Genomic DNA, 48,865 nt, shown 5'->3' with positions numbered 1-48,865 from the left:
CGCAGCTTCTTACGGGCCCGGGAGAGCCGGGAGGCCACCGTTCCGACCGGAATCCCCAGGGCCCCGGCTGCGGCCTCGTAGTCCAGGCCCTCCCCCAGGCAGAGCGTGATGACCTCGCGCTCCGGTCTGCGCAGCGCGGCCAGGGCGGTCAGGGCCGTGGCGAGGCGCTGCCGATCGTCTACCCGGTCGGCCACCTCGTCGGCGTGGTCGGGCACCGACAACTCGGCCGCCGCGGCGGCGTTGGCCGCCGCCCGGTAGCGCCGGTTGCTCCGGTACTGGTTACGCGCCGTGTTGGTGGCGATGCCCAGCAGCCAGGGCCGCAGGGAGCCGCCCTCCGGATCGACCCTGTCACGAAGCCGCCACGCCTCCAAGAAGGTCGCCGCCATCACGTCCTCGGCCACCGACCAGTCGGCGGTCAGCCGGAAGGCATGGTTGTAGACCGCGCGGCCATAGCTGTCGAAAAGCTCAGCGAACGCGCTCGACTCCCCGGCCCGTACCCGGGTACGCATATCAGTGCTCACCTCAATGAGCTGTCCGGCACCCCACACCGACTTCCCGTGACCTGCGTCACACTCACCTCCGGTATGGGGTGTAGCCCTATCGGCACCACGGGTAACTGCGGTTCCGCGGGTGCCGACCGAACCGCCGCGAGCCGGATGGGCGGCTGGTCGTAGTAGCGGCCGCAGCGCATCTGCTGCTCCGCGAAGGAGACGCCGGTGGCTTCCATGCGGACGACGGCCTGGCCCGGGCCGGCGGCACGGCGCCGTATCGCGCCTGAAGCGCCTCCGGCTCGACCTTGCCCGGCAGCATGACCTCGACCATTACTGCAGTGTTCATGACGACTCCTGTCGACTCCACCAACACCGTTACTGACTGGTGTGTTCGTCCACTCGTCCAGAGCTTCGGTGGTGTGGGTACGTGCCCTCGGCAGCGCTTCGGCGAGGTCGTCGGGGACTGTCTCGGTGCCAGCGGCCAACAGCTCCAGCGCCTTGCGGCCCGCCTCTGTTACCGCAACCGCATCCTGGGCGATCACCTCCTCCACCGTGCGGACGTGTTCGCCGTCGGCGCGCAGCTCATAGGCGCGCGCTTCCGGCGGTGTGCAGCCTCGGCGGCCGTCCAGCACCGGGCCGGGTCGGCCGTCGCGGCGAACGGCTGTCCGGCCAGGTCGAACCCGAGCCGGTCGAGGTTCCATCCGGCCTTCCGCTACGCCCTCGGCATCCACGATCTTGTGGACTCTCGCACGACACCTCGGGACAGGGGCCCGACCTGAGCGAGGCCGGTACGACAACGGTGCAAACACGCCGCCCCGGAGCTGATAAGCACATCGCCCGCGTCTGGTGGCCAGCGTTATCGGAGGTCAGCCGTCGCCCTTGCGTTCCTCCTGACGCCGCTGGTAGCGCCAGACGGCCAGCAGCGGCAAGGTATCGATGTCTCCATGCCGGCTCCAGTGGGCCGATGCGCTGTCCGGCCTCCACGCAGCGCGGGTCATCGCGACAAGCAAGCGCCGCGACCGCGTACGCGCATATGCGCTGCCGCTCGTCGTGGGTGAGCTCCACCAGCACCTCCCCGATCTCCGGCCCCGGACCCCGGTAGTGCGCCAATCAGCGGGAGGCCGGAGCCTGCTGCCGCCGGCCCTGCCCGGGGGACGTGCGGGCCGCTTCCGGGCGGGCGGCCCGGTGCCGGCCTGCGGACCTCGCCGTGCCCGCACGGGTGGACGCCGTCGACTGCGGGTCGGCTTCCGGTCCTGTCTGGTTGACGCTCATGCGCTTGCTTCTCCCTGAGAGGGCGGTCTCCCCGCCGTGGGCGGGTGCGCGACCGGCCGGTGCGCCCGGGGACCGGTGATCCACCGTTAGGAACGCGCCGGCCGCCGGTCCACCACGGTCGCGTCTTGCCCCTTGCGTCACCTGGCAGTTCACGCCGGGCGGGCACGGACCGTGCCCCTTCGGGCAGGGTGTGCGCGGTCGGTGGAATCCGTGCGCCGCCCTTCCTAGGCTGCGCGGCCTGCGACACCCCGGCCGCCGCGTCCGTGCGCGGCGGCGCCGTCCCCGACAGGAGAACCGTATGAGCCGTCCCTGGGCCACCGCCGTGTCGTCCGACCGGTTCCTCGCCCGGCTCGAAGCCGGCATGGCCGCCACCGCTCCCGGCGCCGACGGGGGTCCGGCGTCCGGTCCCGGCGGTCTGCCGGGCTGGCTGTGGCAGGTGGCCGCCGTGCTGTACGACGGCCAGGACGCCGCCGAGGCGAGGCACTGGGCGCCGCGTCTGCACGACGCGCTGGCGCGCCTGGACGGGCGGGTGCCGTTCGCCGTCGTGCACGACTGGCACGCCCGCACCGTCACGCCGATGCTGGCGGAGGCGAGCGCGCGGCGGGGCCGGCCGCCGGGACCGCAGGAGGCGGTACGGGACCTGCACCTGCGGGCGCTGGCGGGCGAGCGCAGCACGGAGGCCGAGTGGGAGGCGGTGCTGGAACCGGCGTCGCGGGTGGCCTACCGCCTGGCCTACGCCTACGCCGACGCCTTCGCCGACGCGTATGCCGGGGCCCACGCCTACGCCGTCGCGCACGGCTACGGCGCCGAGCGGGCCGCCGAGTTCGCGGGCGGCTACGCCGAGTCGAACACCGGCGCCAACGCCGCGTCCTTCGCCCACGGCAATGCCCGGGCGAACGCCGGTGCCACGGCGGCGGCCTGGGCCGCGGCCGACGCGCACGCCTACGCGGAGACCTTCCCCTTCGCCCAGGTACACGTATGCGCCCTCGCCTGGGCCGGCCGGGAACGGACGACGGCCCAGGACGGAGACGGAGACGGGGCCGGAGCCGGGGCCTGGGACGGGAACTCGGGCGAGGGGGACGGGCGGGAGGTGCGGCTCCGGTGGGCTTACCGGCGGCTGGCCGACGGACTCCTCGACGGCCTGGCCCGGGTGACGTCCTGACGCACCCGGGAGGGCGGGAGGGGCCCGGTGGCCCCGCCCGCCCGCGGGTCTCACGCCTCGGGCCGCCGGCCCTTGACGGCCACCCGCCGGCCCTGACGGGCGTACGGGTAGTAGTCCCAGATTGCGTGGTGCTGGACGCTGCGGTTGTCCCAGAACACCAGGGTGTCCGGCGTCCAGCGGACCCGGCAGCTCAGCATCGGCGTGCGGGCGACCAGGTCGAACAGCATGGTGAGCAGCGCCTTGCTCTCGCCGCCGGACAGCTGCACGATGTGCGAGGTGTAGGCGGGGTTGACGAACAGCAGCTTGCGGCCGGTCTCGGGGTGGCGCACCACGACCGGGTGTTCGTTCCTGGGCAGGACGTAGCCGTCCGGAGGTGTGTGGCCCTGCCAGGCGACGGCGTCGTCGTGGACGGCGGTCAGTCCGTCCAGGAAGGTCCTCATCGCCGGGGACAGCATCTCGTAGGCGAGGTGCATGTTGGCGAACAGGGTGTCGCCGCCGCTGCCGATGTCCGGGGTGCGGGTGATGTGGAGCATCGAGCCGAGCGCCAGTTCGGGGTTGGAGGTCCCGTCGGCGTGCCAGCCGTGCCCGTCGACGTCGGTGGAGTCCTTGTCGGCGCTGATCTCCAGGACGAAGGGGTCGCGGCCCTCCGGGACGGCCACCGGCAGCGGGCGCAGTTCACCGAAGTGGGCGGCGAAGCGCTTGTGGTCCTCGGGCGACAGCACCTGGTCGCGGAAGACGAGCACGTGGTGTTCGAGGAAGGCGTGCCGGATCTCCGCCAGCTGCCGGTCCGGCAGTTCACGGGACAGGTCGACGCCGGTCACCTCGGCGCCGACGACCGGCGTCAGCGGGTCGGTACCGATCGTTTCGTAGACCGTTCGGGGCCTGGTGGTGATGCGCTCGACCGCATCCAGTACGAACTTCTCCATGATGTCCTTCTGCTCTTCCTGCTGCGGGGGTGGGTCGGTTCGGGTCACAGGCCGCGCGCCAGCAGATCGGCCAGGATCATCCGGCCGAAGGCCAGGTTCCCGTGGATGGCGTCGTCGGGCTCGCACAGTTCGGGGCGCTGCCGGCCCGCGGCGTCGGTGGTCCGCTCGCGCAGGTCGACGACCTCCACCCCGAGCGGGAGAACGGCTCGGCGGAGGGTGTCCTGCACGGCCCGGAAGACCTCGGCGTCGGCGTGGCCCGGGACCCGCTGGGGCGGCAGCACCGCGAGCGTGCGCAGGCCGAGTCCGCGTACCCGGCGGTAGAAGGCCAGCGCTCCGCTGGACATGGCCAGCACGATGTCGTCGAAGAGCCGGCTCGACAGGAAGCCCGGCGGGAAGGCGCCGCGTACCCGGTAGACCTGCCAGTTCTCGGCGGTGGCGACGAAGTGGGCGCTGAATCCGAGCGTCGACACCAGCGGGACGGTCAGCGCGCCGAGGCCGGTGATGTCCAGTTCGGCCAGGAAGCGGCGGTAGTAGCGGTCCGCCTCGGGTTTGCGGAACACGATGTCGTCCCCGCTGCTGTCGAAGAACTCGGCGGTGAACTCCCGTCCGGCGCCGAGCGGGCCGCCGTGGAAGGGGATGCCCGCCTCCTTCGCCGCCCGGCCGATCGGCCCGGCGTGCGAGTCGCCCAGCAGCAGGAACCTAGCGGGGGCTGTAGTAGTCGAGTACGGCGTCATCGCACCAGACGTCCTCTCCGCGAGCGGGGCCGGGGGCAGGGGCGGGGGCCGGGCGGGGTGCGGCAGGGGGCCGGGCGAGTGCGCCGAGGAACTGGCGCATGACGAAGGCGACGCCGTCCGGTGTGACCGTGCGCAGGTTCGGCTCGAAGAACGCCGCCTTGAAGGGCGGGCCGGTGATGATCTCGTACGCGGGGAAGTAGTCGATGTGGTCCTGTTCCAGGGCCAGTTGACCGGCGACGGCCCGCAGTACGGCCTTGGAGTACGTGGTGGCGGTGAGCGCGTGGCCGCCGGTGGCGGTGGCGGTCAGCGGTACGGGCGAGACGGTGAGCACGATGCGCAGCGCCGGGTTGGCGGCGCGGGCGAGCCCGAGGGCGGCCGACAGGTCGCGGTGCACGTCGGCGAAGGCGGCGTTGCGGAAGGCGTGCCGCCGGGCGTCGAAGGCGCCGCGCACGGTGCCGGGGCAGACCTGGTAGACCGCGCCGGTGGCACGGTTCTCCCAGGCCTCGGTCAGGCCCAGGGTGACGATGAGGCAGCCGGCGGTGGCGAGGGCACCGCCGATGGCCGCCAGGGTGGTCCGGCGGGCGGACAGCACGGCCTCCGCCGAGTCGTGTCCCCCCGGTTCGACCGACGGGCGGAACGGGTCGAAGAAGCGGCCGTCCTCGCGCCAGACCTCGTCGGGCGGGGCGGTCTCGCCGCTCGCCCAGGACAGCCACTGCCGGAGCGCGGCGGCGGTGTAGACGTTGCCGGTGCGGAACGAGAACACGCCGTACTGGCGGTGCTGCCGCTCGGCCGGGGTGAGTCCCGGCGGCGCGGGCTCGGTGACACGCCAGTTCATGCCCCGGTCGAGCAGGGCGGGACCGATGTGGCGCGCGAAGCAGGAGCCGACGGTGAGGACGGGATCGTCCTGCCCGAGGGAGAACGTTGGGGTCCACAGGTCCCCGATGGCGGAGGGCTCCGGCTCGGCCACGGCGGAACGCCAGAACGAGCGGGGCGGCAGGGACTGGTACGGATTCTGGTACGGATTCTGGTGCGGGTGCACGGCGGTGGCCTCGGATTCCTTCCGGGGGCGCGTCAGCGGTGGTCGGGGACGGCTGTCGCCGCCGCGTTGATGTCCTCGGCGATCGTCCGGACCTGGGGCGGCCGGACGATGCCGTAGTGGTCGGTGTCCAGGACGCGGCAGTGCGCCGGCCGGGGCAGATGTGCCCGCCACAGGTCCAGTTGCTCGTCGGGAGAGCCGAGCGCGGGCAGGTCGACCGGCGGGCGGGCCGCCAGCCAGAGCCGGCTGGGTGTGCCGGACAGACGCGGCGGCTCGTACTCCGCCATGCTCGCGAGGTTGGCCCGGCAGCGGCGCGCCAGCCGCTCGGCGTAGTCCCGCGCCGCCTGCCCCGTCGCCGCGTTCGTGCCGCCCGTGCCGCCCGTGCCCAGCTCGTGGGCGAAGACGGCGTCGATCCGCGCTTCGTCGTAGTCCGCGAAGCGCGGCCCGGCACCGGGCGGCGGCGGGTCGATGAGGAACAGGCCGTCCGCCGCCCGGCCGGCCGTCTCCGCCTGGGCTGCCATCTCCAGCGCCACCCAGGCGCCGAAGGACCAGCCGGCCAGGTGCAGGCGCCACGCGCCGTGCGGGAAGCGGCCGCGCAGGGCGGCCTGGTAGTGCCGGGCCCGTTCCGCCAGGGACCACGGTGGCGCGGTGCGGTGCAGGGCGGGATCGGCGATCAGGCAGACGGTGAGGCGCGGGTCGAGCGACGACACCAGGGCCCGGTAGGCCTGGATGTCGCCGCCGACGGGGTGGACCAGGCACAGCACGTCGCGTCCCGTGCCGTCCTGCCACACTTCCAGGGATACGGGGTGGCCGGTGGCCGCTCGGGGTTCAGCCGGTTCGGCCTGCGTTGGTTCGCCGAGCAGCGACAACACCTCCGTCAGGCTGACCCGGTGGCTCATCCGGGAGAGTTCGAGGTCGATGCCGAAGTGCCGTTTCACCTCGCTGATCAGGTCGAGCAGGGTCAGTGAGTCGGCGCCCAGGTCGTAGAGGGACGCGTCCGGGTCCAGTTCCGCCAGGCCCAGCCAGTGGCACAGGTGCTCCGTGAGCCGTTCGGCGGGCCGGAGGGTCGCTTCCGGCCGGGCGGCGGCTTCCGCCGGAGCGGGGGCCGGTGCTTCCGTGGGGACCGGTGCTTCGGCGGGGGCCTCGTAGAAACCGCGGGCCTGTTCCGGAGGGGTGGTGGACACCAGGAGCTGCGGCAGTTGCAACCGCAGGGCCCGTTCGAACACCCGGCGGCCCTCCGCTACGCCGAGGCCGACCGCCAGGTGCGCCTGGTGACGGGCGTCCGACCGCAGCGCCTCCCGGGCCATCCCGGCCTCGCGCCAGATGTCCCAGTCGATGCCGAGCCGCAGCGTGGTCTCCGCCGGAGTGGCCCGGTGGCGGGCGAAGCCGTCCAGCAGACCGCTCGCCGCGGCGTAGTCGAGCTGCCCGACGCCGCCGAACAGGGCCGCCATGGACGAGCAGTACGCGGCGAACTCCGGCCGGTAGCGCTCGATCAGGGACTCGATCAGCAGGGCGCCGTTCAGCTTGGCGGCGGTGGCCCGGCGCATGGCGGCGCCGTCGCGCCGGACGATGAGGCCTCCGGCCGCCACGCCGGCGGCGTGGACCACGCCGTCGACCCGGTCGGTGTACCGCTCGATCAGCGCCAGCACCGCCCGGGGCGACTGCTCGGCCAGGTCGGCCCCGACCATCCGGACGCGGTCCGCCCAGGGCGCCAAGGCGGCCGGCAGGGACGGCCGCCGGGCCACCAGGATCACCCGGCAGTCGGTCCGCTCCAGCAGCCAGGCCGCGATGGTGCCGCCGATGCCGCCCGTGCCGCCCAGGATCAGCTGGACGCCGTCCTGCGCGACCGGGACCGCGGCCGGTCCGGCGGGCGCGGTGACCGGCAGCAGGGTCTGCTGCCACCAGTAGCCCTGCCGCAGCGCCAGCCGGCACTGCTCCGGGGCGGGGGGTTCCGCCTCCGCCAGGACCGGTGCCAGCAGTGCTGCCCAGTCGGCGAGGTCGGCTGTGGGCAGGTCCAGCCAGCGGCCGGCGACGGCGCGTTCCTGGCGCGCCACTTCACAGGCGCCGGCCAGGAGGCCGAGTTCCGGGCGGTCGACGCCGCCTTCCACGGGCTGGGCCCGGTGGGAGAGCCAGAAGGCGCGCAGCGGCCCCTGCGCCGTCCGGCCGGCTACCGCCCGGATGAGTGCGGCCGGGGTGTCGACGCAGGCCCAGTGGGCCTGGGCGAGCGACTCCTCGCTCACCGCCCCGTCGACCGCCAGGGGCAGTGCGTGCAGCCAGTCGACGCCTGTCCGGGCGTCGTCGGCCAACGTGTCGAGGAACAGGCCCAGCGAGTCGGGGTCGGCCGGATCGACCTGGTAGACGTCGTCGGCCAGCCGGGCGAAGGCGTCCGCGGCGCAGACCCGTACCACCCTGGCGTAGGCCGCCCGAAGGGGCCGCACCGCGTCCTCGGGCAACGGCTCGGCCGCCATCACCACCAGCAGACCGCGCGCGGCCACCGCGGGAGCAGCGGGCAGGGCCCGGCGCAGCCGCACCCAGTGCGGCTGGTACAGCCACTCGGCTTCGGGCAGCCGCTGCGGGCCGTCGGAGACCGCGGGGGCGGGGACCCCGTGGGCGGGTGCGGAGACCACCGACGCGGCAACGGAAGCCACCGACGCGGATACGGAGCCCGCAGGCACGGGACCGGAAGCCGCCGACGCGGGTGCGGAGACCGCCGACATGGGCACGGACGCCGCGGGCACGGATACGGAGCCCGCCGACCCGGGGACGGACGCCGCGGGCACGGGTGCGGAGCCCGCCGACCCGGGAACAAAGACCATCGGCACGGACCCGGAAGCCGCCGGCGCGGACACGGAGCCCGGAGGCACGGGACCGGAAGCCGCCGACGCGGGGGCGGAAGGGGCGCGTTCGAAGTCGTAGTCGGTCAGTCGGAAGGCGGGTGGCGGGAAGTCCCAGGGGGCCTGCGCCGGGCCGGCCGGCCAGTGGATCGTCCGCCCCGCCAGCCAGGCGTCGGCCAGTTCCCGGGCAGTGCGGTCCGCGGCGGGAAGGCTCTCCTCGCCCGGTACCACCTCGGTGCCGGCCGCCGTACGCAGCCAGGTCACCGCGGTGGCGGCGTCCGGGCAGGCCGCCGCCAGCCGCCAGCGGTGCGCGGGACGTCCGGCCTGGAGGTGCCGCAGCACCTGGTCGTAGGTCTCGGGCCGGGCCTGGAGGTAGTCGGCGATCCGGGAGGCGTCGGTGCGCAGGCCCTCCGCGCTGCTGCTGGACAGCAGCAGACAGGGCACGGCGGTGGTGGGCGCGGTCAGGGTCCGGGCCTCCTCCAGCAGCAGGTGGGCGTTGGTGCCGCCGATGCCGAAGCTGCTCACGGCGGCCACCCGCGGCCGGTCCGCCGACCACGGCCGGGCCTCGGCGGAGATCCGGAACGGCGTGAGGTCGCCGATCCGCGGGTTGGCGCGCCGGAAGCCGACGTTGGGCGGGAGCACGCCGTGATGGACCGCCAGGGCGGCCCGCACCAGTCCCACCACCCCGGCCGCGGCGCCCAGATGGCCGATCTGGCTCTTCACCGATGCCAGTGCGCAGCTGTCCGACGGACCGAGGTCCAGTGCCTGGCGCAGCGCGCCCACCTCGACCGGGTCGCCCAGCTGGGTGCCGGTGCCGTGCGCTTCGACGTAGCCGACGTCGGCGCCGGTGCGCCCGGCGCGCCGCAGAGCGGTCCGGATCACCTCGCGCTGGCCGGCCAGCGACGGGGCGCTGTAGCCGAGCTTGCCGGCGCCGTCGTTGTTGAGGGCCGAGCCGGTGACCACCGCGTAGACGGTGTCGCCGTCGCGCACCGCGAGCCGCAGGGGTTTGAGCACCACCACACCGGCACCGCTGGCGCCGATGGTGCCGCCGGCGTCGTCGCTGAAGGGCCGGCAGTGTCCGTCCGGGGAGAAGATGTGCTGCGGCTGGTAGGCGTAGCCGTCGGTCAGCAGGGTGTCGACGAGCACTCCCCCGGCCAGCATCACCTCGGCGTCGCCCTGGCGCAGCAGGCCGGCCGCGAGGTGGACGGCCACCAGGGAGCTGGCGCAGGCCGCCTGCACGGTGAACGCCGGTCCGGTCAGGCCCAGGTGGTAGGCCGCCTTGGTGGCGAGGAAGTCCTTCTCGTGGTGCAGGGCCATCCGGAAGCCATCGGGCAGGTGCGCCGGATCGGCGTCTCGCAGGATGGACTGGAAGTAGGTGTTCTCTCCGCAGGCCGCGATCAGGCCGACGTGCTGCCCGGCCGGGTCGGCGATACCGGCGTGGGCGAGCGCCTGGACGCAGCTCATCAGCAGATGGCGTTGCTGCGGGTCCATCAGGCGCGCGTCGCCCCGGCTGATGCCGAAGTGCTCCGGGTCGAAGGCCAGCAGTCCGGCCATCTGGCTGCGGGCGCCGACCAGTCCGTCCGCCGCGTCGAAGTGCTCGATGCCGCTGCCGCCGGTGCGCACCATCTGCCAGAAGGCGGCCAGGTCGTCGGCGCCGGGCAGCCGTACCGCCATGCCGATGACGGCGATCGGCTCGTCGGCCGCCGGCGTCCGGGTCCCCGCTGCCGGATCGTCCGTCGGGCGGTCCGCCGTGGTGACGGCCGGGGGCCGGTCCGCCGTGGTGGTGGCCGTCGGGCGGTCCGGCGCGGTACCGAGGAAGTGGGCCAGGCGGCGGACGGTGACGTGCTCGAACAGGTCGGCGACGGTCAGCGGCAGCCGCAGTTCCGTGGTGCAGCGCAGGTGGAAGCGCATCAGGTCGAGGCTGGAGGCTCCCGCGTCGAAGAAGCGCTGGTCGGGCTGGACGGGTGTGCCGGTCACGGCCTCGAACAGGTCGGCCAGGCGCGCCTCCAGCGAGGCAGGGCGGGACGCGGCGGCGGGGCGCGGGGTCAGCTCCTCGCCGGGCGCGGTGAGCGCCCGGCGTCGGTCCAGCTTGCCGCTGGGTGTGCGGGGCAGCGCCGCCAGCCGGCGGAAGCGCTGGATCCGTATGTAGGGCGGCAGCAGCGGTGCCAGGTGGCCGGTCAGTTCCTCCGGGGAGGGCGACGCGTCGCGGCACTGGAGGCAGGCCGTCAGCTGCTCGCCGTCCCGTACCACGACGGCGTTGACGACGTCCGGGTGGCGCAGCAGCGCGGCCTCGACCTGGCCGAGTTCCAGCCGGTGGCCGCTGAGTTTGATCTGCTGGTCGTCGCGGCCGAGGTAGTGCAGGAGCCCTTCGTGGTCGAACCGGGCCAGGTCGCCCGTGCGGTAGAACAGCCCGAGGCCGGGGAGTTCCACGAAGCGGGTGCGGTTGAGTCCGGCATCGCCCAGGTAGCAGGGCGCGGCCATCGGCCCGCCGATCAGCAGCCGGCCGGGGCGTCCCGGTGGTACGGGCTGGTCGGCCTCGTCGACCACGCGGAGCAGGGCGTTGGCCACGGGGCGGCCGATCGCCGGGCGTTCCGGCCAGTGCGCCGGGTCGCCGTCCAGGCAGAGGGCGCTGACGACGTGGGTCTCGGTCGGGCCGTAGTGGTTGAACAGGCGTGCGCCGGGCATCCCGGCGAACCAGCGGCGGATGGCGTCCGTGCACAGCAACTGCTCGCCGGCGGTGATCACTTCCCGCAGCCTCGACGGATAGCGGCCGAGGTGGACGGCGTGCTCGGCGAGGAGTTGCAGCGCGACGTAGGGCATGAAGACGCGTTCCACGCCGGCCGATTCCAGCTGGGCCAGCAGTGCGGGCGGGTCCTGCCGCCAGCCGGGCTGGACCAGGTGCAGACAGCCGCCGCCGCACAGGGTGCCGAAGATCTCCTGGAAGGAGACGTCGAAGGAGAGCATGGAGAACTGCTGGGTGACGGCGGGCGCGGCCAGGCCACCGGATGCGCTCTGCCACTGGAGGAGGTTGCACAGGGTGCGGTCGGAGACCTGCACGCCCTTGGGCGTGCCGGTGGAGCCGGAGGTGAACAGCGTGTACAGCGGCCGTCGACGCGGGTGCGGCGGCAGCGCGGGCGCGGCGGCGGTCGACAGCAGGACGGGGTGGCGGGGCAGCTGCGGCGGGGCGATCCCGTCGAGCGCGGCCTCGCCGCCCGGCGGGACCAGGACGCACAACGGCCGCGCCTGGTCCAGGATCTGGCGCAGCAGGGCCGGTGGGTAGCCGGGGTCGAGCGGTACGGCGGTGATGTCGAGGCGTGCCAGGGCGAGCAGCGCCACCACGTGTTCGACGGAGGGTTCGAGGTGGAGCGCGATGCTGCGCGGGCGGTCGTCGTCCGCGGGCGGCGACGGGAACCGCTCCAGGAGTTCGGCGGCCAGTGCGGCGGCGTGGGCGTCGAGCCGGGCGTAGCTGAGGGTGCGGTCACCGGCCGCGAGTGCGGGGGCGGTGGGCGTGCGGCGGACCTGACGGGCGAAGGCCTCGGCCACGCCGGCGCCGGTCTGTGGCGCCGGGGCGCCGCGGCCGGGGTCGGGAAGGCTGTCGCGGTACGGCGTCACCAGGTGGACGAGGGTGGTGTCCCGCGCTGCGGCCAGCCGGTCAAGCCCGTCCCGGAAGAGGTCGGCCATCGCCTGCACCTCCGCGGTGCCGAAGTGGCCGTCGGCGTACTCCCACAGGCAGTCGAAGCCGTCCGCGTGCTCGACCACCGACAGTGTCAGCGGGCACTTGGCGTGGTCCGGTGCCGGCCATGCGGGTCGGGTGTCGCAGTCCGGCAGTGCCAGGGCGGAGAAGTCGGTGTTCTCCAGGACGAACAGGAAGTCGAACGGCGTGCCGTCGTCGTGGGCGTCCCGGTCGGCCAGTACGTCGGCGAGGGCCACGTCCTGCCGGTCCAGTACGGCCTGTGCGGCGGCGGCGTACCGCAGCAGCTCGGCGCGGAGCGTCTCGCGGGGCGCGACCCGCAGGGGCAGCAGCACCGTGTTGGCGAACATGCCGACGCTGTCTTCGAACTCCTGCACCGGACGGTTGGCGACCGGGCTCGCGAGCCGCAGCCGGGAGCCGCCGGTGACGCCGTACAGACTCCACGCGAAGACGCCGAGCAGCAGCTGGAAACGGGTCAGTCCCAGTTCGGAGCAGAGCCGGTCCAGCGTTGAACGGCGCACCGGGTCGAGGACCGTGCGCAGCAGTCGCGCCGGGGCGCCGGCCGCGGGCCGGACCGGTTCCCACGGCGCCGCGACCGCCGTCTGCTCCGCTTCCTCCTCCGCCCGGGCGTAGTGGGCCCGCAGTTCGGCTCGTCGGCTCCGGTAGTCCTGCCGGGTGAACCAGTCGGTCTGCCAGGCGGCGAAGTCGAGCGGTGTCGGCGCTGCCGCGGGTGTGCAGTCGTCCGCGCGCGGCACGGCCGCGTACTCCTGGGAGAGGTCGCGGAAGAGTACGTTGAGCGACCAGCCGTCGACCGCGATGTGGTGCAGGTGCAGCAGCAGCGTGCCGCCCTCGCCGTCCGGGAGCCAGCTCGCCCGCAGCAGGCGTGGCCGGGCCAGGTCGAACGGCGTGGCGAAGAAGCGGCGGGCGTGGTCGCCGGGGCTCTTCGCGTCGTCGCCGAGGTCCGCGGGCGGCTGCGTCCACGGGTCGTACGGCTCACCCACCACCTGGCGCAGTCCCCCGGTGGTGGCCTCGAACGCGGTGCGCAGCGCCGGATGGCGCGCCACCAGCCGGTGCAGGGCGCGGCGCAGCGCCGTGCCGTCGACGGTGCCGCGGATCCGGAAGGACAGACGGACGTCGTAGGCGCGGGACCGGGGATCCCGCTGCTGCAGCAGCCAGAGCCGCTGCTGCTCGGAGGTGGCCGGCGCGGAGCGGGCGCCCGCCGGGACGGGCGGCGCCGGGTACGGCGAGCGGTCCGTGCCTTGTCCGGCCTCGACGGCGGCGGCCAGTTCCGCGAGGTCCGCCCGCAGGACCAGGCTCTGGGGCAGCTCGCAGCCCCAGAGCCGGCGCACCTCGGAGCGCAGCCGCAGGGCCTTCAGCGAGTCGCCGCCGCTGGGGATCCAGCGGTCGTCCAGGCGCAGGCCCGGTACGCCCAGCACCTGGCTCGCCAGGTCGAGCACCTGGCGCTGCACGGCGGTGGCGCCGGCGGTCGCGGCCGTGCCCTCGGCGCGCCGCCAGGGCCGGCCGTCGTCGCGCCGCAGCAGGGCGGCTTGGTCGATCTTGCCGTTCGCGGTCAGCGGCAGTCGGTCGACCAGGTGGATCCGGTGCGGCCGCATGTACGGCGGCAGGCCGGCCGCCAGGTGACGGTCGAACTCGTCGAAGTCGAGGCCCGCCCCGGGTACCAGGTAGGCCAGCAGCTCGTTGACGCCCTGCTTGTCGTCCCGGCGCGTGCAGACGTGGGCCTGCCGGACCGCCGGATGGGCCAGGATGTGGCGTTCCAGCTCGCCGGGCTCGATGCGGAAGCCGCGGACCTTCACCTGGCGGTCGGCGCGCCCCGCGTACTCGAGGAGACCGTCGGCGTCGCGTCTGACCAGGTCACCGGTGCGGTAGTAGCGGGTGCGCCCTCCGTCGTGCCAGTCGAGGCGGACGAAGCGGCGCGCGGTCTCGTCCGGCAGGTTGCGGTAGCCGGCCGCCAGCGCGTCCCCGGCGAGGAGGAGTTCGCCCAGTTCGCCGGGGGCGGCCGGCCGTGCGCCGTCGGCCACCACGAGCGCCTCGGTGCCCGGCAGCGTCCGGCCGATGGGCACCACGTCCCGGTCGAAGTCGCGCGGGATGGGGTGGCACAGGGCGAAGGTGGTGGCCTCGGTGGGGCCGTACACGTTGTGGAGGCGGGTTGCGCTCGTGGCGTTGTCCCGGTACCAGCGGCGGATCAGCGGGGCGTTGAGCTGCTCACCGCCGACCAGCACCTGGCCGGTCCCGGCGAAGCAGTCCGGGACCCGGTCGACCACCGCGTTGAACAGCGCCACCGTCATGAAGAGCGTGTCGATGCGGTGACGCAGCAGCTCGGCCGCGAGCAGGTCGGGGGTCTGCACCACCTCGTCGCGGAAGACCACACAGCAGCCGCCGGTCAGCAGCGGTACCCACACCTCGAAACTCAGGGCGTCGAAGGCGGGGTTGGACAGGCAGGCGTAGCGCGCTCCCTCGGGCAGGTCGAGGTACCCGGGCCGCGCCAGCCGCAGGATCCCGGCGTCGCGCACTTCGACGCCCTTGGGCCGTCCGGTGGTGCCGGAGGTGTAGAAGACGAAGGAGACCGACTCGGGGGTGGAGGTGGGGGCGTCGGCGATCGCCGGACCGGCAGCGGACGCAGCGGCGTCGGCGGTGGCCGGGGTGGTGGGGAGCAGGTGGGCGATCGGCAGCGGTGCCACGCCGTCCGGCAGGCCGGCGGGCGGCTCCTCGGCGTGGATCAGTGCCACGGAGGCCGAGTCGGTGAGGATGTGCCCGCGCCGCTCGGGCGGGCTCTGCGCGTCGAGCGGTACCACCACCCCGCCCAGGCGCAGGATGCCGAGCATGGCGCAGACCAGGTGCCAGGACCGCGGCAGGCAGACCGCCACGGCCTGGCCGGGCCGGATGCCGCCGCGGCGCAGGGCGTCGGCGACGGCGGCACTGGCGGCGTCGAGCGTGGCGTAGTCGAGGCGCCGCGCGCCGTCGATTACCGCGACGGCGCGCGGGGTGCGGCGGGCCTGGGCCAGCACGCCGGCGGCCAGTCCCACGGCCCGGATGCCGGCCGGAACGGCCTCCGCGGTCGCCGGAGTCCGTGCGGTGGACGTCGGTTCCATCATGCTCTCCGTGCCAGGCCGGTCCGGCCCTCGTTCGATACCGGACGGTCCGTCGGCCATCGGTCCAGCTCGGAACCGAGCAGCGCGGCCACGCGCGGGACCCCGGCGGGTTCCAGAATCTCCCAGTGGTCGCACGCCAGTCGCTCCACCCGCAGGCCGGAGCCGGCGCGGCGGCGCCAGTAGTCCCCGGCCGTGCGCACCGCGGAGTCGCCGAGGCCCTGTGTGGCCTGCAACAGGACCAGCCGGGCCGGGGTGGACGGCGCCCGGTAGGCGTACGCGGCCGCCCGGTTGTGGTTGTAGACCCGGAAGTAGCGCTCGATCTGCTCGTCCTCGATACCGGGGTACATGCCGTTGAACCGGACCAGCTTCTCCCGGAACTCGGCCATCTCCACCGGCTGCGTCGCGTCGCCCGCGGCGTCGTCGTCGCTGCCGTGCGTGTCGAGGAGGACCACGCTCAGCTCGGTGTGCCCGGCCAGCGCCAGCCGGCGTCCCATCTCATGGGCGACCAGGCCGCCGAAGGACAGGCCGGTGAGCAACAGCGGTCCGTCGAGCAGCGGTTCGATGAGCCGGAGGTACGCGTCCGCCATGGCCTCGACCGTGGGCAGGAACGTCTCACCGGGGTTCAGTCCCGGGGACTGCACGCCGTAGACGCCGCAGTCCTCCGGCAGTGCCCTGGCCAGCGGCAGGTAGCAGAAGGCCGTACCGCCGCCGGGGTGGACGCACACGACGCGGCGGAGACCGTCGCCCTCGCGGAAGGCGATGAGGTTGCCGGGCGGCTGGGCCCCGGCTCCCTGCCGCAGCCGGCCGCCGAGTGCCTCGATGGTCGGGTGCAGCATGATGTCGCGGACGGGCAGCGGCTCGCCGAACGTCTCGCGGACGGCGTGGGCCAGTTTGACGGCGGAGATCGACGTCCCGCCGAGGTCGAAGAAGTCGTCCCGGATGCCGATGTCGGGGTGGAGCAGCAGCCGCTTCCAGATGCCGTAGAGCGCCAGCTCGATGTGGTCGCGCGGGGTCGAGGTGTTGACCTGGGCGGGCCCGGCCGTCCGCGCCCGCTTCAGCAGCGCCTCGCGGTCGAGTTTGCCGTTGGGTGTCTGCGGCAGCCGCGGCACCTCGACGACCAGCTCGGGGAGCATGTAGGCGGGCAGGCGGCGCGCGAGCGCGGCACGCCACTCGCTCGCCGGCCGGGGCGCGGCCTCGTCCCGGGCGACACCGGCGATCAGGCGGGTCCCGCCGGTTGCGTCGGTCTCGGCCAGTACCGCGGCTTCGAGGACGCCCGGCTGCGCCAGCAGCGCGGCCTCCACCTCGCCGGGTTCGACGCGGAAGCCCCGCACCTTCACCTGATGGTCGGCGCGTCCGGCGAACTCCAGCTGGCCGTCGGCCCGCCACCGTGCCAGATCCCCGGTGCGGTACATGCGGGTACCGGGCGGGCCGTAGGGGTCGGCGACGAAACGCTCCGCCGTCAGCTCCGGGCGGCCGAGGTAGCCGCGGGCCAGGCCCGCGCCGGCCACGTACAGCTCGCCGCGGAATCCGGTCGGGACCGGCCGCAGGAGCGCGTCGAGGACGTAGACCCGGGTCCCCGCCACGGGCGTGCCGATCGGCGGGGTCACGGCTCCGGCCAGCGGGGCGCTCATCGTGGCGCAGACCGTGGTCTCGGTCGGGCCGTACGCGTTGATCATGCGGCGGCCGGCCGACCACTGCCGGACCAGGGTCGGCGGACACGCCTCGCCCGCCACGACCAGGGTCATCCCGTCCGGCAGGGCGTCGTCGGACAGCACCGACAGCGCGGTGGGCGGCAGGGTGGCATGGGTGACGGCGTGCCGGCGCAGCACCCCGGCCAGGCCCTCGCCCGGCAGCAGTTCGTCCGTCGGGGCCATCACCAGCCGCGCGCCGGACAGCAGCGCCATGCACACCTCCCAGGTGGCGGCGTCGAAGCTCGGCGAGGCGAACTGGAGCACCCGGCTGTCCGCGGTGACGGCCAGGCGCTCGATCTGGCTCGCCGAGAGGGCGGCGATGCCGGCGTGGGTGACGACCACGCCCTTGGGCCGGCCGGTCGAACCGGAGGTGTAGATGACGTACGCCGGCGAGGCCGGCCGGAGCGGGGCGCCGCGCTCGGCATCGCTCAGATCGCCCGCGTCCACCGCATCGACCGGGCCCGGCACCTGCTCCGGACCGGCAGGAACAGCGGCTCCCGCCGGCCCGGCAGGAACGGCGGCTCCCGCCGAGTCGGCCGAAGCAACGGCCCCTGCCGGCCCGGCCGGGGCAACCACCCCCACGGGGTCGGCCGGGGCAACCGCCCCCGCCGAGTCCACGGGAGCAACGGCGTCTGAGTTCAAGAGGAGGAGTGGGGTGTCCGTGTCGGGCAGGGTGTGGGCGGTGGGCGTGTCGGTGAGGACGCAGGCCGGGGTGGCGTCGGCGAGCATGTACGCGATGCGGTCGGCCGGGTAGGCGGGGTCGACGGGCAGGTAGGCGCCGCCGGCTTTCAGCACCGCCAGGATCGCCACCAGCCACCGCACCGACCGGGGCAGGGCCACCGCCACCACGCGTTCCGGGCCCACGCCCAGCCCGACCAGGTGCCGGGCCAGCCGGTTCGCCCGTGCGTTCAGCTCCGCGTAGGACAGCGAGACCGGACCGAACTCCACCGCCACCGCCTCGGGAGCCCTGCGCACCCGCTCCTCGAACAGTGCGGGGAAGGGCACGGCGGGGACCTCGTGCCCCGTGTCGTTCCACTCCTCCAGCAGCTGTGCGCGCTCGCGCGCGGACAGCAACTCCAGTGCGGACATTTCTCGTTCGGGATCGGCGGCCATCTGGGTGAGCACCCGCCGCAGGTGCCGGAGGTGCCGCTCGACCGTCTCCCGGTCGAACAGCGCGCACGCGTAGTCCAGGGTGCCGACGACGCGGTCGTCCTCCTCGGCCAGTGACAGGGCCAGGTCGAACTTGGCCCCGGCCCAGGGCGTGTCCAGCGGTGTCACGTCGAGGTCCGGCAGAGCCGGCCGGCCGCCGTCGGTGTTCTGCCAGGCGAACATCACTTGGAACAAGGGTGTGTGGGCCGCGCTGCGGGGCGGCTTGACCAGCTCCACCACCTGCTCGAACGGCAGGTCCTGATGCGTCAGCGCCGACAGCGTCACTGCTCGTACCCGCTTCAGCAGCCCGGCCACCGACGGATCACCGGAGAGGTCGACGCGCAGCGCCAGGCTGTTGACGAAGAAGCCGATCAGCCCTTCGAGTTCGGCCCGGCCGCGGTTGGCCGTGGGCGTGCCGATCACCACGTCGGTCTGACCGGACCACCGGGACAGCACCAGGGCCCACCCGGCCAGCAGGGTCATGAACAGCGTGCTGCCGTTGCGCCGGCTCAGCATCCGCAGTGCGGCGGTGAGTTCCGCGTCGAACTCGACGCGGAGCTGTGCGCCCCGGTGGTCCTGCTCGGCCGGGCGCGGACGGTCGGTCGGCAGGTCGAGCAGGACGGGCGCGTCCGCCAGGGCTTCGCGCCAGTACGCGGCCTGCCGGGCCGCCGCCTCCGCGGAGAGCTGCCGCCGCTGCCGGGCCGCGCAGTCGGCGTAGCGCACGGGCAGCGGCGGCAGCGGATCGTCCCGGCCCGCGCTGAACGCGCCGTACAGTTCACCGAGTTCCCTGACGAAGACACCGGTCGACCAGCCGTCCGACACCACGTGGTGGGCGGTGACCAGCAGGACGTGCCGGTCCGCGGCCAGCACCACCAGCCGACCGCGGAACAGCGGGCCCCGGGCGAGATCGAACGGTGCGGTGGCCTCCTCCCGGCGCAGGCCGGCGAGCCGCTCCTCCGCGTCCGGCCGCCCGGCCAGGTCGTGCACCCGCAGCGGGAATCCCCCGCCGGGCGGGTCGATCCGCTGGAAGACCTCACCGGCCACGGCGACCAGGCGGGTGCGCAGCGCTTCGTGCCGGTCGGCCAGCCGGTCGAGCGCACGGGTCAGCGCGTCACGGTCCAGCGGTCCCCGCACCTCGTACGCCAGCGGCATGTGGTACGCCTCGCTCGCGCCGGGCAGCTGCGCCAGGAACCAGAGCCGCCGCTGCGAGAACGAGGATGGGAATTCTGTGGTGATGTGCTGCGGCAAGGCCGGCCTTTTCCCCTCGGGCTTGTCCGCTTCGTGCGGTGGCGCACGTCATGGACGTGGAAAGAATTCGGACAGCTGTTCTCGGACGCTGTCGACACGCTGATCATTGATGCGCCCGGGATGCCGGTCAACGACTTTTCGGGCACACCGATCGGGCGTTCGGGCAGGCTTGGCCGAACGGCGCGAAATAGTTCCCGGGGCAGCGAAGATCAGGCAGATCGTTTTTCTCTCTGACGGTGACAGGACCTTTTTCCATGCCCCACGCGCTGCTCGACGAGGACGGTGGCGAGCACCGCCTGTCGTTCTCCGTTCACTTCCACGGCGACCTGGACCCGGCGGCGCTGGACCGCGCCCGTGACGCCGTACTGCGCAGGCACCCGGCCCTCGCCCGCGGTCCGCTGTGCCGTGCGGTACTGGAGCCGGTCGGAGCAGGCGAGCACCGGCTGCGGGTCGTCGCCTCCCGGCGGGTCTTCGACCACAGGTCGGTGGACGTGTTCGTGAGCGACCTCGCCGCGTTCTACCGCGCGGAGACGAAGGGCACCGATCCCGGCCTGCCGGAACTGGCTCCCGGCGGGAACGAGGAGCAGCGGATCGGCGCCGCGCTGCCGCTCGCGCGGCGGTACTGGGCGGCCCACCCGGTCGACGGCGGCCTGCTGCTCCCCGGGCTGGACGGAGCCGGCCTGGGCGTCCGGGGCGTGCGGGACGGCGCGGCGGTGGAGACGGGCGTGGCGGCGGGGCTGCGCAACGCCCTCCACGACGTGGCCGAGCGCATCGGCGTCACCCCGTACGCGCTGATGGTGGCGTCCGTGCACGCCGTGCTGTTCCGTTACGGCAACCCGGCGCCGGTCACGGCTCTCGACTTCGACACGCGCGCCCCGGGCGAGCACGCACGCATCGGTGACCTCGTCAACGAGCTGCCCTTCTCCTCCGCTCCGCAGGGCGGCACGCCGTTCGCGGAGTTCGCCCGGGAGGTCGGCTCCGGACTGCGCGCACTCCACCGGGTGTGCGACGTGCCGCCGGTCCGTGCCGGAGCGGAGACGGCGCAGGTCCCCGTCCACCTGACCTACCGCCAGTGGACCCCGGCGCCGTGCTTCCCCGGTGTCGTCGCCACGGTGGACCGGGAACCGGGGGACGGCGCCGTCCGCCACACTCTCGACATGGCCCTGCTGGACGGACCGGACGGCATCGAGGCGATACTCCGGTACCCGTCGCGCTCGCTGACGGGCGACGACGTGCGGGGCATCGGCCGGCACTGGCTGTCCGTGCTGACCCGCATCGCGGCCGCCCCGGACACCGCGCTGGCCGAACTGCCCCTGCTGGACCGGGAGGAGCGCGACCGGCTGCTCGCCGAGCACAACGGCACCGCCGTCGGCCGTCCTCCGGCGACCGTCCCGGAGCTGTTCGCGGAGCAGGTCGCCCGCAGGCCCGACGCGGTCGCCGTCATCCACGAGGACCGCCGGCTCACCTACGCCCAGCTGGACGCCGCCGCGACCCGGATCGCCGGCCGGCTGCGCGACAAGGGCGTCGGTCCGGGAGATCTCGTCGCGGTACGGGCCGGCCGGACGGAGTCGCTGCCGGCCGGGCTGCTCGGCGTCCTCAAGGCCGGAGCGGCCTATCTTCCGCTCGACGCGGAGTATCCGGCGGAGCGGCTCGGCTTCATCGTGGCGGACTCCGGGGCCGCCCACGAACTGACAGACACCGAACTGGCCGCCGCCATCGGGGATTTCGTCCCTCCCGAGTCGGCGGCTGCCGCGGCACCGAGACTCTCCGCGCCCCTGCTCCCGTTCCCGGCCCCGGACGACCTGGCCTACGTCATCTACACCTCCGGCTCGACCGGCCGTCCCAAGGGCGTGCGGATCGAGCACCGGTCACTGGTCAACCTGCTGCTGTCGATGCGGGACCTGCTGGACTCCCGGCCGGACGCCCGCTGGCTGGCGGCGGCCTCGGCGGCGTTCGACATGTCCGTGCCCGAGTTCTTCCTGCCGCTGGTCACCGGCGGCACGGTGGTCATGGCGAGCGGGGCCCGGACGCGTGACGGCTCGATGCTGCGCGAGCTGATCGACCGCGAGCGGGTCACCCATATGCAGGCGACCCCGACCGGCTGGGCGATGCTCCTGGACGCCGGCTTCACCGCGCCCGCGATCACCGCGATCACCGGCGGTGAGGCCCTCCCGCCGACACTGGCCCGGCGGCTGCGCCCCAGGGTCGGCAGACTCGTCAACCTGTACGGGCCGACCGAGGCGACCGTCTGGTCCACGGCGGACGAGATCGGTCCCGAGCCGGAGCGGGTGACGATCGGCCGTCCGCTGGCGAACACCCGGGCCTACGTGCTCGACGGGCGCCTGTCACCGGTTCCGGTGGGCCTGCCCGGCGACCTCTACCTCGCCGGCGCCGGGCTCGCCGCCGGCTACCTCGGCCGGCCGGAGCTGGACCGGGAGCGGTTCCTGCCCGAGGTCTCCGGGCCGCCGGGCAGCCGCATGTACCGGACCGGGGACCAGGTGCGGCGACTGGCCGACGGGCGGCTGGAGTTCCTCGGCAGGGCCGACGACCAGGTGAAGCTCAGGGGCTACCGGATCGAGCTGGGTGAGATCGAGTCCCGGCTGCTCGCCGTGCCCGGCGTGGACCAGGCCGCCGCCGCGGTGCGGGAGGGCAGGCTGGTGGGCTACGTCGTCGGCGGGGCGGACGGAGGCGGGCTGAGGCGCGCGCTGGCCGCGTCGCTGCCGGCCTACATGGTGCCGGAGACGTTCGTCGCCCTCGACAGCCTGCCGGCCACACCGAACGGCAAGCTCGACCGCTCGGCGCTCCCGTCGCCGCCGGAGGCGGCCCCGGCGGCCGGGTCGGACCCGGAGGACCTGCTGGCGTCGGTACGGCAGATCTGGTGCGAGGTGCTGCGGGTGCCGGACCTGGGCGACACCGAGGACCTCTTCGACCTCGGCGGCCACTCGCTGACGGTGGCCCGGATCTCGGCGCGGATCCTCGACCGGCTGGGCGTCGAGGTGCCGTTGCTCGCCTTCTTCGACGCGCCGACGGTCCAGGGCCTGACCGCGGTCATCGCCGACCTGCGCACCCCGGACTGACCCGCCCCGCCGGGGACGGCCGGCGGGAAGGCGGCCCCCGGCAGCGGACACGGGGCACCAGCCGAGGGCACGGGCATGGCACGAGCACGGACACGGGCGCGGCACCGGGGCGCGGCACCGGCACCGGGCGCGGGCGCGGCAGCGGCAGCGGCAGCGGCAGCAGGCGCGCGGAAACAGGCGCAGGCACGGCGGCAAGCCGGCCCCGGCAACACGCCCGCCCCCGACAGCAAACCGGTCCCGGCAACAGGCGCAGGGGCAGGCGCAGGCACGGCAGCGGCCCGGCCCCGGCAACACGTCCGCTCCCGGCCGCAAGCCCGGCCCCGGCCGCAAGCCCGCCCCGACAGTGGGCGCGGCGCGTCGACAGGGGGCAACGAGGCGGCGGGCGGTGTCGGCCTCGCACGGTGGGCGTGGGCCGGGAAACGCTGACACGGCAGACGTCCGGCCGGTGTTCACCGGCGGGACGTGTGCCGTGCCGCGGGGCGGGTTCAGGCGGGCTCAGTCCTTGCTGATCTCCCAGAACCGGAACACCGTGGAGGGGTCCAGGCAGTAGTCGACGCCGTGGACGCCGTCGCGGACGACCGCGTACTGCTTGGCCTGCCACACCGGCAGGACGGGGATCTGCCGGGCCACGATGTCCTGGATCTCGCCGAACGTCGCGTCGGCGTCCGTGCGGTGGCTCTCGGCGGCGGTGCTCGGGAGCAGCTTGCCGGTGATGGTGCTGTTCTCGTAGTGGTTGCCCAGCACGTTGCCCTTGCCGAAGAAGGGGGCCGTGAAGTTGTCGGCGTCGGGGTAGTCCGGCACCCAGCCCTTGATGTAGACGCCGTACTTCCCCTCGGCGATGTCCCGCTCGTACCGTTCGTACGGCACGGATTTCACCGTGGCGTCGAACAGCCCGCTGTCATTGAGCTGTGCGGCGATCGCCTCCATCTCCTGGTCCGTGGCCGGGCCGTAGCGGATCGGCGTGGACCAGAGGGTCAGCTTCACCTTGTCGGTGATCCCGTCGGCGCGCAGCACCGCGGCGGCCCGGGCCACGGAGGGACGGCCGCCGTACGCGTCGAAGAAGGCCGTGGTGTGGCCGTCGATGCCGGCCGGGACGATCGAGTACAGCGGGATCGCGGTGTCCCGGTAGACCTCCTTGACGAGGGCGTCGCGGTCGAGCACGTGGGCGATGGCCTTGCGCACGGCGAGGTTCCCGGCGACGGGGTCGCGCATGTTGAAGACCAGGTGCTGGACCTCCGCGCTGCTGCCCTCGACGACGTCGACGTCCTTGCGGCCGCTCTGGAGGTCGATGTCGGAGATGTCCTGGGCGGTCAGACCCCGGTAGGCGACGTCGACCTGGTCGTCGAGCAGGGCCTGCTGCAGGGCGTCCTGGTCGCCGTGGAAGAACCGCAGCCGGACGCCGGTGTTCTGCACCCTGGCGGTTCCCTTGTACTGCTCGTTGACCGAGAAGACCGCTTCCTTCCTGCTGAAGCTGTCCAGCTTGTAGGGGCCGGAACCGACCGCCTGGCCGTCCGTGCGCAGCTCGTCCTTGTGGTACTGCCGGTGGTCCACGATGGAGCCCGCGCCGGACGCTATCTTGCTGGGGAAGGTGGCGTCGGGGACCTTCAGCCGGAAGACGACGGTCTTGTCGTCCGGTGTGTCGATCCTTTCGAGCGCGCTGAACATGACCGCCGGACCGGCCGCGTCGTCGATCCGCAGGGTGCGGTCGAAGGAGAACTTGACGTCCTGTGCGGTCAGGGGGTCTCCGTTGCTGAAGCGCAGGCCGTCCCTGAGGACGCATTTGAGGACTTTGGCGTGGCCGTCCGTGAAATAGCACGCTTCGGCGGCGTCCGGCTCGGGCTCCGTGCCTCCGGCGGGGAAGCTGAGCAGCGACTGGAAGACGTTGTTGAACAACAGCCAGGAGCCCGGGTCGTAGCCGGAAGCGGGGTCCGTGGCCAGTACGCCGTCGGACATTCCGACCACCACGCGGGGACTCTCGCCGAGGGCGGTACACCCGGTCAGCAGAGCGAGGGCCAGCCCGGCGGGGGCGAGCCGGGCCGGCCACTGGTTGAGCATGTTCACCGCATGTGCCTCATCTTGGTTCTCACTGATCCATGGACCTGTGCTTTTCGGGCAGGGGCCGGTCCGGCACCGCATGGAGAATCGCCGGAACCGGAAGTGGAGACCGGCACCGTCCCGACGAGCGCGCCGGCGGAATTGCCGGTCAGCAGGGTCACCGCGCCGATCGCGGCCACGCCGACGAACGTGCCGGCGCAGCGGTACAGCGCCCGGCGCAGAACGGGACCGAAGTCGGGTTGGTGGATGAACGCCACGGTCATGGGCAGCCAGTAGCCGCGTGGGCCGTGCAGCGGCAGGGCGATGACGTACGCGACGAGTACACAGGCGGCGAGCAGGACGGCGTACCGCAGATGCACGGCCCGGCCCGGCCGTGTGCATGCGGGCAGCGCCAGGGCCGCCTCCGCGTCGTCTTCCGGGTCGGCCCTCTCGTACCGTTCGACGAGTGCGCGTACGGCGGGCTGCGGTTGTACGCCGGCGGCCGCCTCACGTTCAGCGCACGGACCCGGACGGACTTCACCCTCAGCGGCGACGTGTGGCACGCGCGCTTCGAGCTGAAGAACTCCGCGGACCAGGGTCTGTTCACCACGTCGACCTGCGACAGCCCGACCATGTGGGCGAGCAGGAAGCACGACTGGACCGCGAACGGCACCTACGAACCGAGTGACTACGACGCCACGGCCAAGGTGACCCGGTGGGCCTCCTGCTGACGCCGGACGGGCGGACAACCGCGCGCCGCTTCCAGGGTCGGTGACGGGTCGGCGGCCCCGCCGAGTGGCGGGGCCACCGGGCGCGGGGTCAGCGGCCGTTGTGGAGGCCAGCGTGGAGGAACGCGTTGGCCTGGGCGACCGCAGCCTTGGCGGCGTTGGTATCGGACAGGGCGTTGAGCATCGCGAAGTCGTGGATCGTGCCTTCGTAGCGGACGGCCGTCACGTCGTTGCCCGCGGCGCGGAGCTTGGCGGCGTAGGCCTCGCCCTCGTCGCGGAGCACGTCGGCCTCATCGGTGATGACGAGCGCCTTGGGCAGTCCCTTGAGCTGGTTGAGGCTGGCGCGCAGCGGGGAGGCCAGGATCTGGTTGCGGTCCTTCTTGCTGGGGGCGTAGGCGTCCCAGAACCACTGCATGGCCTTGCGGGTGAGCCAGGGGCCGTTGGCGAACTCACGGTAGGAGCCGGTGGTGAACTTGGAGTCGGTGACCGGGTAGAAGAGCACCTGCTCGCGCAGGGCCGGGCCGCCGCGCTGCTTGGCCATGAGGGTGACCGCCGCGGTCATGTTGCCGCCGACGCTGTCGCCGGCGACGGCCATCCGGGAGCCGTCGAGGTTGATCTCACTGCCGTGCTTGGCCACCCAGGACGTGGCCGCGTAGGCCTGTTCGATGGCGATCGGGTAGCGGGCCTCGGGCGACGGGGTGTAGTCGACGAAGACGACGGCGGCGTGGGCGCCGTTGGCGATCTGCCGCACCAGCCGGTCGTGGGTGCTCTCGTCACCCAGGACCCAGCCGCCGCCGTGGAAGTACATCACCACGGGAAGCTTGCCGGTGGCGCCCGCGGGGCGGACGATGCGGACGGTCACCTTGCCGGTCGGACCGACGGGCAGCGTGCGGCGGGAGACGTCCGCGGGCAGCACCTTCACCGGGCCGGCCTGGGCGTCGTCCAGCGCCTTGCGGGCGTCGGCGTAGGACAGGGTGTAGATCGGCGGGTTCTTGGCCGCGGCGTCGGCGAACGCCTGGGCATCGTGCTCCAGGACCACGCCGGGCTGCGTGGCGTGCTGCCTCGCCTGCGACGACGTCGCGGAGGAGTCGGAGGTCAGCGCGTGGGCGGTGACGGCGAGGCTGCCGAGCGCCAGCGGAAAGACGGCCGCGAGAGCGGTCGTGCGCCCGATTCGGATGACACGGCGGGAAGACATGGAAGGGCTCTCCTGGATTCTCGGGCGACGGCGCGCGGGCCACGGCGCCCGGTGAGGTCGGGGGAAGGCGGGCCGGACCCGACCATGGGGCCCCTCCCGCCTGAGTGCGGCGAGGCCCGTCGGACTGCTCGCGGCGATCACGACGATAGGCAAGCCTTTCAGTGCGTTCTGGAACGAGAACGCACAGACCCCTACCTGTCGGTGCACTGTCCGGTGGGGCCCCGGACGCCGTGAACGTGCCGACGGCCACGGCGGTGCCGGGCGGGCCGGGAGCGCACGCAGGAGTGCCTTCCGCGGCGACCCGGAATGCACAGTCGTGTGCCACCAGTGCACTGAACCCCGGCGGTTCCCACACCTGTGCCCGGAGTGGGCGACGATTCAGGGAAGCCGCCGCATCAGGACGTCGGCTCCGTCACGCCGACCGCGATTCAGCTCCGGTGACGCCGAATTCGGCGCGGCGTACCGGCGGAACGTGAACCAGCAGGACGGAAAGGAAGCACATGCCGACAAGCATGACGGGGGCGAGGACCGCCCTCCTGGCCACGGCCGCGGCCGTGGCGCTCGCCCTGAGCGTCCAAGGCCCGGCGACCGCGGCCACCGCCCCGTTGTCGGACGTGCGCGTCGTGGCGCACCTGAACCTGGCTGACGGACAGCGGCCGGAGAACATCACCCTGGAGCCCGACGGCAGCGCCGACGTCACCTTCGCCTTCAGCCGCCAGGTCGCCCGCATCACCCCCGACGGCCGGACCCACGTCCTCGCCACCCTGCCGGCACCCCCGGCCGGGTCCGCCACCCCCGTCCTGACCGCACCGTTCCTCGGCGGGATCGTGCGCGCCCACGACGGCACGCTGTACTTCCTGTATGCCACCGGCACCACCGACCTGACCGGCGTGTGGCGCCTGCGCTCGGGCGGCACCCCGCAGCGCATCGCCGCCCTCCCGGCCGACGGCGTGCCCAACGGGCTGGCCCTCGACCGGCACAGCGGCCTGCTGTACATCGCCGACTCGCTCCAGGGCACGGTCTGGCGGGTGCCGAGCACCGGAGGCAGGCCCACCGCGTGGGCCGCCGCGCCCGAGTTGGCACCGGCCGGTTTCCTCGGAGCCAACGGCATCAAGATCCACGATGGCGCGGCCTGGGTGTCCAACCTGGACCAGGGCACCGTGCTCCGCATACCGATCGGCCGGGACGGCACCGCCGGCCGCGTCGAGACGCGCGCCACGGGCCTCGCCGGCATCGACGACATCGCCTTCGCCGGCGGCGGCAACACCCTGCTCGTCGCGCTCAACGCGGCCAGCGAGGTGGCCCTGGTCAAGCCGGACGGCAGCCACACGACGGTGCTGTCCGCCGCCGACGGGCTGGAGAACCCCACGTCCCTGGCCGTCCGGGGCACCACGGCCTACGTCGCCAGCGGCGCCTACGTCACCAACGACGATCCCAACCTTCTCACCGCCCGCATCGAAGGATCCGAGTGATGGAGACGCACCCCACCGCGTCACCGGCCGTCGCCGCGGCGGCCGGGTTCGACCCCGACGCCTTCCTCGTCGTACCGGGCAGGACGTTCTGGGACCTGCGCGTCGGCGAGGTCTTCCGGGCCCCCAGCCGCACCCTGACGGACGCGCACGCCGCGGCCTTCCAGACGGTGTCCGCGGACAACCACCCGGTGCACTACGACGCCGAGTGGGCGCGCCGGCACGGACATGCCGCGCCGGTGGTGCACGGCCTCCAGGTGCTCGCCTTCACCGCGCCCGGGGCCACCTTGTTCCCGCACCTCATCGGCGAGGTCTTCATCAGCTTCCTGGAGGTGTCCTGCACCTTCCTGGGCGAGGTCCACTCCGGCGACACCCTGTACCCGCAGCTCTCCATCACCGACCTGGTGCCGGAGGGCGACAACGGGATCGTGGTCACCGAGGCCACCGTCCACAACCAGCGCGGCGAACTCGTGCTGTCCGGACGGCACAAGTACCTGCTGCGACGTCGGTAGACGTCCGTGCAGCAGTTCGAGGAAGGCACACCATGACGCACCACAGAGCCAAGGCCGCCGCGCTCGCCTGCTGCGCCGCGCTCGCAGCCGTACTGACCGGCTGCACCAGCGACGGACCGGGCGGCGCCGCGGGCAGCGGCCCGGCCACGAACGGCACGGGGCAGCCGTCGGCGGCCACGGGCCAGGGGTCCGGAAACGGCGGAACCACGGGCCCCACGGACGGAACGACGCCAACGACGCCCACCGCATCCGCCGGCACCGGGACCGCACCGGCGTCCGCGGCCCCGCGGGGATCGCGCTGCCACAGCTCCGAGCTGCGCGCATCCATCGGACCGGACCACCCCGGAGCCGGACAGGAGAACTTCTCCGTCGTCCTGACGAACGGCTCCCGGCGCACCTGCACGGTGCACGGCTTCCCGGGGATCGCGTTCGTCGACAGCGCCGGCGACGCCGTCACACCGAACCCCGAGCGGACCGGCGGGCAGGACACGCTGGTCGTGACGCTCGCCCCCGGAAAGAGCGCCTGGGCGGCGCTGTCCTTCACCAATCCGGCTGCGACCCGGGTCACGACCGTGACACCGGCCGCCGTGCTCGTCACGCCGCCCGACGAGACGGCGTCGCTCAGAGTCCGCTGGACCGGAGGAGAAGTCTCCAACACGGGCAAGGCATCGGTCCCCCAGGTGAGTCCCCTCCGGCCCGGCGACGGCGGCTGACGGCCACCACGGCGCCGGAGAGCTGTCCGGCGCCGGGGCGGGGCCCGCACCGGCCGCACGCCATTCCCGTTCCGTCCCGCGCGTCAGGTCTACTGTGCGGGCGGCCGGAAGAGACGGCGGAGGCGCGGTGAGCGTTGCGGAGGGCGGGGAACGAGAACATGAGCGCCGTGAGCATGCCCGACGACAGCGGGGCCGTACCGGTCCTGACCGGACGGGACGCGCACCTCTGCCGGTTCCGCTGACCACCCTGGTCAGGGTCGCCGGATCAAGGTGGCGGGTGGAGGAGACATTCCAGACCGAGAAGGAGCTGGCCGGCCTGGACGAGCACCAGCTCCGCCGCTACCCCTCCTGGTCCCGCTGGGTCACCCTCGCCATGCTCGCCCATGCCTTCCTCGCCGTCGTCCGCGCCGACGAGCACACCTGTCCGGCCTCCGACGACCTCATTCCGCTGACCTGCAACGAGATCCAGCACCTGTTCGCTGGCACCCGATGGCGCCGTACGAGTATCCCCGCACGGACTGATCCGCACCACCGAGGACGGTCCAGCCGACCGGCCCGAGCCCCGGCCCGGACCACGGCCGCCCTCCACCGCCCATACCCACCTGCACGACCTGGTGCGGCCGCAATACAGCCGTCGCACCAGACCGCTCCCGCACGCCCTGCCCCCGGCGACGAGCGCGGCCGAAGAAAGGTGAAGAAAGGTACGGCGATGCTCAGCCGCCCACGCAGCCTGTCGTTCCGGCGGTCCGCTACGGGGAATCGGACACACGAGCTGAGGGTGGCGGCCACCCACTTGGCCGGTCGGGCCTCTTTCGCGCTGTCAGACTCCCAGGAGGGAACGCGCCGGTGGGGGCGTGGGTGAGGCGCCTGGGCGGTGAGACGGGGTGGGTGTGACCGAGCGCGGTACGGTCGAGCGTGCCGTTCCGGACGGGACGGAGCCGGCCACGAGGGACCATGACGTTCCGCGCGCACGCGCGGCGACGGGGGACGGGCCGGGCGGGCGACAGTACGGTGGCGGCCCCGATGGGCAGCAGCAAGGCGACGGGGCGGCGCGTGCGGTGCCGCGGCACGTGGCCTGCGTGATGGACGGCAACGGCCGCTGGGCGCAGCGGCGTTCTCTTCCCCGCACGGCGGGGCACCGGGCCGCTGAGACCACCGTCATTGACATCATCGAGGCGGCCCGGGCCTCCGGCGTGGAGTGGCTCAGCCTGTATGCCTTCTCCACCGAGAACTGGAACCGTCCTGGCACTGAGGTCGAATTCCTGATGTGTCTGGTCCGCCGGGTCGTGCGCAAGCACGCGCCATTGCTGCTGGCCCGGGGCATCCGCTGCCGTTTCCTCGGGGTCTCCGACCCGCGCATCCCCCGCGAGCTGGCCCGGGATTTCGAGGATCTGACGACGCTGACCGCAGACAACCGGGGGATGACGCTGACCGTGGCCTTTGACCACGGCGGGCGCCGGGACATCGTGGAGGCCGCCAGGTCGCTGATCCGCAGCAGGACACCCGCGGACGAGGTGACCGAGCGACTCTTCGCGGACCACCTGCCGTTCCCCGACACCCCCGATGTCGACCTGGTCATCCGCACCTCTGGCGAGCAGCGCATCTCCAACTTCATGCTTTGGCAGGTCGCCTACGCCGAGTGGGTCTTCCCCGAGGTGCTCTGGCCGGACTTCCGGGCCCCCGACTTTCTCGCCTGCTTGCACACCTACCGGCGCCGCGACCGCCGTTTCGGTGGCGTGCCGCCCCGCTCGAACGGAGACTCCTCATGACCACCACGGGAACGGCCGACGAGACGCCCCTGTTCGGCCCGGAATCACGGTTCAGTGCCTTCTTCGACGACCCGCGCTGGGCGCTGGCCATGATCCGCGCCACCGTGCTGGAGGCTGCCCACCCGCAGATCGGCGCCGCCCTCGTCGACAACTCCACCTTCGTCGCTCACCCTTGGCGCCGGCTGCGCAATACCTTCCTGAGTATGCGGCGCATGTTCGGCACCGACCCCGCGGTACGGGAACGGGAGGCCGCCCGGCTCAACAGGCTGCACGCCCGCATGAGCGGCTCCGATTCCCGCGGCCGTGCCTACGACGCGATGGACCGGGCGACCCGGGCCTGGGTGGTCGCCACTCTCTTCGAGAGCGCCGTCACCATGTGCCGGCTCAGCGGTCAGCCGCTCGACCAGGACACCATGGAGCGGATGTACGCCGAGTACCGCGCGTTCCTCGCCGCGCTCGACGGCGACGCCGCAGAACTCCCCGAGGAGCTGCACGACTTCTGGCGATACTTCGACCGGATCGTCGAGGACGAACTGGAGAACACCGAGGCGGCCCGCGTCATCCTCTACCGGCTTTTCGACCACCTGCCCGCTCCGGCGCTGCTCGACGGGGCACCGACGCTGTGGGCGGCGGGCCGGGCGGTCGCCGGTCCGTTGCTGGGCGCGATCACCGTCGCCTCGCTCCCCGAGCCGTACCGGCGCCGGGCCGGTTTGCCGGAGATGCCCGGCGCCTCCATTGTCATGCAGGGCGCCTACTGCGCCGTCGGACTCGCCCGCTTCCTACCCGAGGGCTGGATCAACGCTGAAAGCATCATCGAAGCCCTTTCCCTCTCACCCGACAGCGACGACCCCCGGGCCCGGACCGTGGCCGCCCTGGCCGCCCGCATGAAGCGGGCATCGGCGCTGCTCCGCCTCCTCACACCACTGAGCGGCGGCCCCGCCCCTGATCCGGCACCCTCAGCGGGTGCGGCAGAGAGCCGGCGTCCGGCGGAGGTGTTCTTCCGAAAGGTGCTGGACCAGACCGGCGACGGACATCTCGACTGGCCTGACCTCGCCGCCATGGCCCGTGAGCTCTCCACCCGCCTCGACCTGGACGAGCCCGAGGAGACCCGGCTCTACGACGCCTTCGCCGCCTGGTGGCGCGAGCTGCAGACCGCCCTCGACACGGACGGCGATGGCCGCGTCAGCGCCGAGGAGTACGCCGCCGCCGTCCCCTCCCTCGCCGGACCCGCACTCATCCGCGTCGCCGAGGTTCTCTTCGACGCCACCGACAAGGACGGCAGCGGAACAATCAACGCCGACGAGTACCGGACCCTTTTCCGCACCGCCTTCCACCGCGACCTCACCACCACCGACGGCACCTACAGTCAAAGCGCCTTCGTGGGCGACTTCCTCGCCTTCATGTCGGGCCGCCGCACAAACACCGCGTACGACCCCCTCCTCGCCGACGCCTAGAGCAGGTCTCTCCTCAGAAGGCACCGTCAGGATGCGAGGATCCGGAGCCGTCGACGGCGGGGGCCGCCTCGTCCGCGACTGCTGGAGGGAAGAAGAAGTCCTCGAGCGCGTCCGCAGCGAAGAGAAAAGCTACCGCAACGACCCGCACGCGATGCACACATGGAGAAGCCGCCGTGACCAGTGCCAGTCGGTTGCTCTCGAGGGTGACCGGTGACTCCGGGGCCGGGGCGTCCTCGTCGGTCGCGGTGTGGTCGGGCAGGAGGTCGGCGACGACCGTGCGGATCGCGCCGCGGCTGACGCCGTGCTCGCGCGCAAGGGCGGCGATCGAACGGCCCTCCAGTGTGGTGCGCACGGCGTCGGTCTTCGGGGCCGCCACGGCGGGGCGGCGCCCGCCCTTGCTCCACCACCGACAACGCAGGCGTGCCCAGGGCCGCCTTGGGTTTGCCCTCGTGCTCGATCGCTGCGGCGTCACGGAGACCGTTCAGGGGCGCCGCCGCCAGGAGCGGGAAGCCCAGCACGCTGCGCAGAAGGCCGGCAGCTGGTTCTCCCGCTTCCGCACCTGACCCGGGCAGGTCGTAGGCCACCCGATGCGGGAGGTGCAGACCCGGCCGCGCGGTTCCCGGCCGGCTTGGCAGTTCCTGCTGGCTGGAGTTCTAGCGCGGGGGCTCGAGGTTGCTGACGAATTCCGCCGGCGGGGGCGGGCCCCACAGCTGCGGTGGCACATCCCAGTCCTTGGGGATCCAGCAGTCGCGGATCTGGTCGATGTCGCTGAACCACTCGATCCAGCTGCCCCACGGGTCCGCCATGTAGTGGAAGTAGTTGGATCCCACGGTGTGGCGGCCCAGACCCCAGCCGCGGGACCAGCCGCGGTCGAGCATGCGCCTGGCTCCGAGAGCGATGGCGTCGAGCGAGGGCACCTCGTAACTGCCGTGGTGGAAACCGGGGTGAGTGCTGGCGATGAATCCGAAGACGTGGTGGTCGCCAGGGCCGGCGTTGAGGAAGGTCACCTTGCCAGGGATCCGGTCGCTGACCGCCAGGCCGAGTGCCTCGGTGTAGAAGCGCACCATGGGCTCCATGGCGGGGGTGAACAGCAGGCAGTGTCCGAGTCGGCGGGGCATCGCGTCTTCGGCCGTCTCCCAGCCGGGGGTGTCGAACCGGTGGTACTGAGAGCCGATGTTGGAGAGCACCGGCGGGATCTGCCGCGGGGAGGCGGGCTGTGTCTCCAGCAGCCGCACCGGGGTGCCGTCGGGATCAAGGATCCACAGACCGCTCTCCGGTGCACCGGCCGGCGGCTCGACAGGTGCCACACCGGCCCGCTCCAGCCGCTCGCGCAAGGCGTCCAGAGAGCCCGGCGCGACGCTGAAGGCGACGTAGAACAGCTGCTTGGCCGGCCCCTCGACCATGAGCACCTGCTCCTGCTCACGGCCCGGGCAGCGTGCCACCAGGCGGTTGCTCTCGGCGCTCGTCTCAAGCCCGAACGAGCGCAGGAACTCATCGGCGACATCGAGCCCCGGAACAGCGAGTGCGTAATGGTGCAGCCCGGTGATCATTCGTATCTCCTCTTACTGTGGTGCAAGGGCTCCAAGATCACGGCAGTGGGGATGTACCGGATGCCTGGCGGTCCTCGCGCAGGATGCTTTGAAGGGCGAGCGGGAACCGACAGTCGCCCGGCAGTAATGTCCGCGACGGGATACACGCGGGATGTGAGGTATTCCGGCGTCTGTCTCGTGTAAGAGGCGCTGCCAGTTAGCAGTGATCGCTCGGCGGCTCGTCTGAGCTTGACCGGCGTCAGCGGGGCGGCGGCCCGTCAGGGGGATCGTGTTCGAGGGACCGCTCACCCGGACACGGATGGATTGCGGCCGGCCACCGACCCCGGTTTCCGCGAGGAGACGGTCGCAGCCTGCCGGGGCGGCGGCTGGAGGGACCGCTACCGCCCGCGAGGACCCCTGGCCTGGTGGGAGACGCGGCTGGTGCCGACGGCCTGATCATCAGAAGAATCCGCCGTCCACGGGCAGGGTGCGGCCGGTCATGTAGGCGGCGTCGTCGCTGGCGAGGAAGGCATAACCTGCTGCGACTTCCTCGGGCTGCGCCAGACGTCCGAGCGCACCGTGCACCGACAGCCACTGCTCCAGCGACATCGTGTCCCGGAGCTGGGGGTGCTGGTAACTGGCTCCGTGCTCTGTGGCCATGTCGGTGGCCGTGCCGCCGGGGGCGATGGCGTTGATCGTGATGCCGCGCTGGCCGAGTTCGGCGGAGAGGTTGAGCACCATCGCTTCCACGGCGGCCTTGGATGCGGCGTACAGGGTGTGGCCGAAGACCGCACGGGTGGCGCTGACCGAGGAGGTGAGCACGATCTTCCCACCGATGCCCATGTGAGCGGCTGCCTGCTGGGCCGCGAACAGCTGGCCGCGGGTGTTGATGGCGAAGACGTGGTCGAAGTCGGCTGGAGTTATGTGTTCCAGGGCGTCGAAGTGTTCGACGCCCGCGCACGAGGCCAGAACGTCGAGCCGGCCGAACAGATCCATGGCCTGCTCGAACAGGTCCCTGGTCTGGCCGGGGTCGGCGACGTCGGCGCGCAGCGCGACGGCGCGGCCGCCATCGGCGCTGAGCGTGGAGACGAGGTCCTGCGCTGCCTGCTCATTGCCTCGGTAACCGATCACGACAGCGGCGCCTTCTGCTGCCAGGCGCGTCGCGACCGCCGCTCCGATGCCTCGGCTGCCGCCGGTGACGACGGCGACTTTTTCTGTGAAGCGCGAACAGTGCACTGCAGTCATGGGATGCGTTCCTTCCTCTTGGTGAAGTGGGGCTTGCCGGGCGCCAGACATGCGTCCGGTGCAATCCGCACCGCGCGGGCGCCGCGGCCCAGGGAGACTCGTCGAGGCTAACACTAACCGCAGGAAATCCTTCACTTATGTGGGTGACGTAGTCTCGGCCTGCAGGTAACGACGACAGCAGAGGTGTACCCGGTGACCGCCAGCCCGGCCGAGGGACGCGCAAGTGCGCGGTTGCGTACCGATGCAGCGCGCAATCGCGCCCAGATCCTGAGTGCCGCCCGCAGCGCCTTCCTCGAAGCGGGCACAGCCGTCCCGCTGGAGGAGATCGCCCGTCGTGCGGGCGTGAACATCGCCACGCTCTATCGGCGCTTCGCCGGCCGGGAGGCGCTGATCGCCCAGGTCGTCATCGAGGGATTCGGCATCGTTTTGGACGCAGCCCGTGCAGCGGTGCCGCAGGCGCGGACGGACCCGCCTGCAGCCGTGGAGGCGTTCTTGCGGGCGATGATCGACAGCCGCGATCTGCTGGTCCTCCCCTTGATCGGCGGACCGCAGACCGACGCCCCTGAGGCTCGTGAGCTGCAACGAGAGATCGCCACCGCCTTGGAAGAGATCCTTGCCGAGGGACGCCGGCACAACGTGATCCGTGCAGACGTCACGGCAGTGGATCTGATCACCACCGCTGCGCTGCTGTGCCGTCCTCTGCCCCACCTCCCGCCCGAGCAGGCAGCTGCACTGACGGCACGGCACGTCGGCGTCTTCCTCGACGGCCTGCGACCCGGCCAGTCCCGGATCCTGCCGCCGGCCCCCAGTCCGGAAGAGATGGCCGAACATCTCCACGGCAGTCGCGGCGAGACCGCCCGGGGGCAGGCAGACACGGCCTGACGGGGTGCCGGCACGGCCCCGATCTTGCCGAGTCAACGGATGACTTGCCGGGCACCGCGGGTGCGCACGTCAGCGCCGCCCTGGGGTTGGAGTGCAAGTTGCGCCACTTCTTCGTCGCGCCCAGCTGTGGTCGCCGATCAGGATGGTCGAGTCATCCTGGACGGAGAAGCCCACCGGGTTGACCTGGGGCTGCCCGGAGGGGTCGACCGCGGGGCCAGGCGCCCCAGACGCTGGCCGGCGGGGTAGCTGCGCCCCTGCTCGCTGAAGCCGGTCATGGAGTCACCTACCCTCCGCCGCCCGGGCTCCGCACCCGGGCTCCGGCCAGGGTGAGCCACGTCAGCCGGGGGTGCGGTGCGTGCGGTCAGGCGGGCAGGACGGAGTAGTCGGTGTAGCCGCGGTCCTCACCGCCGTAGAAGGTGGCCTGATCGGGGTTGTTGAAGGGGCCGCCCAGCTGCAGGCGGCGGGGCAGGTCGGGGTTGGCCAGGAACAGCATGCCGAAGGCGATCAGGTCCGCAGTGCCGTCCTCGATGAGGGTGAGCGCGTCAGGACCTGTCGGGTCGGGGTGGGTGAAGGGGTTGAGGACGAACGTGGTGGGCCACGCCTTGCGCAGACGAAGGGTGAGGCCGCGGTCCGGGCCCTCCATCAGGTGCAGATAGCCCAGGCCCAGGGGGGCGAGCTTGTCCACCAGCGCACCATAGGTGACGTCCGGGTCCTGCTCGACGATGTCGTTGTAGGGATTGCCGGGAGACAGACGGATACCGGTGCGGTGGGCACCGATCGCGTCCGCCACCGCCCGGGTCACCTCGACGGCGAAGCGGATACGTCCCTCGACGGTGCCTCCCCACACGTCGGTGCGCTGATTGGAATTGGGGGCGAGGAACTGGTGGACGAGGTAACCGTTCGCACCGTGGATCTCCACACCGTCGAAGCCGGCGGCGACCGCGTTGCGGGCGGCGGCGGCGAAGTCGTCGATGGTCTGCCAGATCTCCGGCTCGGTGAGCTCCCTGGGAGTCACCATGTCCTGCGGTCCTTGGTGGGTGAAGACCCGGCCCTCGGCTGCGATGGGGGACGGGGCGACCGGGACCATCCCGTCGGGCAGGAGGCTGGGGTGCCCGATGCGTCCGGTGTGCATCAACTGGGCGAAGATCACGCCCCCTTCACGGTGGACCGCGTCGGTCACCTTCCGCCACCCGGCGATCTGCTCGGGCGAGTGCAGGCCCGGAGTGTCGGGATAGCCCTGGCCGACCACCGACGGCTGAGTTCCCTCCGTGACGATCAGCCCGGCACTCGCCCGCTGGGCGTAGTACTCGGCCATCGATGCGGTAGGGACAGCACCGGCACCGTAGGCACGGCTGCGGGTCATCGGGGCCATCACGATGCGGTTGGCCAGGCGCTTGCCGCCCAGCAGAAACGGTTCGAAAGCGGTGCTCATGATCGGACTCCTTTGGCGAGAAACAGGGTCGGACGGGACTGGTCCTGACCACCCGACTCCTGTGCGGCTACACGCCGCTCGACGACTTACCTGTCCGAACAAGTAAATACACACCCATCACCCCCCGGGAAGAGTGACTCGCGCCACATGGGGTACGAAAGCCCTGCTAATCCTGCTGGACTACCGCTGCCCGGTTCACACGGGAAGAGGTATGCTGATAACTGTTCAGACAGCTATCCGTTCCTCGGGAGACCCAGCGTGGTGAGACGTGAACCGTCGGGCGAAAACGCCCAGGCAGAGCCGGACGCGGGCGTCGCAACGGTTCCCCTTCCCTCCGCCGCCCGCACCGGCCAGGTCAGCCACGCGATCTTCCGCGTAGCACGCCTGCACCGCATGCTCGCCGGCCAGCTCCTGCGCCGCGTCGGCCTGCACCCCGGGCAAGAACTGGTGATGATGCACCTGTGGGAACAGGGGCCCCAACGCCAGACCGATCTCGTGCGCCTGCTGGACTCCGACGCCGCCACCATGACCCGCACCATCCGGCGCCTGGAGCACGCAGGCTTCGTCCGTCGCCGCCCCTGTCCCACCGACAAGCGCGCCGCCCTCATCGAGGTCACGCCCGCCGGCCACGCCCTGCAAGCCGTAGTCGAAAGCATCTGGGCCGAACTGGAACAGCACACCACCGCCGGACTGGCACTCGAGGAGCGGGAGACCGTGCTGCGCATGCTTGGCCAGCTCGAGGAAAACCTCACCCGCACGCCGCCGCCTCAGACCGAGTCCGACGCATCCCTGTAACGCGCTGAGGGCGGCTCCCAACGGGAGAACGGTGTAGGTGCGGGGCCGGGAACGCCGGGGTGGATCCGCTTCACCGTCGGGATCGCTTCGGCCGCTGCCGACAACTGCTCACTCCAGTCACCTTCGGCCTCCCGGACATCCTGCCGAGCCAGCAGAAACCATCAGCGCCGGTCGGACCGCCTCTTGCCCTCACACCTGCCAGTGATGCCTGTGCAGGTAGCCCTCCAGCGACAGCATTCCCGGACGAATCGTGCGCAGCTGTGCCAGGTCGGCCTCGTAACCGGTCGTCTCGAACCAGCGGTTCATCACATACATCTCCTCCCCCTGCTGTTCGAGGAAGTCGTCCCAGGGAATGTGACGCACCTCCACCGGACGCTGAAGGACCCGGGCGAAGACCTCGGCACACTCCGCCATCGACAGCTCGTCCCCCGCCAGGTCCACAGACCGTCCCACCCACCGGTCGGGCTGGCTCATGGCCAGCAGGGTGAACGCGCCGATGTCCTCGACACTGACCTGCTGCACCGGCCGCTCAAACGACAGCGGTGTTTCCAGGGAGCCGTTGATGATCTCCTGTCGGCGGCCCTCCCAGTTCTCCATCAAGAACACCGGCCGCAGCACGGTGAAGGGAATCGAGCTCTGCGCGAGGTGCTGCTCGATCTCGTACTTGCTGTTGAAATGCGCGATACCGGTGTTCCTATGGGCGCTGCCCACCGAACTGAACACGAAGTGCTCCACGCCGGCCTCTGCCGCAAGGTCCACCATCAGCCTGCCCTGGGCCACCTCTCCCTCGTAGCCGGCCCCGAAGTACTGCGTCACGCAGAACACCGCATCCACGCCGGCCAAGGCCGCACGCAGAGAGGCGGCGTCCTTCAGATCCCCGGCCACCACCTGCGCACCCTGATCTGCCAGCGCACGAGCGGCCGGCTTGCCCGGATCACGAGTCAACGCATGCACCGGCCAGCCCGCCTGAAGCAGATGCCGGGACACCGCTCCCCCCTGCTGGCCCGTGGCTCCGAGCACCAGTACCGCGTGGCGCCGCTCGCCCGCTTCGGAAGTCATTGGTACCCACCTCTCAACACGCCACCAGCGCGATCAGTCACTTCCCCACTACGACCCTGCGACAAGCAGTCACGGCCCATCGGTACCACCGGCGGCCGGTCACCCAAACCGCGGCCCAGTACGGCCGGTGGCTGGCCGGACGTCCAGTGCCCGTGGCGCGGGTCGCTCCAGTCCCGGCCTCAGGAGCCCTGGGCCTCCTTCAGCGGGCCGTGGTCACGGTGACGGGCATGTTCGGGCAATGACTGAGGACGTCCGTGAGCGCCGCCTGCTCCACGGTGTCGACACTCAATCCCCAACGGGTCTTGTCGGCCACCCAGTCGGTGACGTACTGGCAGCGGTAGCCGAGGGCCGACGGCAACCACGTGCTCGGGTCCTGGTCGGCCTTGGACCGGTTCGAGGCGGCCGACACCGCGATCAGCGCGCGGTCGTCACCGAGGTCGTTGGCGTAGGCCTCGCGTTCCTTCGCCGTCCAGGCGGAGGCGCCGGAGTCCCAGGCCTCGGCGAGCGGGACCAGGTGTTATCCGCACCCTGTTTGCGACTATGACAATGACCCCCCAGCGCTGAAAGACCACAGGCCCGAACCAGCACTACTGACTCTCACTACCACCGACACCAAACCGAGAGATCGCACCTTGATTCCTCACGCCTCGTCAAAGGCCTCGAGCAGGCGCTCGTACGCCAGCTTCGGCCGCAGGGCCGCGTCCCACGGCAGGGAATCGGCCGTGCGCGGCGGATAGGTCTTGGTGTCGGCGGTGGAACCGTACCGGTCGGTGAATCCCCATGTGGAGAACGATGTGCAGTTCGGCTCCTCCAGGCAGGCCCGCAGCTTGCCCGCCATCTCATCAGCCTGGGTCTGCCGCCCGTCCTCCTCGTCCTCACCTATGGGGACATCCATCTCCGACACCCGCGCCTGAACGCCGAGCTCCGCCAGATCCCGCACATGGCTGCGGAAGGTCTCCGGGTCGATGCGGTCGCCGGGTGCGTACTCATGATTCTGGAAACCCACGCCGTCGATCGGTACGCCGCGTTCCTTGAGCCGCTTGACCAGATCGTAAAGGGCGTCCCACCGCTCGCCTTCCTCCTCGACCCCGTACTCGTTGAGGAACAGCCGTGCCTTCGGATCGGCCCGGTGGGCGGCCCTGAACGCCTCGTCGATGTACTCCTCGCCCATGGCCTCGAACCACGGGCTCTGCTCGGAGCGCAGACCGAGATCCCCGTTGGTGTAGCTCTTCTCGTCGTCGGACATGGGCTCGTTGACCACATCCCATTCCGCGACCTTTCCCTTGAAGTGCCCGGCGACCATGGCGATGTGCCGGAGCATGGTTCGGCGCACCCCCTCGGGGTCGTCGTTCTCCCGCATCCAGTTGGGCAGAGCCTCGTGCCAGACGAGGGTGTGCGCGTGCACCTTCATGTCGTTTGCGCGGGCGAAGCGTACGAGTAGGTCCGCGTCGCGGAAGTCGTAGACGCCCCGGCGTGGGTGGAGGAACTGTGGCTTGAACGCGTTCTCCGGAGTGAGCAGGGAGAACTGGCTCCCCGCGAGCGCCCGGTAGCGTGAGTCGGTGAGCAGCGGGTTCTCGGCTAGGGCGGCGCCGACGTCGAACGGCCGCCCCACGTCTGCGGCACGCGCACGCAGCGAGTCGTCGGACTGCTCCTGGCGTAGCTGCGGCGCCTTGATCACGCGGAGCGAGTCACCGCTCTCTGCCCGCGCGATCAGCTGCGTCAGACGCCACCCCTCGCGGCGCTCGTCTTCGCCCGCGTCCGCCTCCAGACCGAACCAGACAGTGCCCTCGGCGAACACCCCCGGGTCCTGCACGGTTCCCAGCCGCCGCCCGTCGGCTTTCACGCGGAAGGTGTCACCGATGCTCGACACGGCGAGCGTCACCGTCCCGGAGCAGCCGCAGTCGAATTCCTTGGAGGTGGCCGGCTCATCGCCCTCGCCGTCCCATATCTGTACCTTCACTTGTCCGTCAGCGGTCACGCCGACGCGGAGTGAGGGCCGCTCCTGCCGCCACTCGTCGTAGATGACCGGTACCCGTCCGTACAGCCGCAGCCATGAGTCGCCGTCACCGTCACCCACACCGGACATGCGCGCGGTGACGGTGAAGTCGCCATCGGACCTAAGATGCGGGCCGGCCAGGTTCAGCGGGGGGTTGGGCCGGCCGCCGGAGGAGTCCTGCTCCACGATGTGCCGATCCAATGCGCTGACCCGCAGGATGTCGTTCCGCGCGGTGGTGCCCGGCATGTGCGTCCAGTCGTGGTTCCGCAGCAGGTCTTCGTCGTTTCCGCCGGCCGCGCCTTCGCTCTGCCCCGTACACCCGGCCGCCACCGCCATGACGAGCACCACGGCGGTCAGTCGCTGCCACGTCCCCCCACCAAGGTCCACGGCCCCTCCCACTCTCTTGTTCGAGACGGGGTCAACGTCTCGAAACCGGGCCACAGTTCATCACACATGAGGTACGGCGGCCTTGTGTGGCACGTCCCAGCTCGCGTGGCGGAGCGGGCCCGGATCGTTGCGGCCTGCACGGAAGGCGCATCAAACACGCGTGTGCCAGCGGACTTCAGGGTATTCACGGAGACGGTACGCAAGTAGCGCTCACGGTTCGCTGACCGGCGGATGGTGGGACTGGCGGACGAGCCGCGGCCGGGCCGCCACAAGTCAGAACTGGTACTCAGCGAGGCTGAGTGTACGGAGTTGACGCGCTGGTCGTGACGTTCGAATACGCGGGATCGTCCGGGCGGTCATGCGACTTGCTCCGGTGCTGGGCGGGGCGGGGCACGGACTGGAGGCGCCGGGCGGGGGCCTCGATGAGCTGGCCAGCTGCCTGGTCGAGCCAGGAACGGAGCGCGGGGATGTCGCCGAGTCCGGCGGCGGCGAGTACTTGGCACGCCTCGTCGGTGGTGGCGATGCCGGGCAGGATCGTGGGCTGTCCGGGCGCCGGGCGGGCCCCGGTGGCGGCGCCAGGTCCCGCAGGGACCAGACGGCACGGCCGTCCTCGTCCCCCTCGCCGAAGCCTGGGACTCCGGGGCCTCCACCTGGACGCCTGCGGAGCGCGAGGCCTACGCCACGACCTCGACGATCCCCGCGACCTGGTCGCCGTCTCGGCCGCCTCCAACCGGTCCAAGGCCGACCGGGACTCCTCCCCGTGGCTGCCCCCGGCCGCCGGCTACCGCTGCACCTACGTCACCGACTGGATCGCCGGCAGAACCCGCTGTGGCCGGACCATCGATACCCCTGAACAGACCGCACTGGCCGAGGTCCTCGAACAGTGCCCCGTCACCCCGATCACCGTCACTCTCGCCCGGTAGAAACCCAGCGGCCTCCCGGTGGCCGGGTGACTACGCAGCTGGCCGCTGCAACGCGTGGAGGCGGCCGGGGCAAGTCGGCCACGGCCCTCAGCATCGCCCCGGACGCGAACAGCCGGGCGACGGGACCACGGGGACGCGTCCCGGCGACGGCGCAGGCACGGCGGCGGACCGGGGACGTGACCGCGCCGCCGTCGGCAAGGGCCATCGCGGTGGAGGGTCAGCGGGGGCCGCGTTCCTGGATCTGGTTGGTCAGCCGCTGGTCGGGGCGGTGGGGACTCGCCGCAGATCTCTTCGGCTTTGAAACGTTCTACGGCTTCGCGCAGGGTGGCGGCCTGCGGTGGCCCGCGGCCAATTCAGCCGGGCGCGGTGGTGGGCGTGGACGATGTGGAAATCCGTGTCGAGGGCCTGACGCATCCAGTGGGCGACGAGCGGGCGCCGTCAGGCGTGGCGGTCAGGCGCTGTGGAGTACTTGTGGAGCAGGGGGTGTGGTTATGAGACCGGTCGGTTTGCGAATGCGGCGGGCGACGGCCAGAAGCGTGGTGACCCGGGCAGGGGCGGTGCCGGTGATGGTGGCGATGCGGTCGATGCTCAGGCGTAGGTCGTCGTAGAGGAGCGCGGTGTCTTCGGCCGGGGTGGGAGTGCGGCCGGCGCGGCGGGCGACGGCGCGGGTGTGCTCCTGCCAGACCCAGGCGGAGGGACATTGTCCGGTCATGATCCAGGTCCAGTTGCTGGCGGTCCCCGCCCGACCCGGACCGCCCGGACCGCCCGGACCGCCCAGCGCAGGGATGCCGTCGGAGGCCCCGTTGCTGTCGGTGCACGCCGCCGTGGTGTTCCTGGCGGCCGTCATCATCGGTCTCGTCATGGGCGGCCTCATGTTCCTCCACGACAAGTCCGTGCCCGCAGCCGTCGCGACGGGCCTGGTGGCCGCTGGAGGCAGCGTTCCCGTGCTGCACAAGCTGATCGGCTGACCGGCGGCGGGGCCGGGTGCACCTGCTGCGCTCGGCCCCACCGCATCTCTCGGGCGTCAGGCGGCGTGGAACTCGTGGGCGTGGTCACCGCGCCACTCCACCCACTACGGATCGTCCAAGATGGCCTCGGGTTCGGCGACGCCGGCGCCCTCGAGGGCGTCCTACGCGTGGCCTTCCAGCGCGCTCGGTCAACTCCTCCTTCCCGCCCTTGGTCGGGGGCCACGGCACGCCCCGGGTGGCGAGCTGGTCACGCTTCCAGCCGCCGGCGGCTGTGCGAGCGGCTTCGATCTCTTCGGGCGAGGGCAGTCCGCCCGGGGCGGCCGCTCAGTTACCGGGTGCGTCGGGACGGGGTGCTGAAACGCTCCGCAGGGACTCGCTGCCCGCCGATCCCTCGTCGCCGCCCCAAGGCCGCTGCCGAGCCGCCGTGTCGCCTCGTCGGCGGGCGAGGTACCAGCGTCGGCCGGTGGCGAAGGCGCGCCGTGCTCCGCGTACGGCGGTGATCTGGGTGGCGAGGTGGAGTTGGTGGTGCCAGGGGCTCTGACCGGCATGGCGTACCGACATGGCGTGCGCAAAGGCAACCGCATCGCGGTCGAGGTACTGGTCCACGTGCTCGAACCACGCCATGCTCGTACGGGCTGCTGCCTGCACCGGATGGAGTTCCGCACGGCGATGGAGGTCGTACTCCCGCAGCGCGCCCTGGACGTCCGGGTATTCGCGCAGGCTGTGGGCGAGGACGACTGCGTCGATGATCGCCAGTCTGGTGCCTGACCCCAGCGTGAAGTGGGTGGTGTGGGCGGCGTCGCCGAGCAGCACCGTCGTGCCGTGGTACCAGCTGTCGTTCGTCACGTGCGCGAAGCGATGCCAATGCGCCGGTGCGCCCCGTGATCGGCTGAGCAGGCGGTGACCATCGAGCGCGCGTTGGAAGATGCCCTCCAGCAGCTGCACTCCTTCATCGTCGCCGAGCAGGTCGAGTCCGAGAGCTTTCCAGGTTTGCGGTGAGCATTCGACGATGCAGGTGCTGATGCCCGCGACCGAGGGATAGGCATGAAGCCAGACCCATCCGGCGGGTGTCCGGTTGAAGCTGAACACGAAGCTGCGAAACGGCTGTTCTGTGCCGAGCCAGATGTAGGGATTGAGACCGACCTCGACGTGCGTGCCGAACTCCATGTGATGACCACGGATCCGGCTGTTCGCACCGTCGGCGGCAACGACAAGGTCCGCTGGGGGAAGCGCCGAGGGCTCCGCAACGTGATGGCCGTACTGGACATCGACACCGAGCTGTGTGGCACGGCGCGCCAGGATGTCGAGCAGGGCCGATCGGCCGATGCTGTAGCCGTAACCTCCGAAGTAGGCTGTCTGTTCGCCGTTGATGCCGTGCACGCGTACTTCCTGGTCCTGCCACAGCACCGACCTGGCAGCGATCTCTCGCGCACTTTCGGGATCGTTGCGGTAGAGGACGTCGAGCAGGTCGTCCCAGTACACGACGCCCCAGCCGTAGGTGGCCGCCGACGGATCGCGCTCCAACACGGTGACCTCGTGTCCGGCATCGCGCAGCTTGGCCGAGATCGCGAAGTACAACCCTGCGGGCCCCGCACCGACGCACACGACTCTCACCGCTGTTCACCGCCCCGACTATCGGCCGGAGGGACGCCGGCCACCTAAGTAGGGTCCGGATGCCCGAGAAACCCGGGCATCCGGAGAAAGAACTCGCACACACTTCTGCTGTTGATCGGTGTCTCGGTGTGCTGGAGCTCAGTAGTTACGGTCACCGTTACCGTGATCGCCGTTACCGTGATCACCGTTACCGCGGCCGTGATCGCCATGATCGCCGTGATCGCCGTGATCGCCGTGATCGCCGTGGTCGCCGTGGTCGCCGTGGTCGCCGTGGTCGCCGTGGTCGCCGTGGTCGCCGTGGTCGCCGTTGTCACCCCAGCCCCAGCCCCAGCCGTCACCGGAGTGGCGGCTGTCTCCCCAGCCCCAGCCCCAGCCCCAGCCCCAGCCGCCGTCGTGGGAGGAGACGGAGGCAACGGAGGACGATGGGGCGGAGGCGGCTGCACTGACGGCGCCGGCACCGGCCGCGACGGCGAGGATGGGCGCCGTGCAGATCACTACGGCCATGCGCCGCATCCTGGTCCTGTTTGCACGCACGATGATGCCCCCTTCTGGGGGTGGAGAAAAAGATCTCTGGCGTCGACGGACGGCGCCCAGAGGCACCAGCTTCTGCGGTCAGATCTAGTGCACGATGATCCGTGGTCCCCCCGGCGGGAATGGCCGTCACAGCGCTTTCCCCTGGGGCTTGCGGATCTTACTATTGAGTACAAGAGCGCTCTAAACGGTACGAAACGCCCCGTACCGCCAAAAATAGGGCCGCTTCTCGGGCAAAGTCAACGGGTTTGCGCCAGTGGCTCACAAGGGAGGCTCACGGTGGTAACTCCCAGGAAGCACAACGGCGGGCAAGACCCTTCCGTGCCCGAGCACGCCGACCAGCGCAGCTGCACCGCCCCTCGCTCCAGGCGGCGGCGCAGGGAATCTCACGAGGCCGTGGTTCGTGCCGCGAAAGACCTGCTGAGCGAGGTCGGATATCAGCGGCTTTCTTTCGAAGGTGTCGCACGGCGGGCCGGAGTCAGCAAAGCGACGATCTATCGGTGGTGGCCGAACAAGGCAGCCCTCGTGATCGAGGCCCTCAGCGGTGAGGTCCCACTTCCCCCGATCCATGCAACCGGCGATCTGGAAGCCGACCTGCGCACCGCCGTCCGGCTCACCATCGATCTCGTCTCCGCGATGCCCACCTGTCTGATCCTTCCGGCGCTTCTCGCCGATGTGATCGAGGACCCCACGGGTACCGGATCCTTCGCCGACCTCATCGAACCGCGCCGCGCGTCGGTCGTGGAACTGTTGGAGCGGGCACGCCTCGAAGGCCGCCTACCGCTGGACACCGACACGTCGCTGATGGTCGACATCTATTCCGGAACTATCGTCTACCTGGCCGCCGTGAGCCGCGAATCGCCCGGCGAGGAAGTGACAGATCAGATCGTCAGCCTCCTGCTGCACGGCAGACTCCCAGCCCACAAGCCCTCTCATGACGAGCAGCCCGGCCGGGACGGCCTGCCCGAGGCCAGTGTCGCGTCGGCGCCCGCAGTTCGGAAGCGAGCCCCGTAGGACCTACGGAAAGGCGCCCCTCTTGTTGCCGCTCCTGGGTCGCGACGGGACACGGTCGGGGACTATCGGGCATGGCTGTCGGTCTACGCACCATCCGGTGTGCTCGATGCGCGCCATCGGAGTGCTGTCATGTGCCCGAGGGTTCCAGCAGGCGTGGCAGGGATTGGTCAGGCCGGCCCGGGGCCAGCCGGATGACGCCGTCTGCGCCGTGTCACAGTGCCGGCGGCGAGGTCGTACGGCCCGGTTCAGGCGCCCGCGGCGGTGACGACGGCGTCCGTGGCGAAGCCCAGGAGGAGGCCGAGGAGGATGCACCAGGTGGTGAGCGTCTTCAGGCCGGTCTTGCGGGCTACGGCCAACAGTTCGATGACCACGTAGAGGATCGATCCGGCGGCGAGGCCGAGGAAGGCGATCGACAGGGTGTCGTTGACCAGGTGCTGGCCGAGGAGGGTGCCGAGGAAGGTGGGTCCGCCGCCGATGAGGCCGAGCCACAGCAGAGTGGGCCAGGAGGGGCGCTCGCCTTCCGCGGCCAGCGGGGCGACGATGCCGAAGCCCTCGGTGGCATTATGCAGGCCGAAGCCGATGATGAGCAGGAGGGCGAGAGAGATCTCGCCCTGGGCAGCGGAGTTGCCGATGGCCAGGCCCTCGGCGAAGTTGTGCAGGCCGATACCGGTGGCGATCATCAGGGCGAGCGAGCCGGCCTGGCTCCGGGTGCGGGGCGCCAGCTCGGCGGAGACGGCAGCGCCGGGGCCGGCGGGCCGGGCTGCGGCCTCGCGGCGGCGGGCGATCCAACCGTCGTAGTGCACGAGACCGGCGAGTCCGATGGTCAGGCCCGCGGCCAGGGTGGCACCCCCGGAGGCGACGGTCCCCCACTCGTGCTTGCCCAGCGCCTCGTCGACCGGCTCCCAGGCATGGGCCAGCACATCCCAGACGAGGAAGATCAGGATGCCGATGGCCACGGCGTTCAGGCCCGCCCGGAGCCGGGGCGTGGGCGTGCGGAGACGGCCGAGGGGGAGGCCGAGGTAGATGGTGAAGCCTGCGATGGCTCCGAGCAGGGCGATATTGCCGCTGGACATGGGGTCTCCGCTCTGGGGGTGCACGGGAAGCGCACAGAATGTAAGGCAGGCAAGCCTTGCCTAACAAGGCACGGAGTCCGGCTTGAGTGAACTTGGGGAAGTCATTACGCGTGCCGTGCTGTCGACGCAATCCCGGGCAAGGGGTATCTCGGTATGAGCTCTTAAGAGGCTCTCGACGTCGAGGGGCGGCACCGAAAGCGCGGTCAGCCAACCCCCTTCACCTCATGTACCGCCCTCGGGGTGCCCTCTCCCCCGTGCGCTGTGACCGCTGAGCGTTGGGTCAGCCGCTGGCGGGTATCGGGCCGGCCGGGGCAGAGAGTGTCTGGTGAGCGTGGGGGCAGGGCGCGGCAGAAGTGGTTGTGGGAATGCGCATCCGGCGCAGGAGATCACGGGTGGTGCGCTTGCGCAGCGTGCTGCGCCAGGTCAGTCCCGGGTGGCGGGACCGTAGGTGTGACAGCGCACGGGTGCCCAGGCCGGTGCTGTGGAAGCGCTCGTCGATGACGACGGCGGTGATGACGCCCTGCGCGCAGTCAGTGCAGATCCGGTACCGGACCTGGCCGACGACCTGGCGGGTGTGCACGAGTAGCAGGCATTCGTCGCCCGGGCCGGGGTCGTCCGGGATGTGCGTGGACAGGAAATCGACTGCCCGGTAGGCGAGGACGCGGCGACGAAGGCGGCCGGTGCGCCGGCCTCGGCGTGAGTGCTTGGCGTCGTTGTGACCGGGCGGCGATGTCTCGGCTGTGGAGGCCTGGCCGATGAGACTGCCGCTGGTGGGACGCGCATGTCGTCCGTGCATGACGTCTCGTGTGCCCCAACAGCCGACGGATACCCGTTCCAGCGCGCCGGGCACCCGCCCGGGGGCATCCTCTCGTCCCGGGACGGCCTCCCGTCACCTGTTCGGCAGACGGTGCGGACGTGATCTCCCGGCGGATACCAGGTCTCAAACGGATCCGCCGGGATGTCGCCAGGCACGGGGAGCATGGCCTGGGAGTCCAGGCCACACAAGGTGTGCAGCCCTGGCTGACCACTAGGCCGTTTCGTTTGGATCACCGAGCGGACCAGAGGAAGATGCCCGCGACGTGCAGTCCAGCCAGGTAGATGGTGGCGGTCTTCTCGTAGCGG

General features: G+C 71.9%; 34 protein-coding genes and 3 pseudogenes. 14 read left to right on the top strand and 23 right to left on the bottom strand.

Translation table 11 applies throughout. The features are described 5' to 3' along the window. The coding region (locus AB0F03_RS33750; protein WP_361999187.1) for an RNA polymerase sigma factor at positions 1 to 509 on the bottom strand (509 nt) is incomplete at its 3' end. Positions 510 to 658: 149 nt separating this feature from the next. Continuing rightward, a pseudogene (locus AB0F03_RS33745) lies at positions 659 to 837 on the bottom strand (NADPH:quinone reductase); the annotation flags it as partial. Positions 838 to 2,061: 1,224 nt separating this feature from the next. Between AB0F03_RS33745 and AB0F03_RS33740 the strand changes: the two are divergent. Beyond that, the gene (locus AB0F03_RS33740) at positions 2,062 to 2,925 is read left to right on the top strand and encodes a SpcZ (protein WP_361999185.1); all 864 of its coding nucleotides are present in this window, start codon (positions 2,062 to 2,064) and stop codon (positions 2,923 to 2,925) included. Between the two features lie 50 nt (positions 2,926 to 2,975). Here AB0F03_RS33740 and AB0F03_RS33735 read toward each other — a convergent pair whose 3' ends face one another. Genes AB0F03_RS33735 through AB0F03_RS33715 form a run of 5 tightly spaced genes read right to left on the bottom strand, consistent with a single transcriptional unit; the run spans position 2,976 to position 19,344 of the window. After that, positions 2,976 to 3,851 (bottom strand): TauD/TfdA family dioxygenase, encoded by an 876-nt coding sequence (locus AB0F03_RS33735; protein WP_361999197.1) that lies wholly within the window; start codon positions 3,849 to 3,851, stop codon positions 2,976 to 2,978. A 44-nt stretch (positions 3,852 to 3,895) separates the two neighbouring features. Continuing rightward, complete coding sequence (locus tag AB0F03_RS33730) at positions 3,896 to 4,585, bottom strand: hypothetical protein (protein ID WP_361999182.1); 690 nt, start codon at positions 4,583 to 4,585, stop codon at positions 3,896 to 3,898. After that, on the bottom strand, positions 4,551 to 5,624 hold the full coding sequence (locus AB0F03_RS33725) for a GSCFA domain-containing protein (protein ID WP_361999179.1): 1,074 nt from the start codon (positions 5,622 to 5,624) through the stop codon (positions 4,551 to 4,553). The genes AB0F03_RS33730 and AB0F03_RS33725 overlap by 35 nt, the downstream gene beginning before the upstream one ends. A gap of 32 nt (positions 5,625 to 5,656) precedes the next feature. Continuing rightward, a complete protein-coding gene (locus AB0F03_RS33720; protein ID WP_361999177.1) occupies positions 5,657 to 15,259 on the bottom strand; it encodes an amino acid adenylation domain-containing protein in 9,603 nt (3,200 codons plus the stop codon). Then, positions 15,256 to 19,344, bottom strand: coding sequence for an amino acid adenylation domain-containing protein (locus tag AB0F03_RS33715; RefSeq protein WP_361999174.1), 4,089 nt, complete (start codon positions 19,342 to 19,344; stop codon positions 15,256 to 15,258). The genes AB0F03_RS33720 and AB0F03_RS33715 overlap by 4 nt, the downstream gene beginning before the upstream one ends. Positions 19,345 to 19,598: 254 nt before the next feature. Between AB0F03_RS33715 and AB0F03_RS33710 the strand changes: the two genes are divergently transcribed. After that, complete coding sequence (locus AB0F03_RS33710) at positions 19,599 to 22,421, top strand: amino acid adenylation domain-containing protein (RefSeq protein WP_361999171.1); 2,823 nt, start codon at positions 19,599 to 19,601, stop codon at positions 22,419 to 22,421. Positions 22,422 to 22,916: 495 nt separating this feature from the next. Here the strand turns inward: AB0F03_RS33710 and AB0F03_RS33705 are convergent, their stop codons facing one another. Together AB0F03_RS33705 and AB0F03_RS33700 are read right to left on the bottom strand one after the other, a co-directional pair. Continuing rightward, complete coding sequence (locus AB0F03_RS33705; RefSeq protein ID WP_361999195.1) at positions 22,917 to 24,476, bottom strand: ABC transporter substrate-binding protein; 1,560 nt, start codon at positions 24,474 to 24,476, stop codon at positions 22,917 to 22,919. Between the two features lie 2 nt (positions 24,477 to 24,478). Then, positions 24,479 to 24,835, bottom strand: a complete 357-nt coding sequence (locus AB0F03_RS33700) for an FUSC family protein (RefSeq protein WP_361999169.1) — start codon at positions 24,833 to 24,835, stop codon at positions 24,479 to 24,481. On the opposite strand from AB0F03_RS33700, the gene AB0F03_RS33695 reads away from it, so the two are divergent. Further along, positions 24,764 to 25,186: a DUF6294 family protein gene (locus tag AB0F03_RS33695; protein WP_361999167.1), complete on the top strand. Its 423-nt coding sequence runs from the start codon at positions 24,764 to 24,766 to the stop codon at positions 25,184 to 25,186. The genes AB0F03_RS33700 and AB0F03_RS33695 overlap by 72 nt on opposite strands. Before the next feature lie 88 nt (positions 25,187 to 25,274). Here the strand turns inward: AB0F03_RS33695 and AB0F03_RS33690 are convergent, their stop codons facing one another. Beyond that, complete coding sequence (locus AB0F03_RS33690; protein WP_361999165.1) at positions 25,275 to 26,378, bottom strand: alpha/beta hydrolase; 1,104 nt, start codon at positions 26,376 to 26,378, stop codon at positions 25,275 to 25,277. A gap of 500 nt (positions 26,379 to 26,878) precedes the next feature. On the opposite strand from AB0F03_RS33690, the gene AB0F03_RS33685 reads away from it, so the two are divergent. The 6 genes and pseudogenes from AB0F03_RS33685 (at position 26,879) to AB0F03_RS33660 (ending at position 32,295) form a co-directional block, all read left to right on the top strand. Further along, on the top strand, positions 26,879 to 27,850 hold the full coding sequence (locus AB0F03_RS33685; protein ID WP_361999162.1) for a hypothetical protein: 972 nt from the start codon (positions 26,879 to 26,881) through the stop codon (positions 27,848 to 27,850). Then, complete coding sequence (locus tag AB0F03_RS33680; RefSeq protein WP_361999159.1) at positions 27,850 to 28,359, top strand: MaoC family dehydratase; 510 nt, start codon at positions 27,850 to 27,852, stop codon at positions 28,357 to 28,359. Before AB0F03_RS33685 ends, AB0F03_RS33680 begins: the two co-directional genes overlap by 1 nt. 32 nt (positions 28,360 to 28,391) lie before the next feature. Then, on the top strand, positions 28,392 to 29,072 hold the full coding sequence (locus AB0F03_RS33675; RefSeq protein WP_361999157.1) for a DUF4232 domain-containing protein: 681 nt from the start codon (positions 28,392 to 28,394) through the stop codon (positions 29,070 to 29,072). A gap of 238 nt (positions 29,073 to 29,310) precedes the next feature. After that, positions 29,311 to 29,478, top strand: a pseudogene (locus AB0F03_RS33670) (IS701 family transposase); the annotation flags it as partial. Between the two features lie 652 nt (positions 29,479 to 30,130). Continuing rightward, positions 30,131 to 30,841: a polyprenyl diphosphate synthase gene (gene uppS / locus AB0F03_RS33665; protein ID WP_361999155.1), complete on the top strand. Its 711-nt coding sequence runs from the start codon at positions 30,131 to 30,133 to the stop codon at positions 30,839 to 30,841. Beyond that, entirely contained in the window at positions 30,838 to 32,295 is a 1,458-nt protein-coding gene (locus AB0F03_RS33660) for an oxygenase MpaB family protein (protein WP_361999153.1), read from the top strand. Before uppS ends, AB0F03_RS33660 begins: the two co-directional genes overlap by 4 nt. A 13-nt stretch (positions 32,296 to 32,308) precedes the next feature. Here AB0F03_RS33660 and AB0F03_RS33655 read toward each other — a convergent pair whose 3' ends face one another. From AB0F03_RS33655 to AB0F03_RS33645, 3 genes are all read right to left on the bottom strand, one after another. After that, positions 32,309 to 32,647, bottom strand: coding sequence for a hypothetical protein (locus tag AB0F03_RS33655; RefSeq protein WP_361999150.1), 339 nt, complete (start codon positions 32,645 to 32,647; stop codon positions 32,309 to 32,311). Between the two features lie 301 nt (positions 32,648 to 32,948). Then, entirely contained in the window at positions 32,949 to 33,845 is an 897-nt protein-coding gene (locus AB0F03_RS33650) for a VOC family protein (RefSeq protein ID WP_361999147.1), read from the bottom strand. A gap of 438 nt (positions 33,846 to 34,283) precedes the next feature. Continuing rightward, positions 34,284 to 35,069 carry an SDR family oxidoreductase gene (locus AB0F03_RS33645; RefSeq protein ID WP_361999144.1) on the bottom strand — a complete coding sequence of 262 codons (786 nt, stop codon included), beginning with the start codon at positions 35,067 to 35,069 and terminating at the stop codon, positions 34,284 to 34,286. Positions 35,070 to 35,261: 192 nt separating this feature from the next. On the opposite strand from AB0F03_RS33645, the gene AB0F03_RS33640 reads away from it, so the two are divergent. Continuing rightward, complete coding sequence (locus AB0F03_RS33640; protein WP_361999143.1) at positions 35,262 to 35,951, top strand: TetR family transcriptional regulator; 690 nt, start codon at positions 35,262 to 35,264, stop codon at positions 35,949 to 35,951. Positions 35,952 to 36,021: 70 nt separating this feature from the next. Here AB0F03_RS33640 and AB0F03_RS33635 read toward each other — a convergent pair. Together AB0F03_RS33635 and AB0F03_RS33630 are read right to left on the bottom strand one after the other, a co-directional pair. Further along, positions 36,022 to 36,226, bottom strand: a pseudogene (locus AB0F03_RS33635) (pyridoxamine 5'-phosphate oxidase family protein); the annotation flags it as partial. An 86-nt stretch (positions 36,227 to 36,312) separates the two neighbouring features. Next, on the bottom strand, positions 36,313 to 37,383 hold the full coding sequence (locus AB0F03_RS33630) for an alkene reductase (RefSeq protein ID WP_361999140.1): 1,071 nt from the start codon (positions 37,381 to 37,383) through the stop codon (positions 36,313 to 36,315). A 261-nt stretch (positions 37,384 to 37,644) separates the two neighbouring features. Here AB0F03_RS33630 and AB0F03_RS33625 point away from each other — a divergent pair, with 261 nt between their 5' ends. Further along, the gene (locus AB0F03_RS33625; RefSeq protein WP_361999192.1) at positions 37,645 to 38,178 is read left to right on the top strand and encodes a MarR family winged helix-turn-helix transcriptional regulator; all 534 of its coding nucleotides are present in this window, start codon (positions 37,645 to 37,647) and stop codon (positions 38,176 to 38,178) included. Between the two features lie 189 nt (positions 38,179 to 38,367). Here AB0F03_RS33625 and AB0F03_RS33620 read toward each other — a convergent pair whose 3' ends face one another. From AB0F03_RS33620 to AB0F03_RS33610, 3 genes are all read right to left on the bottom strand, one after another. After that, positions 38,368 to 39,237 (bottom strand): NmrA/HSCARG family protein, encoded by an 870-nt coding sequence (locus AB0F03_RS33620; protein ID WP_361999138.1) that lies wholly within the window; start codon positions 39,235 to 39,237, stop codon positions 38,368 to 38,370. A gap of 199 nt (positions 39,238 to 39,436) precedes the next feature. Continuing rightward, positions 39,437 to 39,751 (bottom strand): HNH endonuclease family protein, encoded by a 315-nt coding sequence (locus tag AB0F03_RS33615; RefSeq protein WP_361999189.1) that lies wholly within the window; start codon positions 39,749 to 39,751, stop codon positions 39,437 to 39,439. Between the two features lie 126 nt (positions 39,752 to 39,877). Continuing rightward, entirely contained in the window at positions 39,878 to 41,620 is a 1,743-nt protein-coding gene (locus AB0F03_RS33610) for an endo-1,4-beta-xylanase (RefSeq protein WP_361999135.1), read from the bottom strand. Between the two features lie 467 nt (positions 41,621 to 42,087). Between AB0F03_RS33610 and AB0F03_RS33605 the strand changes: the two genes are divergently transcribed. After that, positions 42,088 to 42,543: a hypothetical protein gene (locus AB0F03_RS33605; protein WP_361999133.1), complete on the top strand. Its 456-nt coding sequence runs from the start codon at positions 42,088 to 42,090 to the stop codon at positions 42,541 to 42,543. Between the two features lie 451 nt (positions 42,544 to 42,994). Here the strand turns inward: AB0F03_RS33605 and AB0F03_RS33600 are convergent, their stop codons facing one another. After that, positions 42,995 to 43,255 carry a hypothetical protein gene (locus AB0F03_RS33600; protein ID WP_361999130.1) on the bottom strand — a complete coding sequence of 87 codons (261 nt, stop codon included), beginning with the start codon at positions 43,253 to 43,255 and terminating at the stop codon, positions 42,995 to 42,997. Here AB0F03_RS33600 and AB0F03_RS33595 point away from each other — a divergent pair. Next, the gene (locus AB0F03_RS33595) at positions 43,254 to 43,511 is read left to right on the top strand and encodes a hypothetical protein (protein ID WP_361999127.1); all 258 of its coding nucleotides are present in this window, start codon (positions 43,254 to 43,256) and stop codon (positions 43,509 to 43,511) included. The two genes, AB0F03_RS33600 and AB0F03_RS33595, sit on opposite strands and share 2 nt — an antisense overlap. Before the next feature lie 324 nt (positions 43,512 to 43,835). On the opposite strand, the gene AB0F03_RS33590 is transcribed toward AB0F03_RS33595, so the two are convergent. After that, a complete protein-coding gene (locus AB0F03_RS33590; protein WP_361999124.1) occupies positions 43,836 to 45,116 on the bottom strand; it encodes an FAD-dependent monooxygenase in 1,281 nt (426 codons plus the stop codon). A 147-nt stretch (positions 45,117 to 45,263) separates the two neighbouring features. Beyond that, on the bottom strand, positions 45,264 to 45,629 hold the full coding sequence (locus AB0F03_RS33585) for a hypothetical protein (protein ID WP_361999121.1): 366 nt from the start codon (positions 45,627 to 45,629) through the stop codon (positions 45,264 to 45,266). 423 nt (positions 45,630 to 46,052) lie between these two features. On the opposite strand from AB0F03_RS33585, the gene AB0F03_RS33580 reads away from it, so the two are divergent. Further along, positions 46,053 to 46,670 (top strand): TetR/AcrR family transcriptional regulator, encoded by a 618-nt coding sequence (locus tag AB0F03_RS33580; RefSeq protein ID WP_361999119.1) that lies wholly within the window; start codon positions 46,053 to 46,055, stop codon positions 46,668 to 46,670. 245 nt (positions 46,671 to 46,915) lie between these two features. On the opposite strand, the gene AB0F03_RS33575 is transcribed toward AB0F03_RS33580, so the two are convergent. After that, the gene (locus AB0F03_RS33575; RefSeq protein ID WP_361999116.1) at positions 46,916 to 47,743 is read right to left on the bottom strand and encodes a ZIP family metal transporter; all 828 of its coding nucleotides are present in this window, start codon (positions 47,741 to 47,743) and stop codon (positions 46,916 to 46,918) included. 280 nt (positions 47,744 to 48,023) lie between these two features. After that, positions 48,024 to 48,539 (bottom strand): hypothetical protein, encoded by a 516-nt coding sequence (locus AB0F03_RS33570; protein ID WP_361999113.1) that lies wholly within the window; start codon positions 48,537 to 48,539, stop codon positions 48,024 to 48,026. Between the last annotated feature and the right edge of the window lie 326 nt (positions 48,540 to 48,865).

This window comes from Streptomyces sp. NPDC028722 (assembly GCF_040637655.1).
GTDB lineage: Bacteria > Actinomycetota > Actinomycetes > Streptomycetales > Streptomycetaceae > Streptomyces.
Note: the sequence above shows the minus strand (reverse complement) of the source record. Positions and strands in the feature narration are given on the sequence as shown.

Excerpts from the sequence above, each read along its gene's own strand:
- AB0F03_RS33570 (WP_361999113.1), bottom strand. The coding sequence starts at position 48,539 with ATGCACGGACGACATGCGCGTCCCACCAGCGGCAGTCTCATCGGCCAG.
- AB0F03_RS33585 (WP_361999121.1), bottom strand. The coding sequence starts at position 45,629 with ATGGCCGTAGTGATCTGCACGGCGCCCATCCTCGCCGTCGCGGCCGGT.
- AB0F03_RS33620 (WP_361999138.1), bottom strand. The coding sequence starts at position 39,237 with ATGACTTCCGAAGCGGGCGAGCGGCGCCACGCGGTACTGGTGCTCGGA.
- AB0F03_RS33690 (WP_361999165.1), bottom strand. The coding sequence starts at position 26,378 with ATGTCTTCCCGCCGTGTCATCCGAATCGGGCGCACGACCGCTCTCGCG.
- AB0F03_RS33675 (WP_361999157.1), top strand. The coding sequence starts at position 28,392 with ATGACGCACCACAGAGCCAAGGCCGCCGCGCTCGCCTGCTGCGCCGCG.
- AB0F03_RS33660 (WP_361999153.1), top strand. The coding sequence starts at position 30,838 with ATGACCACCACGGGAACGGCCGACGAGACGCCCCTGTTCGGCCCGGAA.
- AB0F03_RS33685 (WP_361999162.1), top strand. The coding sequence starts at position 26,879 with ATGCCGACAAGCATGACGGGGGCGAGGACCGCCCTCCTGGCCACGGCC.
- AB0F03_RS33645 (WP_361999144.1), bottom strand. The coding sequence starts at position 35,069 with ATGACTGCAGTGCACTGTTCGCGCTTCACAGAAAAAGTCGCCGTCGTC.
- AB0F03_RS33710 (WP_361999171.1), top strand. The coding sequence starts at position 19,599 with ATGCCCCACGCGCTGCTCGACGAGGACGGTGGCGAGCACCGCCTGTCG.
- AB0F03_RS33740 (WP_361999185.1), top strand. The coding sequence starts at position 2,062 with ATGAGCCGTCCCTGGGCCACCGCCGTGTCGTCCGACCGGTTCCTCGCC.
- AB0F03_RS33730 (WP_361999182.1), bottom strand. The coding sequence starts at position 4,585 with ATGACGCCGTACTCGACTACTACAGCCCCCGCTAGGTTCCTGCTGCTG.
- AB0F03_RS33575 (WP_361999116.1), bottom strand. The coding sequence starts at position 47,743 with ATGTCCAGCGGCAATATCGCCCTGCTCGGAGCCATCGCAGGCTTCACC.
- AB0F03_RS33720 (WP_361999177.1), bottom strand. The coding sequence starts at position 15,259 with ATGATGGAACCGACGTCCACCGCACGGACTCCGGCGACCGCGGAGGCC.
- AB0F03_RS33735 (WP_361999197.1), bottom strand. The coding sequence starts at position 3,851 with ATGGAGAAGTTCGTACTGGATGCGGTCGAGCGCATCACCACCAGGCCC.
- AB0F03_RS33680 (WP_361999159.1), top strand. The coding sequence starts at position 27,850 with ATGGAGACGCACCCCACCGCGTCACCGGCCGTCGCCGCGGCGGCCGGG.
- AB0F03_RS33705 (WP_361999195.1), bottom strand. The coding sequence starts at position 24,476 with ATGCTCAACCAGTGGCCGGCCCGGCTCGCCCCCGCCGGGCTGGCCCTC.
- AB0F03_RS33650 (WP_361999147.1), bottom strand. The coding sequence starts at position 33,845 with ATGATCACCGGGCTGCACCATTACGCACTCGCTGTTCCGGGGCTCGAT.
- AB0F03_RS33595 (WP_361999127.1), top strand. The coding sequence starts at position 43,254 with ATGATCCAGGTCCAGTTGCTGGCGGTCCCCGCCCGACCCGGACCGCCC.
- AB0F03_RS33605 (WP_361999133.1), top strand. The coding sequence starts at position 42,088 with ATGTCGCCGAGTCCGGCGGCGGCGAGTACTTGGCACGCCTCGTCGGTG.
- AB0F03_RS33600 (WP_361999130.1), bottom strand. The coding sequence starts at position 43,255 with ATGACCGGACAATGTCCCTCCGCCTGGGTCTGGCAGGAGCACACCCGC.
- AB0F03_RS33630 (WP_361999140.1), bottom strand. The coding sequence starts at position 37,383 with ATGAGCACCGCTTTCGAACCGTTTCTGCTGGGCGGCAAGCGCCTGGCC.